Genomic DNA, 55,849 nt, shown 5'->3' with positions numbered 1-55,849 from the left:
CCATAAACAGCCATGACACCGCGCGCGGCGAGACGCAAGCGGGCGAGCTTATAGATGTCGGCCATGAACTTGCCGGGGTTGCGGCTGGGCACAAAGGCTTCGGCAGTGGCCGGCAGTTGCTGCATGAAGGCTTCACGCACTTCCGGGCCGACTTCAAAAGCTTGCGGACCAATCGCCGGGCCGAGCCAGACCAATACGTCATCAGGCTGGGCATCGAGGCTTTCGAACGCCGCCTCCAGGACGCCCGCCGCCAGCCCACGCCAACCGGCATGAGCAGCAGCCACACGGGTACCAGCACGGTTGCAGAACAACGCAGGCAGGCAATCGGCGGTCATGGAGGTGCAGGCGATGCCGGGGGTGCTGGTCCAGCTGCCATCCGCTTCGGCGGTGCGCAACGGATCGGCCTCAACCACGGTGATTCCGTGGACTTGGCGCAACCAGGCAGGCTGTATGTCGAATACATCGGTCAGACGACGGCGATTTTCAAGGACGGCCTCCAGGCTGTCCTCGACATGATCGCCCAGGTTGAGGCTGTCGAACGGCGCCAGGCTGACGCCGCCCGCACGCGTAGTGACGCAGGCTTTGACCTGGGCCGGCGCGGGCCAGTCAGGTATCAGCCAGTCACTCACCCGACAAACGCCTCGCGATCCTGCTTGAGCAACGACAACAACCAGACCAGATCGTCCGGCAGAGGCGATTCCCAGCTCATCCGCTTACCGCTCGTCGGATGGTCCAGCTCCAGGAAGCGTGCGTGCAGTGCCTGGCGCGGGAAGGTTTTCAACGACTCAACCATGGTTGCGCTGGCCGCCGGTGGAATACGGAAGCGCCCACCGTAGGCCGGATCACCGACCAACGGGAAGTTGATATGCGCCATATGGACGCGAATCTGGTGGGTACGCCCGGTCTCCAGCTTGACCCGCACATGGGTGTGGGAGCGAAAACGCTCGAGCACACGATAGTGGCTCACGGCCTGCTTGCCGCCCTCCATCACCGCCATACGCTGGCGCTGCTGGCCGTGACGACCGATTGGCGCGTTGATCTTGCCACCCGCCACCACCACGCCGATCACGATGCATTCGTAGATCCGGCTGACGCTGCGGCTCTGCAATTGTGTGACCAACTGCGTCTGAGCCTGAATGGTCTTGGCCACCACCATCAAGCCGGTGGTGTCCTTGTCCAGACGGTGCACGATGCCGCAGCGCGGGACGTTGATGATGTCCGGCACATGGTGCAACAGGGCATTGAGCAAGGTGCCATCAGCGTGCCCGGCCGCCGGGTGAACCACCAGGCCTGCGGGTTTGTTGATGACCAGGATGTCGTCGTCTTCATAGACGATATCCAGCTCGATGTCTTGGGCGACCCATTCTCCCTGGGCTTCCTGCTCGGCAGTCAGCTCAAGAATCGCACCGCCATGGACTATGTCTCGCGGGCGGATAACCGCTCCATCCACAGTCAGGCGGCCGTCTTTGATCCAGGCGGAAAGGCGCGAGCGCGAGTGCTCAGCGAATAATTGTGCGGCGACTTGATCGAGGCGTTGGCCGCCCAATTCGGACGGCACCTCTGCGCGAAGTTCAATTTTATCGGACATGCTCAGACTAGGCGTGGCGTAGCCTTTGGTTTCGGCTGCGCGCTTGTGGTTAAATACGGCGTCTTTTGCCCCGAGGCTTTCAACGGGGCGCTCATCATAACAGGACGGCCCCGCCCAAGACAGCGGCCGTCATAGGGACGCAAGCCGCCATGCAAGTGAAACACCTGCTGCTGATCGCCATCCTCGCCATGACTGCTGCTTGCTCGTCAACAAAGGACGTCGTCGACGAAAACCTGAGCGAAGCCGAGTTGTACCAACTGGCTCAGAAAGACCTGGACAACAATAGCTACACCAGCGCCACAGCGAAGCTGAAGGCACTGGAGTCGCGCTATCCGTTCGGGCGTTATGCCGACCAGGCCCAGCTCGAACTGATCTACGCCAACTACAAGAACGCCGAGCCGGAAGCCGCCAAGTCCGCCGCCGAGCGTTTCATCCGCCTGCATCCGCAGCACCCGAACGTCGACTACGCCTACTACATGAAGGGCCTGACTTCGTTCGACCAGGACGTCGGCCTGCTGGCGCGCTTCCTGCCGCTGGACATGACCAAGCGTGACCCGGGCGCTGCCCGCGACTCCTACAACGAGTTCGCCCAGCTGACCAGCCGCTACCCCAACAGCCGCTACGCGCCGGACGCCAAGCAGCGCATGATCTACCTGCGCAACCTGCTGGCGTCCTACGAGATCCACGTGGCCCACTACTACCTGACGCGTCAGGCCTACGTAGCAGCCGCCAACCGTGGCCGTTATGTTGTCGAAAACTTCCAGGAAACCCCCTCCGTGGGTGACGGCCTGGCCGTGATGACCGAGGCTTACCAGCGTCTGCACCTGGACGAGCTGGCCAGCACCAGCCTGGAAACCCTCAAGCTCAACTACCCGGACCACCCAAGCCTGAAAGACGGCCAGTTCGTGCCTCAGGTTGCTGAAGCCGACAACCGTTCGTGGCTGAGCAAGTACACCCTGGGCCTGATCGAGTCCCGTCCACCGCTGCCGCCGGGCGAAACCCGCGCCAACCAGGACGTGATCAAGCAGTTCCAGGACGCCAAGGAAGCCATTCCTTCGGAGCTCAAGCCTCACGACGAGAACGGCGACGTAATCGAAGAGGAAGAGCCACAAGCTCAGGGCAACAACCAGGATCGCTCGTGGTTCAGCTACATGACCTTCGGTGTGCTCGACTGATTGCACCCTGCGTCATCAAAAAGGAGCCTTTCGAGGCTCCTTTTTTGTGGGCGGTATTATTGCGCTGTGCGCCTGACACGTCCTTGGCTAAACTGGCGCATTCCTCGTCGAGAAACTGCCCATCATGCTTCGTTTATTGTTCTGGATTGCCGTCATTGCCGCCGCAGTATGGTTCTGGCGCAAATTCAAAAGCCCGGCCGCTAAACAGCAACGCGCCAGTGAACCTGGCGCTGCCCTGATGGTGCGCTGCGCCCACTGCGGCGTGCACTTGCCGCAGGATCGCGCCTTGAGCTCACGCCAGGAGTGGTATTGCACCCAGGCGCACTTGGAGCAAGGGCCGAAGTCTATCCAGCGTTGATCCGACCTTCGGGCGCATAAGGCGCCGGGTCGATGATCGGCGCACGCATCAGCAGCAAATCGGCAAACAACTGGCAGGACGCCGGCGCGAGCACCAGGCCGTTGCGGTAATGCCCGCAGTTGAGCCACAACCCCTTGAAGCCCGGTACCGGGCCGATGTAAGGAATGCCCTCCGGCGAACCGGGGCGCAATCCGGCCCAATGCCCGACGACTTCGGCGTCCGCCAGCGCGGGAATCAACTCCACCGCTGACGCCTTGAGGCTTTCAAGCGCCTTGTCGGTGGGCGTCTTATCGAAACCTTCATGCTCCAGGGTACTGCCGATCAGGATATGCCCGTCACGCCGAGGGATTGCATAACGCCCCTTGGCCAGCACCATGCTCGACAAGAAGTCCGAGGCGCATTTGTACAGAATCATCTGGCCTTTGACTGGCTCCACCGGAAGCGACAAACCCAGGGTGCCAAGCAACTCACCGCTCCAGGCTCCCGCCGCCAGTACCACCTGGTCGCCAAGAACCGGGCCCTGCGCCGTGTTCACACCCACCACGCTACCGGCGTCCACGACAAACCCGGTCACTTCGCACTGCTCATGAAGGGTCACGCCGGGTAACGCCAGCAGCGCTGCCTTGAGGGATTTGACCAAGCGCGGGTTGCGCACATTGGCGACGTTGGCCATATAGATCGCCTGGGAATACCCGCCCCCCAGCACCGGAACAGCGTCATGGGCGGCCGAGATGTCCACTTTACTCAGTGGACGGCCTTCCCGTGCCGCCCAGGCCAGGGCTTCGGCTTCATCGTCCAGGTCCAGCCAGTACAGCCCTGTGGTGTGCACCTCTGGGTCGACACCCGTCGCAGCAAACAAGTGCTCCGCCAGTTGTGGATAAAAATCCTGTGACCAATGGGCCAGCGCCGTGACCGCCGGGCTATAGCGCCACGGATACAAGGGCGAGACGATGCCACCACCGGCCCAGGATGACTCCTGCCCCAATCCCGCGCGCTCCAGCAGCACAACCGCCTGCCCTTGGGTGGCCAGGTTGAATGCCGTCAACAAGCCGATGACTCCGCCACCGACAATCACCACTTGCTGTTGCTTAGCCATCATTTGATCCAGCCGATAAATAGGAACAAGCGCGCCCGGCGCCCAATCATCCAGAACCCTCATCATTGCCCCCAGCACAGCTTGCGGGACATGTCAGGTGCAGCGCCCGGATTCGTCCGCGCGCCCGTGCCGGTCAGGCCGAAGTCGCCGCAAGGGTCGCCGGCCATCACCGAATCGACGACCGGCGTGGCCAGCAGCTGAAAATCCTGGGGGTTCAATGCAGCGGTGATTCTATAGCGATCATTGCCCCCACTGACGCTGCTTGCGTCAATAAAAGTGCCGTTCCTCGCATAAAATCGCTCCAGGTAGTGAGCCTGCTCGGTCAATAGCGCGACGATCTCAGCGCGATACACCTTTTTGAGGTGGCCGGTATACCCAGGGTAAGCAATCCCGGCCAGGACCGCGGCAATCGCCACGGCGATGAGTAGCTCGATCAGGGTAAAGCCTTGGCTGTCCATGCCCATTCAAATTGCTCCTTATGTGCGTCTATTGAAGTTGTCGCCATGCCACTCGCCGAAAACGCGAATTGCCCTCCTGTTCTGTCCGCGCGTAGACGCTCTCCAATACTGTGCGCAATTGGCCGCTTAGCCCGACTGCCGTCACTCGATATACCGCCGCCGGCGTTTGCGGTGGCAGGTGCGCCAGCCCTACAGCCGGCCCCAGGAATTGAATGCCGTACAGACCGCCTGTCAGTGCAACCCAGGTGACGCCCGAACCAGGGTCCACTCCGGGCGCAAGCACCGAAAAGGCCGCCTGCGGTGGCGCACAGGTGATAATCGACCGGCACAAGGGCAGTGTCGAAAATGACTGTTGTATCGCTGACTCTCCGCGCCTCAAGCCACTCTCGGCACTTTGCAGCGACTGATTACGGTGCCAGAGGCTGCCCGTGATCTTTTGCTGAATGACCGCGCCCTGCATCGATGACAAACCGATCAGCGACAACAGCAACAAGAACACCAGGCTGATCAGCAGCACCATGCCGGCCTGGCGGAAACGAATCGCCTTTGTGAGCACCATGGCCGCCCTACCCCACACGGTTACGCAACGCCGCCACGACGCTGTAGGTTTGATCTTTGACCCGGCCGGCCGGGTCTTGCAGGGTCATCAGGATGCGCACACTGCGTATCAGCGACGCGTCGGCCGGCCTGGCGTCGTAGCGCTCCACCTCCATCGAGGTGGGCTTGGCGGCCACGCCAAAACTGAGATCGAACGCCTGCACGTTATCCACCAGTACCGCCTTGGCGGGCGAGGCAGGCGTGCTGACCTTCAATTGGCCCGCTTCGAAGGTGTAGGTCAGTTGACGCAGTGCAAAACGGATCTGTCCGGGGGCAGGCGCGGGGGCGTTTCCGGTATAGGCCTGGGCGGTCCCGGTGCAATCGGACAACACCGTCCAGTCCGGCTTACCATTCCCATCGCCGACATCCGTGGTCACCAGCGTCAGCGATTGTGCATCCCCCCCGACGCTCCAGCTGACCGGCCGATCAAAAGCCGGTGGAGCATTCTCGATAAACCCGGTGGCCAAACAGCCAAACATGCCCGCCTGACGGATATCCTGGAGCATCTTGCCCAGCACAAACCGCGCATCATCCTGCAGTAACAGAGCGGCCTGCTGGCTGGAGTGGGTGATGTTGGCGTTGATCGCCACCTGGCTGACACCGAGGACCAGCACCAACCCCAAGGCCAGAGCCAGCAGCAACTCCACCAGGCTGAAACCTCGAGCTCGCCGCCTCACTGCGCCACCGCCGGCTCATCGGCTATGCGGCTGGTCAGGGTGAAGGTTTCCCGGGCACCCGGCCTGTTTGTGCCTCGACTGTCGTCCCAGCTGATACTGACGACCACCTCACGCCCACTGACCGACACCGAGCCTTTGGCGCTCTCCCCGGCAAATCCGAGAATATTGGCCTCGAAATCGTGCAGGTCCAGGTCGCGCACGTTGGCGGTAGCGGTATTGGCCAGCGCACGCTCAGCTCGGCCCCACGTGTAATCGGCGGCGGCATTGGCGCGGATTCGGTCGAGCATGTCGTAGGCAATGAAACTGGCCTGACTGGTCATTCTGGAACTGTCCGTGTATTTGAGCGCATTGAGCTGGATCACCGCCGCGCCCAGCAGGCCGATGGCCAGAATCAGTACCGAGACCAGCACCTCGATCAGCGTCATGCCGGCTTGTTGCCGGGTTAAGGCGTGGGGCAAACAGGTATTCGTGCAGACAAGCATTACCGTCGTCATCCGTGTCGAGGTCCGAAAAAAAGCAGGTGAAACCTGCTGTGCGGCCCAAGACTAGCGCCGGTTTTTCGCCTGCGCTGCTCCAGGAACAAAGGGAAATACTTTGGACATAAAGGCCATCATTCAACGCTATCGCTTGAGCGCTATACCTAGGGCTGCACCCACATCCACGGAGGGATGACACATGCAGCAACGAGGCTTCACCCTGATCGAACTGCTGCTCGGACTGATCGTGAGTGGCATCCTGGCCAACCTGGCAGTGCCCAGCTTCAAGAGCCTGTTGGAATCACAGCAGCGATACAGTGCGGCGCAATCCTTGGCCGGCGGGCTACGCTACGCACGCGCCGAGGCCGTCGCACGCAACCGCCCGGTGGTCATTCACGCATTGGAAGATGATTGGAGCCTGGGTTGGCGGGTAATCGTGGACGTCAGCGGACGCGGCCACTTGGACGATGACAACCCGGTGCTGCTGGAGCGCCAAGACAGTGGACGGGGTCCGATCGTGGGCAATGGACCGCTCAAGAGCCAGGTTCGCTTCAGCGGCCTGGGCGAGCCGATATTTTCAGGCGGCGGATTCCGTGCCGGCACTGTGCATGTGTGCGCCAGGGAGCAGGCGCAGAGCCTGCATCAGATCGTGCTGGCGCCCAGCGGGCGGATCAGCCTGCGCAGCGACAGTGCCGAGCAGGCGCTGTGCCGGAATCAATCCGGCAGCCGGGCACTCAGAGCAATGAGCGAACCCGCAGTTCCTTGGGCATGGAGAACGTGATGTTCTCCTCGCGACCGGCCAGTTCATCAGCACCAGTCGCCCCCCAGGCGTGCAGTTGCTGGATAACACCGCGCACCAGCACTTCGGGGGCCGAAGCGCCTGCCGTGATGCCGATACGCTCGACCCCATCGAACCAGCTGCGCTGCATGTCTTCAGCGCCGTCGATCAGGTACGCAGGCGTTGCCATGCGCTCAGCCAACTCACGCAGGCGGTTGGAGTTGGAGCTGTTGGGGCTGCCGACAACCAGGACCACATCGCATTCATCGGCCAGTTGCTTGACCGCGTCCTGTCGGTTCTGGGTGGCGTAGCAGATATCGTCCTTGCGCGGCCCGCCGATGGCCGGGAAGCGACTGCGCAGCGCGTCGATCACGCGGCTGGTGTCGTCCATGGACAGGGTGGTCTGGGTCACGAATGCCAGGCGCTCGGGGTTCTGCACCTGCAGGTTGGCGACGTCTTTTTCGTCTTCCACCAAGTAAATGGCGCCGCCATTGCTGGCGTCGTACTGGCCCATGGTGCCTTCGACTTCCGGGTGGCCGGCGTGGCCGATCAGGATGCACTCGCGACCGTCACGGCTGTAGCGTGCGACCTCGATATGGACCTTGGTGACCAGTGGGCAGGTGGCATCGAAGACTTTCAGGCCACGGCCTGCCGCTTCGGTACGCACTGCCTGGGACACACCGTGGGCGCTGAAAATGACGATAACGTCATCCGGCACCTGGTCCAGCTCTTCGACAAAGATGGCGCCGCGGGCGCGCAGGTCTTCGACCACGAATTTATTGTGGACGACTTCATGGCGCACATAAATCGGCGGCCCGAAGACTTCCAGGGCGCGGTTGACGATTTCAATCGCCCGGTCCACGCCAGCGCAGAAGCCACGGGGGTTGGCGAGTTTGATTTGCATGCTGTGCCTCGTGTCTTGCAGCCGTTTTGGGTCAGGCGTGACGCTAACCCAACTGACAATGAAGATCAAAGGTGGGAGGGGGCTTACCCCCGATGGCGGTGGGTCAGTCACAGATGTACTGACTGACACTCAGCTATCGAGGGCAAGCCCCCTCCCACATTTTCTGAACTGCGTCGTTGATCAGATCGCTTTAACGTCGATGATTTCAACGTCGAACGTCAAGGTTTTACCGGCCAACGGGTGGTTGAAGTCGATGGTCACTTGCGCGTCATCGAAGGTTTTCACCACACCGGGCAGCTCGGTATTCGCCGCATCGTTGAAGATCACCAGCAGGCCTTCCGACAAGTCCATGTCCTGGAACTGCGAACGCGGGATGATCTGCACGTTTTGCGGGTTGGGCTGGCCAAAGGCGTTTTCCGGCAGGATCTGCAAGGTGCGCTTGTCGCCCGCCTTGAAGCCGAACAGAGCCGCTTCGAAACCCGGCAGCAGGTTGCCATCACCGACCTTGAAGGTCGCCGGGGCTTTGTCGAACGTGCTGTCGACCGTGTCGCCATTCTCCAGGCGCAATGCAAAATGCAAAGTGACTTCCGTGTTCTGGCCGATACGTTGCTCAGCCAATACCTGATCAGTCATTGACGGTCTCTCCGGTTTTCTTGCTTTTGAACATATCCAACGCCAGCATGATTGCACCGACGGTGATGGCGCTGTCGGCAAAGTTGAACGCCGGGAAGTAATGGCGGTTCTGCCAATGCACCAGAATGAAGTCGATCACATGGCCCAAGGCAATGCGGTCGTACAGGTTGCCCAGCGCGCCGCCCAGCACCAGTGCCAGGGCAACGGCCAGCCAAGTGTCATCGCGACCAAGGCGCTTGAGCCATACCACCAGCACCCCACTGACCACCAAGGCGATCACAGCGAACAACCAGCGCTGCCAGCCACCACCGTCAGCCAAAAAGCTGAAAGCGGCGCCGGTGTTGTAGGCCAGGGTCCAGCTGAAGTAATCCGGGATCACCACGATTTGCTGGAACATCTCCAGGGAACCCTCGAAATGAGCCTTGCTGACCTGGTCGATGACCAGGACCAGCACGCTCAGTACGAGCAAGCCCAAACGTCCGAAACGGCTGGAAGCGTTAGGCATAGTGACGAACCTCACCAGCACCCGAGATGTTGTCGACACAACGACCACAGATTTCCGGATGCTCAGGGTTCACGCCGACATCTTCGCGGCAGTGCCAGCAACGGGCGCACTTAGGGAAGGCCGACTTGACCACTTTGAGCTTGAGGCCCGGCACTTCGGTCGCCACCGCATCCGCCGGGGCCTGGGCAAAGGGTGCCAGGCTCGCGGTGGAGGTGATCAGCACGAAGCGCAGCTCGTTGCTCAGCTTGGCCAGGTCGGCAGTCAGGCCTTCCTCGGCGAACAGGGTGACTTCGGCTTGCAGGTTGCCACCGACGGCCTTGGCCGCACGCTGTACTTCCAGCTCCTTGTTCACCGCGACTTTGACAGCCATCACGCCTTCCCAGTACTCGCGGCCAAGCTCGAAGTCGGCCGGCAGTTCGGTCAGGCCTTCGTACCAGGTGTTGAGCATCACCGACTCGTTACGCTCGCCCGGCAGGTATTCCCACAGTTCGTCGGCGGTGAAGGCCAGGATCGGCGCGATCCAGCGCACCAGCGCTTCGGAGATGTGGTACAGCGCGGTCTGCGCCGAACGGCGCGCCTTGCTGTTGGCGCCGGTGGTGTACTGGCGGTCCTTGATGATGTCGAGGTAGAAACCACCCAGCTCCTGCACGCAGAAGTTGTGGATCTTCGAGTACACGTTCCAGAAACGGTATTCGCCGTAGTTTTCCTGCAACTCACGCTGCAGCAACAGGGTACGGTCCACGGCCCAACGGTCCAGGGCGAGCATGTCCTCGGCCGGCAGGATGTCGGTGGCCGGGTTGAAACCGGTCAGGTTCGACAGCAGGAAGCGTGCGGTATTACGGATACGACGGTAGGCATCGGCGCTACGAGCAAGGATCTGGTCGGACACGGCGATTTCGCCCGAGTAATCGGTCGAGGCGACCCACAGACGCATGATGTCGGCGCCCAGGGTGTCGTTGATCTTTTTCGGCTCGATCACGTTCTTCAGCGACTTGGACATCTTGCGGCCCGTCTCGTCGACGGTGAAGCCGTGGGTCAGCAGTTCGCGGTACGGCGCGTGGTTGTCGATGGCGCAACCGGTCAGCAGCGACGAGTGGAACCAGCCACGGTGTTGGTCGGAGCCTTCCAGGTACAGGTCGGCACGCGGGCCGGTTTCGTGACCCATCGGGTGCGAGCCGCGCAGCACGTGCCAATGAGTGGTACCCGAGTCGAACCATACGTCGAGGGTGTCGCTGATCTTGTCGTACTGCGGCGCTTCATCGCCCAGCAGCTCGGCAGCGTCCATTTTGAACCAGGCTTCGATGCCTTCCAGTTCAACGCGCTGGGCCACTTCTTCCATCAGCTCAACGGTACGTGGATGCAACTCGCCGCTTTCCTTGTTCAGGAAGAACGGGATCGGCACGCCCCAGTTACGCTGGCGGGAGATGCACCAGTCCGGACGGTTGGCGATCATCGAGTGCAGGCGCGCCTGGCCCCAGGCCGGGACGAACTGGGTGTCTTCGATGGCCTTGAGCGAGCGTACACGCAGGGTGTCGCCACTGGTCGGTTCTTTGTCCATGCCGATAAACCACTGCGCGGTGGCGCGATAGATCAGCGGGGTCTTGTGGCGCCAGCAGTGCATGTAGCTGTGCTTGATGGTTTCGGTGTGCAACAGCGAACCGACTTCCGACAACTTGTCGATGATCGAATCATTGGCCTTGAAGATGAATTGGCCACCGAAGAACTCCAGCGACGGTGCGTACACACCATTGCTCTGCACCGGGTTTAGGATGTCATCGTTGACCATGCCGTAGGCTTTGCAGGTCACGAAGTCGTCCACGCCATAAGCTGGCGCGGAGTGAACGATACCGGTGCCGGCGCCCAGTTCAACGTAGTCCGCCAGGTACACCGGCGACAGACGGTCATAGAACGGGTGACGGAAGTTGATCAGTTCCAGCGCGGAGCCGGTGGTGGTCGCAATCACCGAACCTTGCAGTTCATAGCGAGCCAGGCAGGCCTCGACCATTTCCTCGGCCAGCACCAGCAGGCGATCACCGACGTCCACCAGGGCGTAGGTGAATTCCGGGTGCACGTTCAGCGCTTGGTTGGCCGGGATGGTCCACGGGGTGGTGGTCCAGATCACGATGGCCGCCGGCTTGCTCAGGGTTGCCAGGCCAAAGGCCTCGGCCAGCTTGGCGTCGTCGGCGACCGGGAAGGCCACGTCGATGGTCGAGGACTTCTTGTCTTCGTACTCGACTTCCGCTTCGGCCAGGGCCGAACCGCAGTCGAAGCACCAGTTCACGGGCTTTAGGCCCTTGAACACAAAACCGCCTTTGACGATTTCGGCCAAGGCACGGATTTCACCGGCCTCGTTCTTGAAGTTCATGGTCTTGTAGGGGTTATCCCACTCGCCCAACACGCCGAGGCGGATGAATTCGGACTTCTGCCCTTCGATCTGCTCAGTGGCGTAGGCGCGGCACAGCTCGCGGGTTTTATCCGCGCCCAGGTTCTTGCCGTAGGTCACTTCGACTTTGTGTTCGATCGGCAGGCCGTGGCAGTCCCAACCCGGAACATACGGCGCGTCGAAGCCCGACAGGGTCTTCGAGCGCAGGATCATGTCCTTGAGAATCTTGTTCAGCGCATGACCGATGTGAATCGTGCCGTTGGCATAAGGAGGGCCGTCGTGCAGGACGAATTTCGGACGATCCTTGCCAATCTCGCGCAACTTTCCGTACAGGCCAATACTGTCCCAGCGCTGCAGGATCTGCGGTTCGCGCTGTGGCAGGCCGGCCTTCATTGGGAAGGCGGTGTCCGGAAGGTTTAGCGTGGCTTTATAGTCGGTCATTTAAGGCTCTTCGGTTAGCGATGGGCGCTAGGTGCGGCTAGTGCACGGGCGGCGGCGACATCCGCATTGATCGCCGTTTTCAACGCCTCAAGGGAGGCGAAACGCTGCTCTTCACGCAGCTTCTGGTGGAAAACCACCGTCAAACGCCGGTCATACAGATCACCGGCAAAATCCAACAGATGCACTTCCAGGTGGGCCTTGCCATCACCTGCAACCGTGGGCCTGACGCCTATGTTGGCGACTCCCGGCCACGATTGGCCGTCGATGTCGACGCTCACCAGGTAAACCCCGGTCAGCGGCACACGGCGGCGCTTGAGTTGCACGTTGGCGGTTGGCGTGCCCAATTGGCGCGCCAGCTTCTGGCCGTGCAGGACCCGTCCGGCAATGCGGAACGGGCGGCCGAGCAAACGCTCGGCCAAGGCGAAGTCGGCAGCGGCCAGGGCGTTACGCACCTGGGTACTGCTCACGCGCAGGCCGTCCAGTTCGACGGTTTGCGCGGCTTCGACGGTAAACCCCTGGTTGACGCCGGCATGCTGCAGGAAATCGAAATCCCCGACGCGGTCGCAACCAAAGCGGAAGTCGTCACCGACCTCCAAATGCTGCACACCCAGGCCGTCGACGAGGATGCGGTCGACGAACTCGGCAGCGCTCAGGCTTTGCAAACGCTGGTTAAAAGCCAGGCAGAGAACGCGGTCTACACCCTCTTCAGCCAGCAGTTGCAGCTTGTCTCTGAGACGTGCGAGCCGGGCCGGCGCTGTCTCGGGCGTGAAGTATTCCCGCGGCTGCGGTTCGAAAATCACCACGCAGCTGGGCACGCCCAACTCGACCGCACGCTCGCGCAGCCTGGCCAGGATAGCCTGGTGGCCACGGTGAACACCGTCAAAGTTGCCAATAGTGGCGACGCAGCCCCGATGCTCGGGGCGCAGGTTGTGGAGACCTCGAACCAGCTGCATAACGCGCTTCTTGCTCATAAAGTGGTCGATTATAACCACACCCGGCCTCGGACGACAGGCAACAGCACAGGCCAAATGGATCGAATCGATAAAACAACGGTTTTATCGCGGCAAACTCTCTAGCTCAGTGACTTGCGATTGAAATCGCGCAGGCGGAAGCCTTGCAGCAGCAACATCCCGAAGTACACCACCACACCGGCGACTACCAGCACGCCAAGGCGCAGGAAGCGCTCCAGCATATGGCCTTCGTCCCAGGCGGGCATGAAATGCATCAGGCCAAGCAACACTGCCGACATCGCGCCCACCGCCACCACCAGCTTGAGGGCGAACATCCCCCAGCCTGGCTGAGGCTGGAACATTTGCTGTTTGCGCAGTTGGTAGAACAACAGCCCGGCGTTGATGCACGCACCGGCACTGATGGCCAGGGCCAGGCCGGCGTGGGCCAAAGGACCGATAAACACCAAGTTGAGCAGTTGCGTGACGATCAGCGTGAAAATCGCGATTTTGACCGGCGTACGGATGTTTTGCTGGGCATAGAAGCCGGGCGCCAGCACCTTGATCACGATAATACCGAGCAGACCGACGGAGTAAGCGACCAGCGCGTGCTGCGTCATCAAGGCGTCATGGGCATCGAATTGGCCGTATTGGAACAGCGACACGGTCAACGGCTCGGCCAGAATCCCGAGCGCCAGCGCACACGGCAGCACCAGTACAAAACATAGGCGCAGGCCCCAATCGAGGATGCGTGAGTATTCCTGGCGGTCTTTGTTGGCATAGGTGCGCGCCAGGGTCGGCAGCAGGATCGTGCCCAGTGCCACGCCAAGCACGCCGGACGGCAACTCCATCAGGCGGTCGGCGTAGTACATCCACGACACCGAGCCGGACACCAGCAGCGAAGCGAACGCCGTGTTAATGATCAGCGAAATCTGGCTGACAGACACGCCGAGGATCGCCGGCAGCATATTGCGCATGACACGCCACACGCCGGTGTCCTTGAGGTTCAGGCGCGGCAGTACAAGCATGCCGATCTTTTTTAGATGTGGCAGTTGGTAGAGCAATTGCGCCAGGCCGCCAGCCAATACGGCCCAGCCCAGCGCCATTACCGGCGGATCGAAATACGGCGTAAGGAACAGCGCGAAGATGATCATGCTGACGTTCAGCAGCGTCGGCACAAACGCCGGCACCGAGAAACGGTTCCAGGTATTGAGGATCGCCCCGGCCAGGGATGACAAGGAGATCAGCAATATATAAGGAAAGGTCACGCGCAACAGATCAGTGGTCAGTGCGAATTTTTCCGGCGTATTGGCAAAACCGGGGGCAGTGGCCCAGATCACCCAGGGCGCGGCGAGCATGCCGAGGACGGTCACCAGCATCAGCACCAGGGTCAGCAGGCCCGAGACGTAGGCAATAAACGTGCGGGTCGCCTCCTCGCCCTGCTGGGTCTTGTATTCGGCCAGAATCGGCACGAATGCCTGGGAAAACGCGCCTTCGGCGAAGATCCGCCGCAGCAGGTTGGGCAATTTAAATGCAATAAAGAAGGCATCCGTGGCCATGCTGGCGCCAAAAATGCGCGCCAGCAGGGTGTCACGCACAAACCCCAAAACCCGGGAGATCATCGTGATAGAGCTGACGGCAGCCAACGATTTGAGCAGATTCATTGAAAGAGTTTGCGCCTATAGATAAAGAGCAGGCGAACTAAGCGCCTACTTATGCGATACTGCGCGCCTGCAACAGCACAGAGCCAAAGCTCGCGAGTTTACAGGTCAAGCGCCGGAAATAAATCACCCGCCTCTTCAGATCGACCACTCAGCAGTTCGCATCAGCCGCTCTTGACAACCCATCAAGTCATCGGCATGATTCGCGGCCTATTTTGTTTGCTATTTCCTAAAAAGTCTTTCGAGGAGCTCGACGGTGGCCAACACACCTTCCGCCAAAAAACGTGCAAAACAGGCTGAGAAGCGTCGCAGCCACAACGCCAGCCTGCGTTCCATGGTTCGTACCTACATCAAGAATGTAGTTAAAGCCATCGACACCAAAGACGCTGAAAAAGCCCAAGCTGCTTACGTTCTGGCAGTGCCGGTTATCGACCGTATGGCCGATAAGGGCATCATCCACAAGAACAAGGCCGCTCGCCATAAGAGCCGCCTGAATGGCCACATCAAGGCTCTGAGCGTTCCTGCTGCAGCCTAAGTGGTAACAACTGCCGCGCAGCCCAGGTTGCGCAACAGTTAAGAAATGCCCCGTACCGAAAGGTCCGGGGCATTTTTGTTTGTGCCTGAAAATACCCCCCTTCCTGGATCGGCGGCTTTTTTGTGGTGAGCGGGCTTGCCCCGCGCTGGGCTGCGCAGCAGTCCCAATACATTCAACGCGTTCCTCCAGACAGAACCCAATCTCAGGTTTTAGGGCCGCTTCGCGCCCCAGCGCGGGGCAAGCCCGCTCACCACAAAAAGCCCGCTCACCACTGGAAACCGGTCAACCAAAAAACACAGGCAAAAAAAAACGCCCCGAACCAGTCGGGGCGTTTTTGTTACCTATTGATCAAACCGCGATCAATGGTGATGACCGCCTTCGCCGTGCACGTGGCCGTGAGCCACTTCTTCCTGGGAAGCGTCGCGGATGGCAACGATCTTCACTTGGAAGTTCAGGCGCTGGCCAGCCAGCGGGTGGTTGCCGTCAACGGTCACGTCATCGCCGTCCAGGTCACGAATGGTGACGATCTGCATTTGGCCGTCCGGCGCGGAGGCGTGGAACTGCATGCCGACTTCCAGCTCGTCAACGCCTTCAAACATGCTGCGGCTCAGGGTGCTGACCAGTTCGGCCGAGTACTCGCCATAGGCATCTTCAGGCTCTACGGCCACAGTCAGCTCATCACCCACTTGTTTGCCTTCCAGCGCCTTCTCCAGGCCTGGGATGATGTTACCTGCGCCTTGCAGGTAGACCAGCGGCGCGCCGCCGGCGGAGCTGTCGATGACCTCACCAGCGTCGTTGGTCAGGGTATAGTCGATGGAGACAGCCTTGTTAGCGGCGATCGTCATGGGGCGAGACCTTTTGCATAAGAATGAAGAACGGACAAGTCTAAACAAGGATTTGCCCGAAAGCGAACAGAACCCGGACGGACGGGACCGATCAACGGCCTCCTTCATCCTCGGATTCCGCCAGGACGCCGACCAGCACTGGGTCGCCGAGCTGTCCTGCGGCCACACCCAGCATCTACGCCACCAGCCACCCTGGCAGGCACGCGCCTGGGTGCTCGACCCCGTGCAACGCCTTGAAAAAATAGGCCAGCCCTTTGCCTGCGGCTGGTGTGCGCAAGCGCGCGAATAACGATAACCTTGGCGCCTGATTCCCGGTAGATGTTCAAACATAGAACCTCACCGAAGCCATGCACCTTCAGAGAATTCGCATGCAGACTTTTTTTATCGCGCCCACCGATTTTGGTGTGGGTCTGACCTCCATCAGCCTTGGGCTGGTGCGCACCCTTGAACGGGCCGGGCTGAAAGTCGGTTTCTTCAAGCCGATTGCCCAGCCGCATCCCGGCGATACCGGCCCTGAGCGTTCCACCGAACTGGTGGCGCGCACCCACGGCCTCAAGCCGCCTCAGCCCCTGGGCCTGGCTCACGTAGAGCGCATGCTCGGCGACGGCCAACTCGACGAACTGCTCGAAGAAATCATCACGCTGTACCAGCAAGCCGCGGTGGGCAAGGACGTGCTGATCGTCGAAGGCATGGTGCCCACGCGCAACGCCAGCTATGCGGCGCGGGTCAACCTGCACCTGGCCAAGAGCCTGGATGCGGAAGTGATCCTGGTGTCCGCCCCGGAAAACGAAGTGCTCACAGAACTGTCCGGCCGCGTGGAATTGCAGGCGCAACTGTTCGGCGGCCCAAAGGACCCGAAAGTACTGGGTGTGATTCTTAACAAGGTGCGCACCGAAGAAAGCATGGAAGCCTTCTCGGCACGCCTCAAAGAGCATTCGCCGCTGTTACGCAGCGGCGACTTCCGCCTGCTCGGCTGCATTCCCTACCAGCCGGAACTCAATGCACCGCGCACCCGCGATGTGGCTGACCTGATGGGCGCCCAGATTCTCAACGCCGGCGACTACGAAACCCGGCGCATGACCAAAATCATCATCTGCGCCCGCACCATGCGTAATACCGTGGAATTGCTCAAGCCTGGCGTGCTGGTGGTGACGCCCGGCGACCGCGACGACATCATCCTCGCCGTCAGCCTGGCCGCGATCAACGGCGTGCCCCTGGCCGGCTTGCTACTGACCAGCGACACCCTGCCCGACCCGCGCATCATGGACCTGTGTCGCGGCGCGTTCCAGGCCGGGCTGCCGGTGCTGTCGGTGAGCACCGGCTCCTACGACACCGCTAACCAGCTCAACAGCCTCAACAAAGAAATCCCGATTGATGACCGCGAGCGCGCGGAGATCATCACTGACTTCGTCGCCAGCCACCTCGACGCCCGCTGGCTGCACCAACGCTGCGGCACGCCACGGGAAATGCGCCTGTCACCGGCGGTGTTCCGCTACCAGCTGATCCAACGCGCCCAGGCGGCCAACAAACGTATCGTATTGCCCGAAGGCAGCGAGCCGCTGACCGTGCAAGCCGCCGCCATCTGCCAGGCGCGGGGCATTGCCCGTTGCGTGCTGCTGGCCAAGCCTGCGGACGTGGAAGCGGTCGCCCGCGCCCAGGGTATCGAACTGCCCGAAGGCCTGGAGATCCTCGACCCGGACCTGATTCGCCAGCGTTACGTCGAGCCGATGGTCGCCTTGCGCAAGAGCAAGAGCCTCAACGCGCCGATGGCCGAGCAGCAATTGGAAGACACCGTGGTGATCGCCACCATGATGCTCGCACTGGATGAAGTGGATGGCCTGGTCTCCGGCGTCATTCACTCCACCGCCAACACCATCCGCCCTGCCCTGCAGTTGATCAAGACCGCTCCCGGCTGCACGCTGGTATCGTCGGTGTTCTTCATGCTGTTCCCCGAGCAGGTACTGGTGTACGGCGATTGCGTGATGAACCCACACCCGAGCGCCGCCGAACTGGCGGAAATCGCCCTGCAAAGCGCTGACTCGGCAGCCGCGTTCGGCATCACTCCGCGCGTGGCGATGATCAGCTACTCCAGCGGCGATTCGGCCAGCGGCGAGGAAGTGGAAAAAGTCCGCGAAGCCACCCTGCTCGCCCACGAACAACAAAGCTCGCTGCTGATCGACGGCCCGCTGCAATACGACGCCGCCGCCAACGAGACGGTCGCCCGGCAACTGGCGCCCAACAGCCTGGTGGCGGGCAAGGCCACGGTGTTTGTGTTCCCCGACCTGAACACTGGCAACACCACCCACAAGGCCGTGCAGCGCAGCGCCGATTGCGTGAGCCTGGGGCCAATGCTCCAGGGCCTACGCAAACCGGTCAACGACCTGCCGCGTGGCGCCCAGGTGGATGACATCGTGTACACCATCGCACTGACTGCGATCCAAGCCGCCAACCGACCTATGGATATCTAAATGCTGGATTTTCTACCTGCCGCCGTGCGCGGGGTGATCGCTTCGCTGTTGCTGGCGCTGAATACGATCCTGCTCTGTTCGTTCCTGTTTATCGTGGCGCTGTTCAAGGCGCTGCCGTTCGCCAAGCGCTTCAGCGAATGGCTGATGAACCACACCCATGAGGCGTGGGTGACCAACAACAAGGGCTGGATGAACCTGGTACGCCGCACCCGCTGGCACCTGACCGGGCTTGAAGGACTGGACTATCAGCACTCGTACCTGGTGACCAGCAACCACCAGAGCTGGGTCGACATCATGGTGCTGCAATACGTGCTGAACCGCCGGATTCGCCCGTTGAAGTTTTTCCTCAAGCAGGAGCTGATCTGGGTGCCGGTGATTGGCCTGGCGTGGTGGGCGCTGGGTTTCCCTTTCATGAAGCGCTACACCAAGGCTTACCTGGAAAAGCACCCGGAGAAGAAAGGCAAAGACCTGGAAACTACCCGCAAGACCTGTGCGAAGTTTCGCGACAACCCTGTGGGTATCTTCAACTTTGCTGAAGGCACCCGGTTTACACCGGGCAAACACGCCCAACAGAATTCGCCGTTTCGCTACCTGCTCAAGCCTAAGGCTGGCGGTATCGCGTTTGTGCTGGATGCCATGGGTGAGCAATTGAAGTCACTGGTGAACGTGACCATCCACTACCCGGCCGGGCGTCCAGGGTATTGGGATTTGCTGTGTGGCAATGTGAAGGACGTGGTGGTGCAGTTCGAAGAGGTGCAGATTCCGGCCGAGTTTATCGGCAAGAATTATGAGCAGGATGGGGAGTATCGGTTGGCGTTCCAAGGCTGGATCAATCGGTTGTGGGAAGACAAGGATCAGTTGCTGGAGAAACTGCACACAGAATTCCCAGGCAAACGATGATCACCCTGTGGGAGGGGGCTTGCTCCCGATGGCGGCGTGTCAGCCAGTACAGCTGTTACTGATACACCGCTATCGGGAGCAAGCCCCCTCCCACACTTGACCGAGCCCGATCTCCAGCATGTAAAAAGCCCGCCACCGATCACTCGGTGGCGGGCTTTTTTGTGGCCGCGAGGTTTAGATCGCGCCGCGCTGACGCAACAGCTCCAGCACTTGCTTGACACTCTCTTCCAACGACAGGGCCTGGGTGTCGATCACCAGGTCGGCATTCAACGGCACGTCGTACGGGAAGGATTCGCCAGGGATGTTATCCCCACCAGCGGCGTACAAGCCTTGCGGGTCACGCTCGGCGCACACCAGCGGCGATGCCTGCACGTAGACCGTCAGCAGACGGTCGCCGCCGATCAGCGCCTTGGCCTGTTCACGGCCTTCGGCGTCCGGTGCCACAAACGCAGCCAGAGTCAGCAGGCCCGCTTCGTTGAACTGACGCGCCACGTGAGCGGCACGACGCCAGTTCTCGGTACGCCCGGCACGGTCCTGCGGCAAGCCCTTGTTCAGGTCATGACGCAGGTTCTGGCCATCCAGCACGAACACCGCGCGGCCCATGTCGAACAGCTTACGCTCGACCGCGTAGGCCAAGGTGCTCTTGCCCGCGCCGGACAGGCCGCTGAACAACACGGTGGCCGGTTGCTGACCGAAGCGCAGGGCGCGCTCTTCGGTGGCCACGTGGGCCAACTTGCCGTGCTGCGCCGAGCTGCCGTGAGTGACCGGCGGCGCGATGATCATGCCCGCAGCCACAGTGCCATTGGTCAGACGGTCGATGACAATGAACGCGCCCGTGGTGCGGTTACTGTCGTAGCCGTCCAGGGCGATGGCCGCGTCGAGGCTGACCTTGACCCGACCGATCTCGTTCAACTGCAGCGAACTCGCCGGACCTTCGGCCAGGGTGTTCACATCCACACGGTGCACGATGCTGGTGATGGAACCCGGCACGTAGCTGGTGGCGCGTTTGATGTCGTATTTCTTGCCCGGCAGCATCGGTTCTTCGGCCATCCACACCAGCATGGCGTCGAAGGCGTCGGTCACTTGCGGCACATTGTCGGCATGCACCAGCAGGTCGCCACGGGAGATGTCGATTTCGTCTTCCATGGTCAGGGTCACGGCCTGGCCGGGGCCTGCGTGCTCCAACTCACCTTCAAAGGTGACGATGGATTTGACGCGGCTGCTCTTGCCCGACGGCAGCACCACGACTTCGTCGCCCTTGTGCACGATGCCGCTGGCCAGGGTGCCGGCAAAACCACGGAAGTTCAGGTTCGGACGGTTGACGTACTGCACCGGGAAACGCAGGTCGGTGTAGTTGCGGTCGTTGGCGATCTCGACGGTTTCGAGAATTTCCATCAGCGACTGCCCGGTGTACCAGGGCGAACGCTCGCTCTTGTTCACCACGTTGTCGCCCTTGAGCGCCGACATCGGCACGAACGCCAGGGTGCTCGGCTTGAAGGCGATGCCATCGGCGAACTTCAGGTAATCGGCCTTGATCTGCTCGAATACGCTTTGGTCGAAGCCATTGATGTCCATCTTGTTGACGGCCACCACGATGTGTTTGATGCCCAGCAACGAGGCGATAAAGCTGTGGCGACGGGTCTGGGTCTGCACGCCGTAGCGCGCGTCGATCAGGATGATCGCCAGGTCACAGGTGGACGCACCGGTGGCCATGTTGCGGGTGTACTGCTCATGGCCGGGGGTGTCGGCGATGATGAATTTGCGCTTGGCGGTGGAGAAGTAGCGGTAGGCGACATCGATGGTGATGCCTTGCTCACGCTCGGCCTGAAGCCCGTCGACCAGCAAGGCCAGGTCGATATCGTCACCGGTGGTACCGGATTTTTTCGAATCGCGGGTGATGGCTTCCAGGTGATCTTCGTAGATCATCTTGGAGTCGTGCAGCAGGCGCCCGATCAGGGTGCTCTTGCCGTCGTCGACGTTGCCGCAGGTCAGGAAGCGCAACATTTCCTTGCGCTCGTGCTGGCCCAGGTAGGCGAGGATGTCCTCGCTGATCAAATCAGATTGATGCGACATGACAGCCCCTTAGAAATAGCCTTGACGTTTTTTATCTTCCATTGAGCCGGCGCCATCGTGGTCGATGACACGGCCCTGGCGCTCGGAAGTTCGCGTCAGGAGCATTTCCTGAATGATGTCCGTCAGCGTCTCGGCTTCGGACTCCACCGCGCCCGTCAACGGGTAGCAGCCAAGGGTACGGAAACGGACTTTCTTTTTGACGATACGGGCTTTGTCTTCGTCGGACAGGTGCTCGAGGATGCGGTCGTCGTCGATCATGATCAACGTACCGTTCTTCTCGATCACGTCGCGTTCGGCGGCGAAGTACAGCGGTACGATCGGGATGCCTTCCAGGTAGATGTACTGCCAGATGTCCAACTCGGTCCAGTTGGACAGCGGGAACACGCGGATGGACTCACCCTTGTTGACGTTGCCGTTGTAGACGTTCCACAGCTCGGGGCGCTGGTTTTTCGGGTCCCAGCGGTGCTTGCTGTCGCGGAACGAGTACACGCGCTCTTTGGCGCGGGATTTCTCTTCATCGCGACGGGCACCGCCAAAGGCTGCGTCGAAACCATGTTTGTCCAGGGCCTGCTTAAGGCCTTCGGTCTTCATGATGTCGGTGTGCTTGGCGCTGCCGTGGGTGAACGGGTTAATGCCCTGCGCCACGCCGTCCGGGTTGACGTGGGTAATCAGGTCCAGGCCCAGCTCTTCGACCATTTTGTCGCGGAACGTGTACATCTCCTGGAATTTCCAGCGGGTGTCGACGTGCATCACTGGGAACGGCAATTTGCCCGGGAAAAAGGCTTTGCGCGCCAGGTGCAGCATCACGGCGGAGTCTTTACCGATCGAGTAGAGCATCACCGGGTTATCGAACTCGGCGGCGACCTCGCGGATGATGTGGATGCTTTCCGCCTCCAGCTGTTTCAGATGCGTCAGTTTGTCGACCATGGTTACTCACGGAAAAACGATCTTATGGACGGCCAGCGGGCCGTGTTCGAGCGGGGCATGCTAGCACAGCACCTGCTTCTATTCAGGGCGCCAGCTAGATCGAAACGGTATATGAATATGCCCCCAGGTTTGGCCCTCAAATCGGGTTGGGGCAATCGATGAACAGGTGCTCAAGGGCGAAGCGCCGTGCCAGGTAATCGCCCAGCGCCTGTACGCCGTAGCGCTCGGTGGCGTGGTGGCCGGCGGCGATGAAGCTGATGTCGTTTTCGCGGGCGCTGTGGAAAGTCTGCTCGGAAGCCTCGCCGCTGAGGAACAGGTCGACACCGGCCGCAATCGCATCGTCGATGTAGCCCTGGCCACCGCCGGTGCACCAACCGACGCGACGAATCATCTCGCTGCCTTCGATCAGCAGCGGCTCGCGCCCCATGACGTCCTGCACGCGGCGGGCGAAGTCGCGGGGCGACAGGGGCTCGGCAAGGGAGCCGACCAGGCCGACGATTTTGGGGTTGCTCGGGTCCAACGGGCCTTCGACGGTGATGTCCAGCTGGCGAGCGAGTTGCACGTTGTTGCCGACGTCGGGGTGCAGGTCCAGCGGCAGGTGGTAGGCCAACAGACTGATATCGTGCTTGAGCAGCGTCTTCAGGCGGCGCTGCTTCATGCCGGTAATGCAGGGGTTTTCGCCCTTCCAGAAATAACCGTGGTGCACCAGGATCAGGTCGGCCTGGGCCTCGACGGCCGCGTCCAGCAGGGCTTGGCTGGCGGTCACGCCGCTGACGATGCGCATCACTTGCGGGCGCCCTTCGACTTGCAAGCCATTGGGGCAATAATCGGCAATTTTTGCACTGCCGAGGTAGCGGTCTGCTTCCTCGACGAGGGTGGTAAGGGGGACGGCCATAAAAGACTCCTAAATATCCCGTTCGCAGGCGTCGCAGCCTCGTATAATGCGCGACATTATGGGCGCTCTCCCGCCCCCTGCAACCTGTCAGGACTTACTTGATGCTCAAGGCGCTGCGTTTTTTTGGATGGCCATTGTTGGCTGGCGTGCTGATCGCGATGCTGATTATTCAGCGTTTCCCGGAGCTGGTGGGTCTACCCAGCCTTGATGTGAACCTGCAACAGGCGCCGCAGACCAGCGCGGTGGTGCAAGGCCCGGTGACGTACGCGGACGCGGTGGTGATCGCCGCACCCGCCGTGGTGAACCTGTATACCACCAAGGTCATCAACAAACCGGCCCATCCCCTGTTTGAAGACCCGCAGTTCCGCCGTTACTTCGGTGATAACGGGCCCAAGCAGCGGCGCATGGAGTCCAGCCTGGGTTCCGGGGTGATCATGAGCCCCGAAGGCTACATCCTCACCAATAACCATGTGACCACCGGCGCCGACCAGATTGTGGTGGCGCTGCGTGACGGTCGCGAAACCCTGGCCCGTGTGGTGGGCAGCGACCCGGAAACCGACCTCGCCGTCTTGAAGATCGATTTGAAAAACCTGCCGTCCATCACCCTCGGCCGTTCCGATGGCTTGCGGGTGGGCGATGTGGCACTGGCTATCGGCAACCCGTTCGGGGTGGGCCAGACCGTGACCATGGGGATCATCAGCGCCACCGGGCGTAACCAGTTGGGCCTCAACAGCTACGAAGACTTCATCCAGACCGACGCGGCGATCAACCCGGGCAACTCCGGCGGCGCGCTGGTGGATGCCAATGGCAACCTGACCGGTATCAACACGGCGATTTTCTCCAAGTCCGGCGGCTCCCAAGGCATCGGGTTTGCGATCCCGGTGAAGCTCGCGATGGAAGTGATGAAGTCGATCATCGAGCACGGCCAGGTGATCCGTGGCTGGCTGGGGATTGAAGTGCAGCCGTTGACCAAGGAACTGGCCGAGTCCTTCGGCTTGACCGGACGCCCCGGCATCGTGGTCGCCGGGATCTTCCGCGACGGCCCGGCGCAGAAAGCCGGCCTGCAGCTGGGGGATGTGATCCTCAGCATCAATGGCGAACCGGCCGGCGATGGCCGCAAATCGATGAACCAGGTGGCGCGGATCAAGCCGACCGACAAGGTGGCGATCCAGGTGATGCGCAACGGTAAAGAGATCAAGCTGCTGGCGGAAATCGGCCTGCGCCCGCCGCCGGCTCCGGTCAAGGAAGAGGAATAAGCGGCCTGGTACAGGTACCCGTTCGCGGGTACCTGTAAGTTTATATTTCAGAGCAATTCATTCTCATTGGTCATGTTATATTGTTTCAATATCGTTATTGGAACGCTCTATCATGCCGTCTCGAAGAATCGCCCCCTTGGCTGGCCTGGCCTTGGGCTTGCTGCTCGATCCCGCCTTCGCCGAAGAAAACACCGTGGAACTCGACACCATCAGCGTCACCACCGACGCCTATGAGTCCGCCACGGGTCCGGTCAAAGGCTACCGCGCGACCCGTTCCGCCAGCGCGACAAAAACCGACACCGCCCTGCGCGATATCCCACAGTCCATCAGTGTGATTCCTGCCACGGTGCTCAAGGACCTGGGCAGCACCAATGTGGAACGCGCCCTGGAATTTGCCGGTGGCGTGTCCAAACAAAACAACTTCGGCGGCCTTACCCTCTACGAATACAGCGTGCGCGGCTTTACGACCTCAGAGTTCTACCAGGATGGGTTCAGCGCCAACCGTGGCTACCCGAGCACACCAGACGCGGCGAATATCGAACGCATCGAAGTGCTCAAAGGCCCCGCCGCCAGCCTGTATGGCCGGGGAGATCCTGGCGGCACCGTGAATATCGTCACCAAGAAGCCCCAGCCGGAAGCCTTCACCACCGTGCAAACCAGCGCCGGCAGTTGGGACCGCTATCGCACTGCCGTTGACGTCAACACCCCGCTGGACGGCGAAGGCAACGTGCTGTCGCGGGTCAACCTGGCGGTGGAAGACAACCACAGTTTCCGCGACCATGTGCAGAGCAAGCGGGTATTCGTCGCCCCCTCGTTCAGTTGGCAGTTGGACCCGGACACCCGCCTGCTGGTGGAGAGCGAATTCGTTCGCCACAGCTCCACCTTCGATCGCGGCGTTGTCGACGCCCCAGGCGTCTCGCGCTCAACTTTCCTTGGCGAGCCGAACGACGGTGACATCGACAACCACAACAACCGTATCCAGGCCACCCTCGAACATCACCTCAACGACGCCTGGAAACTGCGCCTCGCCAGCCACTACAAACAAGGCAGCCTGTGGGGCGACGCCTCGGAAAACCGAGCGCTGAATGCCGACGGTCACACCCTCGACCGGCGCTACCGTGAACGCTCCATGGGCTGGCACGACAGCATTACCCAGTTGGAACTGCGCGGCCTGTTCGACATCGGCAGTTGGCAGCATGAGCTGCTGATCGGCACCGAATACGAGGACTACCGCAAGAAAGAACGTGTCACGGCTATCGGCGGCAGCCGCTACCCCATCGACCTCTACAACCCCGTCTACGGCCAGCCCAAACCCAACGGCACACGCTCCGGCACCGACTTCTTCGAGCAGACCAAAAGCCAGGCGCTGAACCTGCAAGACCAGATCATTTTCACCGACCGCCTGCGCGGCATGGTCGGCGCGCGCTTTGAGCATTTCGAGCAAAGCACCGATGACTTCACGCGCAACCACGCCAAGAGCCGGCAAACCCACGACGCGCTGACCCAACGTGCCGGTCTGCTTTACCAGCTCACCCCACAAATCGGGGTATTCGCCAACGCCTCCACCTCGTTCAAACCCAACAGCGGCTTGGACGCCAACGGCAAAACCTTCAAACCGGAAGAAGGCGTGGGTTATGAAGTGGGGATCAAAAGCGAGCTGTTCGACGACCGCCTCAGCGCCACCCTCGCCGCGTTCCATATCGAAAAGGAAAACGTGCTCGCGCTGGACCCGGCCACCAACACCAGCCGCGCCATGGGCAAGGCTCGCAGCCAAGGCTTCGACCTGCAACTGACAGGGCAAGTGACGGAGGCCGTGCGCGTGATCGGCGCGTTTGCGTACATTGACGCCGAAGTGACCAAGGGCGATAAAGCCATTCCCGCCGGCAGCCGGATTCTCGGCGTGGCCAAGCGCAGTGGCAGTCTATTGGGCGTGTATGAATTCCAGGATGGCGTGTTGCGCGGCTCAGACCTGGGCGCGGCGTTCACTTATGTGGGGGATCGCTCCGGCGAGGCCGGCACGCGTTTCGAGCTGCCGGCTTACCACACGGTCGATCTGCTGGCCCATTACAAGGCCACGGAGAATGTCACCGTGGGCCTGAACCTCAACAACCTGTTTGATGAAAAGTACTACGAGCGGTCCTACAGCAATTACTGGGTCAACCCCGGTGAACCGCGCAACCTTACGGTCAGCCTGACCCTAAGCCTGTAACGCAACCAACAGGTGGGAGGGGCAAGCCCCTCCCACGCTTCGATCTTCACGTGGTTCGGTTACAGCGCCGTCGGTGCACGTTCGCACAGCGTATTGAGCGCCTTCGCCCACTGCGGGTCATCATTCAGGCACGGCACCAACACCAGCTCCTCGCCCCCCGCTTCGCGGAACTGCTCCAGCCCGCGATCGCCAATCTCCTCCAGCGTCTCGATGCAATCGGCGACAAACGCCGGGCACATCACCAGCAGTTTTTTCACGCCTTGCTGGGCCAAGGCCTCCAGGCGCGCTTCGGTGTAGGGTTCGATCCACTTGGCGCGGCCCAGCCGCGATTGGAAGGCCACTGACCATTTACCTTCCGGCAGCCCCATGCGCTCGGCGAAGTCGCGAGCGACGCTGAAACACTGCGCGCGATAGCACGTCTTGAGCACCTCGGCGGACGCGTTCTTGCAACAGTCGGCATCCTTGAAGCAATGCTGGCCGGTAGGGTCGAGCTTGGTCAGGTGGCGCTCAGGCAAGCCGTGGAAACTCAGCAGCAGGTGGTCGTAATCCTGCTCAACATAAGGCCGCGCGCTCGCGACCAGTGCGTCGAGATACTCCGGTTGATCGTAGAACGGTTGCAGGATCGAGAACTGCACATCAAGCTTTTTGTCGCGCACCACGCGCTTGGCTTCTTCGATCACCGTGGTCACGGTGCTGTCGGCAAATTGCGGGTACAGCGGCGCCAAGGTGACTTTACGGATGCCCTGGGTGGCGAGGCGGGTCAGTACGCTTTCAATCGACGGCTCGCCGTAGCGCATCGCCAATTCCACCGGGCCTTGGGTCCACTGCGCGGTCATCTGCTGCTGCAGGCGCCGACTGAGCACCACCAACGGCGAGCCCTCGTCCCACCAGATGGAGGCGTAGGCGTGCGCCGACTGCTCGGGGCGCTTGATCAAGATCAGCGACACCAGCAAGCGCCGCACCGGCCACGGCAGGTCGATCACATAAGGGTCCATCAGGAACTGATTGAGGTAGCTGCGCACATCGGCCACCGAAGTGGACGCCGGTGAGCCCAGGTTGACCAGTAACAACGCGTGATCCGTCATGCAACATCCTATCTCTAGAGGCGGCTGGACAATTCGTCCAGGGCCGCACGCAACTCAGTGAACTGGAAAGTGAAACCGGCGGCCAGCAACCGTTCGGGCACCGCCTTCTGCCCACCCAGCAACAGGCCGGACAACTCGCCCAGGCCTACCTTCAACGCAAAGGCCGGCATCGGCATGAACACCGGGCGGTGCAGCACCTGACCCAGGTTTTTCGCAAACTCGCGATTGCGCACCGGATGTGGCGCGCAGGCATTATAAGGACCGCTGGCGTCAGGCTTGTGCAGAAGAAAATCAATCAGGCCGATTTGATCCTTGATATGCACCCACGGCATCCACTGCCGCCCCTTGCCGATAGGCCCGCCCAGCCCCAGTTTGAACGGCAGCAACAGCCGCGACAAAAAGCCGCCCTCTGCCGCCAGCACCAAGCCGGTACGCACCAGCACTACGCGGATCCCCAGGGCTTCGGCGCGCTGGGCGGTTTCTTCCCAGGCGATGCACAGCTGGCTGGGAAAATCGTCCTGTACCGGCCCGCTGGCTTCGGTCAACTCGCGCTCGCCGCCGTCGCCGTACCAGCCCACCGCGGAACCGGAGATCAACACCGCGGGTTTTTCCGCGAGGGTTTCAAGCCAAGCCAGCAAGGTTTCCGTGAGGCTGATACGGCTGCTCCACAACAGCGCCTTGCGTTTATGGGTCCATGGGCGGTCGGCGATGGGCGCGCCCGCAAGATTAATGACCGCGTCGACCGGGCCGATAACCTCTTGCAGGCTGGCAACACCCGACACCTGCTCGCCGCACAGTTTGGCGACCTGGTCCGGATGACGACTCCACACCGTCAAGCGATGGCCGTGGGCAAGCCAGTGCTTGCAGAGTTGACGGCCGATCAGGCCAGTACCGCCGGTCAGCAAAATGTGCATGGGATCTTCCTCATGTAACGTTCGCCGCCCATCACTGGTCTATTTTATAAGCAGGGATCATTTGAACGGGCATGACGTTGGATTAAGCCTCTGCTTTAACCATAGGTCACGCCGTAAGAACAGGTAAGCCAAAACTTATACCAAAAAACAATATTGTACAGCTATTGGTGTCGGCGTAGTCTGTACCCAACGGTAAAACGAGGCCTCCCATGACTGTTCCCATCGCGATCATCGGCACCGGCATCGCCGGTCTCTCCGCCGCCCGAGCGTTACGAGACGCGGGGCACGTTGTACAACTCTTCGATAAAAGCCGCGGCAGCGGTGGCCGCATGTCCAGCAAGCGCAGCGATGCCGGCTCCCTGGACATGGGCGCGCAATACTTCACCGCCCGCGACCGGCGCTTCGTCAACGAAGTGCAGCGCTGGCAAAGCAATGGCTGGGCCGAGCAATGGAAGCCCCAGCTGTATAACTTCAAATCCGGCCAGCTCACGCCCTCCCCCGATGAACAGATCCGCTGGGTCGGCACGCCGCGCATGAGCGCAATCACCCGCGCCCTGCTCGATGACCTGCCGGTGGAGTTCGGGTGCCGCATCACCGAAGTGTTCCAGGGCAAACAACACTGGAACCTGCTGGATGCAGACAGCGAAAACCATGGTCCCTTCAGCCACGTCATCATCGCCACCCCGGCGCCCCAGGCCACTGCCCTGCTGGCTGCCGCGCCCAAGCTGGCGAGTGCCGCCGCTGGCGTGAAGATGGACCCGACCTGGGCCATCGCCTTGGCGTTCGATAAACCCCTGGATACGCCCATGGAAGGCTGCTTTGTGCAAGACAGCCCCCTCGACTGGCTCGCGCGCAACCGCAGCAAACCGGGGCGCGACACCGCCCTTGATACCTGGGTGCTGCATGCCACCAGCGCATGGAGCAAGGCCCATCTGGACCTGTCCAAGGAGGCGGTGATTGAGCACCTGCACGGCGCCTTCGCCGAACTGCTGCACAGCGCCATGCCCGCGCCGTCGTTCAGCCTGGCGCACCGCTGGCTCTATGCGCGACCGTCCAGCAGCCATGAGTTCGGCGTGCTGGCCGATGCCGACCTGGGCCTGTATGTGTGTGGCGACTGGTGCCTGTCGGGCCGCGTGGAAGGTGCATGGCTCAGCGGCCAGGAAGCCGCGCGACGCTTGATCGAACACCTGCAATGAACCGTATCAATCCCGCAAAATTGCTGCTGTCGAAGTGGACAGCAGCGCGCCCCCGAAACAAAGAAAAACACTTTCTGGTCACAGAGTTGTTTCGCGACGATGAAGGCACCGTGCTGGAAATCGAACTGCAAGCCGTCATGACCCTCCGCAGCGAACGCCTGCCCTGGCAAACCCTGCAAGATGTCGACGCGTGGAAAATCGGCTGGAAATAGCCTGCGCATAAACTTGTACAAATAATTTGACTTGTACAGCATCGAACCTATGATGAGATTTAGTTGTACAAGATTTAAATCTTGTACAGGAATCTTGCAGAGGATGGGTTTATGTCCAGCACCACCAAACCGAAGATCGGCGTCAGCGCCTGCCTGCTGGGCGAGAACGTGCGTTTCAACGGTGGCCATAAACAATCCCTGCTGTGCAGCCAGACCCTCGCCGACTATTTCGACTTCGTGCCGTTGTGCCCCGAAGTCGCCATTGGCCTGGGCATCCCGCGTGAACCTATCCGCCTGGTGGGCGACCCCGCCCACCCGCAAGCCGTCGGCACGGTGAACCGCGAGCTGAACGTCACCCAGCCTTTGGATGATTACGGCCAGCAGATGGCCGCGGAACACACTGACCTGTGCGGCTACATTTTTATGCAGAAGTCGCCGTCCTGTGGCCTGGAGCGGGTCAAGGTGTACCGCGAAAACGGCACCCCGGTCGACGGCGGCGGACGCGGCATCTACGCCCAGGCCTTTTGTGCACGCCACCCTAACCTGCCAGTGGAAGAAGATGGCCGGCTGAATGACCCCGTGCTGCGTGAAAACTTCCTGACCCGCGTGTTCGTGTATGCCAGTTGGCAGCAATTGCTGGCCGAAGGCCTGACCCGTCACCGCCTGCTGGCCTTTCATTCGCGCTATAAATACTTGTTGATGGCCCACAGCCCCGCGCATTACAAAAGCCTCGGCCACCTGCTGGGCAGCATGACCAAGGGCGCCAACCTCGATGAATTGGCCAGTTGTTATTTCAGCGACCTGATGACCGGCCTGACCAAGTGCGCTACCCGTGGCACCCACACCAACGTGCTGCAACACATCAGCGGCTACCTCAAGCAGGCCATCAGCGCCGACGACAAGCAGGAAATGCAAACCGTCATCGGCCAATACCGTCACGGCATCGTGCCATTGGTGGTGCCGTTGACCCTGCTCAAACACCACTTTCGCCAACACCCGGATCGCTACATCGCGCAGCAGGCGTACCTGCAACCGCACCCGGAAAACCTCAGCCTGCGAAATGCGATCTAGACCATGAAAGCTGCCCTGCTAGACGAACCCGGCGAAGACATTGCCCAAGCCCTCCAAGACGGCTGGCTGCCGATCCGCGAAGTGGCGCGCCAGACCGGCGTCAACGCGGTGACACTGCGCGCCTGGGAACGCCGCTACGGCCTGATCGTGCCGCAGCGCACGCCCAAGGGCCATCGGTTGTTCAGCGCCGAGCATGTCCAACGTATCCACACCATTCTCACCTGGCTCAATCGCGGCGTACCGGTCAGCCAGGTCAAAGGCCTGATCGACTCGGCCCTGACCGTCCCCGATACGGTGGAAAACGAATGGCACACCCTGCGCCAGACACTGGTGCACGCCATCAGCGAATTGGCCGAACGCCGCGTCGATGATGCGTTCAACCAGGCCATGGCGCTGTACCCGCCACGCACCTTGTGCGAGCAACTGCTGATGCCACTGCTGCAAGAGCTGGAACAGCGTTGGCAGGGTCAATTCGGCGCGCAGATGGAGCGGGTGTTCTTCATGTCCTGGCTGCGCAGCAAATTCGGTGCGCGTATCTACCACAACAACCGCCAGTTGCACGGCGCGCCATTGCTGCTGGTGAATCAATCCGACCTGCCGCTGGAGCCGCATCTGTGGCTCAGCGCCTGGCTGGCAAGCAGTGCCGACTGCCCGGTAGAAGTCTTCGACTGGCCGCTGCCCCCGGGTGAACTGGCCCTGGCGGTGGAACATCTGCAACCGCGCGCCGTGCTGCTGTATTCAAGCAAGGCGCTCCATTTGTCGGCATTCGCAAAACTTCTGAGCGGCATCAGTTGCCCAAAGTTGATCGTCGGACCAACGGTATGCATCCACCAGGCCGAGATGGCCGTATTAACCCATGACATCCCTGAGTTGCTCGTCGCCGAAGAGCCATTGGCGGCCCACCAGCTACTGATCCAGCGTGGACTTGTTTAAATGCATCTGATCTGGCTGCGCACCGACCTGCGCCTACACGACAACACCGCCCTGGCCGCCGCGAGCCAGCGGGGCCCGATCGCGGCTGTTTACCTGATCACGCCCGAGCAGTGGCTGGCCCACGACGATGCGCCGTGCAAAGTGGATTTCTGGCTGCGCAACCTGCACGCACTGAGCGCCACCCTGGGCGAGCTGAACATTCCCCTGCTGATCCGCACCGCAGCCACCTGGGACCAGGCGCCCGGCGTACTGAGCCAGCTGTGCCAGGAACTGTCGGTTGAGTCGGTGCACGTCAACGAGGAATACGGCATCCACGAAAGCCGTCGCGACGCGGCCGTGTCCAAGGCATTGGAAGCGCAAGGTGTCAGCTTCCACAGCTACCTGGACCAACTGTTCTTCCAGCCCGGCAGCGTGCTGACCAAGACCGGTACTTATTTCCAGGTGTTCAGCCAGTTTCGCAAGGTCTGCTACACCCGCTTGCACAGCGCCCTGCCACACATCGTCGCAGCGCCAAAGGCTCAGGCCGCGCTCACGCTGAAAAGCGATCCGGTACCGACAACCGTCGAAGGTTTCGAGCCCCCCAGCCAAGCGCTGCGAGCCTTATGGCCGGCGGGAGAGGACGAAGCACGTCGGCGTCTCGATGCCTTTGCCGACCAGCAAATCAGCTACTACAAGGACGAGCGCGACTTCCCCGCCAAGCCCGGCACCAGCCAGCTCTCGGCGTACCTCGCGGCGGGTGTGGTTTCGCCGCGCCAGTGCCTGCACGCCGCGCTGCAAACCAACGGCGGCGAGTTCGAAAGCGGCGACATGGGCGCCATTACCTGGATCAACGAATTGCTCTGGCGAGAGTTCTACAAGCACATTCTGGTGGGCTACCCACGGGTCTCGCGCCACCGCGCGTTCCGCCCCGAAACCGAAGCCGTGGCCTGGCGCAATGCGCCCAAAGACCTCGCGGCCTGGCAGGAAGCGCGCACCGGCCTGCCGATTATCGACGCCGCCATGCGCCAACTGCTGGAAACCGGCTGGATGCACAACCGCCTGCGCATGGTGGTGGCGATGTTCCTGACCAAGAACCTGCTGATCGACTGGCGCGAGGGCGAGCGCTTCTTTATGCGCCACCTGATCGACGGCGACCTGGCGGCCAATAACGGTGGTTGGCAGTGGAGTTCGTCCACCGGCACCGACTCGGCGCCGTACTTCCGGATTTTCAGCCCGTTGAGCCAATCGGAAAAGTTCGACAGTGACGGCGTGTTCATCAAGCACTGGCTGCCGGAATTGGCCGCGCTGAACAAAAAGGAAGTACACAACCCCGACGCCGCCGGTGGTTTGTTCGGCGTGGCGGACTACCCGCGCCCGATTGTCGACCTGAAAAAATCCCGCGAACGCGCCTTGGCCGCCTTCCGCAGCCTGCCCTCGCGCCAGGCCGCAGGAGGCGAATATGAGTGACTTCCTACGCCGCTTCGCCCAGGCCTTTGCCACGCTGGATAAACACAACCTGCACCTGCTGGACAGCCTGTACAGCCAAGACATCGTTTTTACCGATCCCTTGCACGAAGTGCGTGGCCTGCCTGCCCTGCACCGCTACTTCGCGGAGCTGTACGGGAATGTCAGCCAGTTGCGTTTCGACTTCCACGGTTTCGACCAAGTGGCCGAAGGTGAAGGTTACCTGCGCTGGAAAATGAGCTTTTGCCACCCGCGCCTGGCCAACGGCAAGGTCATCCGGGTGGAAGGCTGCTCGCACCTGATGTGGCGAGACAAGGTGTACCGCCACCGTGATTATTTCGATGCTGGCGCCCTGCTGTACGAGCACTTGCCCGTGCTGGGCAGAGTCGTCGGTTGGCTGAAAAGGAGAGTGGGATGAGCGCAGTACCCCCCCGTCGTTATTGGCTGACCGGTGCCAGCAGTGGCATCGGTGCCTCGCTGGCCGTGGAACTGCTCAACAGCGGCGCCCATGTGGCGCTGAGCTCGCGCACGAAAGGACCTTTGGAGGCGCTCGCGCAACGCTATCCCGGCCAAGTACTGGTGGTGGCGGGCGACCTGACCGACAGCCAGACCGTGCGCGAGATCGGTGAACAGATCGGCAGGGCCTGGGGCGCGCTGGACACCGTGATCCTGAATGCCGGCACCTGTGAATATGTGGACGCACGGCAGTTTGACTCATCGATCATCGAGCACGTGGTGCGCACCAACCTGTTGGCCAGCAGCTATTGCATCGAAGCCGCCCTGCCGCTGTTGCGCGCAGGATCAACGCCGCACCTGGTGGGCGTCGCCAGCGCCGTGACCTACCTGCCAATGCCGCGCGCCGAAGCCTATGGCGCCTCGAAGGCCGGCTTGCGTTACCTGTTCGAATCCTTGCGCATCAGCCTGTCGCCGGAAAATATCGACGTGACCGTGATCAGCCCAGGCTTCGTCGACACGCCGCTGACCGAACGCAATGATTTCCCGATGCCGCTCAGTTGGTCGGCGGACAAAGCCGCGCGGCATATCTTCGCCAAGCTGGATAAACGTCCGCTGGAAATTGCCTTCCCGGCCCTGTTTATCGCCACCCTCTGGCCGCTGTCGAAACTGCCGAACCGCGCACAACTGATCATCGGCAAACGCATGTTGCGCAGCCCACCGCCGAAAAAGGACGACCTGTGAAGATCGCCATCATCGGTAGCGGCATCGCCGGCCTCACCAGTGCCTACCTGCTCAGTCGCCGTCATGACATCACGGTGTTCGAAGCGGGCGACCGCATCGGCGGGCATACCCACACGGTCAACGTGACCGTCGAGGGTAAAAGCTATGCGGTAGACACCGGTTTCATCGTGTTCAACGACTGGACCTACCCCAACTTCATGCGCCTGCTGGGGCAAATCGGGGTGACGTTCAAACCCACCGAAATGAGCTTTTCGGTGTGCGAAGAGAACACCCGGTTCGAGTACAACGGCAATAACCTCAACAGCTTGTTTGCCCAGCGTCGCAATATCTTGTCGCCGGGGTTCTGGGGCATGTTGCGCGACATCCTGCGTTTCAACCGCCAGGCACCGCTGGACCTGCAGGAACAACGCATCAGCGCCGAGATGACCCTGGGCGATTACCTCACCGCCGGTCATTACGGCGAGCGGTTTATCCGCCATTACATCGTGCCGATGGGCGCGGCGATCTGGTCAATGTCATTGGCCGACATGCTCGCGTTCCCCTTGCAGTTCTTTGTGCGCTTCTTCAAGAACCACGGCTTGCTCTCGGTGAGTAATCGCCCACAGTGGTGCGTGATCGAAGGTGGCTCAAGCCGCTACATCGAACCGCTGACCCGCCGCTTTCGCGAACACATCCGCCTCAATTGCCCCGTGCATCAAGTTGAGCGTACGGACGACGGCGTGATTATCCACAGCCCTGCCGGCAGCGAAACGTTTGACCGTGTGGTCTTCGCCTGCCACAGCGACCAAGCATTGGCCTTGCTCGCGGACCCCAGCCAGGCCGAACGGGAGATCCTCGGCGCAATGCCCTACGCCGACAACGACGTGGTGCTGCACACCGATACCCGCCTGCTGCCCGACCGCAAGCTGGCCTGGGCCAGCTGGAACTATCGCCTGACCGGCAACACGCACACGCAGGCGGCGGTGACTTACGACATGAACATCCTGCAAGGCATCGACAGCGCCACCACCTTTTGCGTGAGCCTGAACCAGACGTCGATGATCAACCCGCTGAAGGTCCTGGCCCGCTACACCTACGCCCACCCGCAATACAGCCTGGCAGCGGTGGCGGCCCAAGGTCGTTGGGAGGACGTGTCTGGCGTGCGTAACACCTTCTACTGTGGCGCCTACTGGGCCAACGGTTTCCACGAAGACGGCGTGGTCAGCGCCTTGCGCGTGGCCGAAGCCTTTGGGGAAACCCTGTGAACAGCGCCCTGTACAGTGGCTGGATAGCCCATCGCCGGTTTACGCCCAAGGCCCATGCCTTTCGCTACCGCATCGGCCTGCTGTACCTGGACCTGAGCGAAGAGCAGCAAGTGCTTGGGCTTTCACCTCTGGCGGGGCGCAGCCGTTTGGCGCCCTTCGGTTTTCGCCAGCAGGACTACCTGCGTGAATTCACGCGCACCGGCATGAGCTTGAGCGATGCCGTGCGCCAGGAAGTCGGCAAGGCACTGGGGCGTACACCCCAGGGCGTTATCTGCCTACTGACCCAGGCTCGCAGTTGGGGCCTGGCTTTTAACCCCGTGAGTTTCTTCTACTGCTTCGAGGCCGACGGACGTCTGGCCGCGATCCTGTGTGAAGTGACCAACACCCCGTGGCGCGAGCGCTATCACTATGTGCTGCCGGCCCAGGCCTTGAGTGCGGATGAGCATCAGCATTTCGCCGTGGCCAAGGCCTTCCATGTGTCGCCGTTCTTGCCGCGCGACCTGGAATACCGCATGAGCTTCAGCCCACCCGCCGCCAAACTCGGCGTGCACATGGCCGATTGGCAGGGCACGCAAAAGGTCTTCGACGCGACCTTGAGCCTGCAAAAAGAAACGCTCAACCGCGCCAGCCTGCACCGCTACTTGTGGCGCTTTCCGTGGATGACCGCCAAGACCTGCCTGGCCATCTATTGGCAAGCCACGCGCCTGTTACTCAAACGCACACCGATTTTTTCCCATCAGGCCGCCGATGGCGCCTCACGCACCGCAGTCGGGTATACCAAGGATCGCCACCATGAAATCCCCTAGCTTATCGGTCAAGGGCAACCGCCTGAACGTCAATGGCATGACCACTGCGCTATTGCGCAAAGGCGTGCTGCGCCAACTCAGCCAATTGCGCCATGGCCAGTTGGTGGTGATCGAGGATGGCGAGCGGCAAGTATTCGGCGCACGGGAAGCGCACTTGCTGGGAGAGATCCAAGTGCTCGATTCAGCCGTGTGGGGCCTGGTGGCGGCCAACGGTTCCATCGGTGCCGGTGAAGCATTTATCCACGGTTATTGGACCACTCCGGACCTGACCGCCGTGGTGCGCGTGATGGTCAGCAACCTGGACGTGCTCGACGCGATGGAAGGTGGCCTCGCGCGCCTGGCTCGGCCGTTCACGCAGGGCTTGCACTGGCTCAACCGCAACACGCGCAAGGGCTCGCAGAAAAACATCGCCGCCCACTACGACCTGGGCAATGACCTGTTCGAAGAGTTTCTCGACCCCACCATGATGTACTCGGCGGCGCAGTTTCTAACCGCTGAGGACACCCTGGAGCAGGCGCAACTGAACAAACTGGAACGCATCTGCCAAAAGCTCGCGCTCAAGCCCACCGATCATTTACTCGAAATCGGCACCGGCTGGGGCAGCATGGCGCTGTACGCGGCGCAACATTACGGTTGCAAGGTCACCACCACGACCCTGTCCAAGGAACAGTTCGCCTACACCGAGCAACGCATCGCGGCCCTGGGGCTGCAAAGCCAGGTCACACTGCTGCTGAAGGATTACCGCGACCTGACCGGCCAGTACGACAAACTGGTGTCCATCGAGATGATCGAGGCAGTGGGGCATCGCTTCCTGCCAACCTACTTCAAGCAATGCGCGCACTTGCTCAAGAATGACGGGCTGATGTTGCTGCAAGCCATCACCATTCGTGAGCAGCGCTTTGAACAGGCCAAGCGCAGTGTGGATTTTATCCAGCGCTATATCTTTCCCGGCGGCGCCCTGCCCTGCGTGCAGAACATGCTGCACATCGTCAGCCGCGATACCGATATGAACCTGTTGCACATGGAGGATTTCGGCCTGCACTACGCGCGCACCTTGCGCCTGTGGCATGAGAATTTTCGCCGCGCCCACGGCCGCCTCACAGAATTAGGCTACGACGAATACTTCCTGCGTCTGTGGGAGTTTTACCTGTGCTACTGCGAAGGCGGCTTTATGGAGCGCACGATCGGCACGGCGCAATTGCTGCTGGCCAAGCCGTCGGCGATCAACCCGCCGCTGCTCGGGCGTTTCAGTGCTTAAGACGCTGGCCAATGCCGCACTCTTCCAGTGCGGCTGGTTTGCCTGCGTGCTCGGCGGTGACAGCCGGTGGTTACTGGTAGGACTGGCCGTGCTGGCGGTTCATCTGCTGTGGATAAGTTCGTGGGCTGAGGACGGCAGGCTGATCCTCAGCGTTACGGTCTTGGGCACGCTACTGGATACCGCATTGCGCACGCTGGGGGTGTTTCAGTTCACCGAGCCGGGCCCGCTGATTCCTTTCTGGTTGATCCTGCTGTGGGCGTTGCTGGCGACCACGTTGCGCCATTGCCTGGCCTGGAGCGCCCGCCCCTGGTGGCGTGCGGCGGTATTGGGCGCCTTGGGCGGCCCGCTCTCTTACTATGCCGGCAGCCAGTTGGCGGGGGTGCAGTTTGGTTACGGCCTCGCGCCCACGATGGCCGTGCTGGCGCTGCTGTGGGCCGCGGTATTCGTGGGCCTGCACCGGTTGGCGCGCTGACGTCCGTCAGTCGCTTCACACGTGTGCCACCCGCTTGCCTTACACTGCGCGCCTATGACCAACATCCCCCATACCCAAATCACCGAACCCGTCGTCACTTGCTCGACGTGTGCGGCCTGCTGCTGTCAGCTGGAAGTCATGCTGATCACCGATACGGGCGTACCGGAGCGCTATATCGACACCGATGATTGGGGCGGCGAAGTGATGCTGCGCCTGGACGACGGCTGGTGCGCGGCGCTGGATCGGGACACGATGATGTGCACGATCTACGAGCGACGTCCGCTGATTTGCCGGGAGTTCGAGATGGGCGCGCCCGAGTGCCTGGAAGAGCGACAGGGTATCGCTACCGCCTACCGCTGATGCTGAAGATTGTGGCAATCAACTGTGGGAGGGGGCTTGCCCCCTCCCACATGGTTTTTTCAGTGTCCTGAAGGGTTACAACGGCAAGGTGTAGTGCAACGAGTAGCTCTCTACCCCGTCGTTATTGCTGCTGATCCCCGCATTGGAGTAATGCGTGGCACGGATGCCCACTTCATGCCCGCCGGCAAAGCGCAGGCCGAAGCCCAGGCGGTCTTCGAACTGGAAAGCCTGGCCGATGTTGTTGTCTTCCAGCTTAGTGCGCGAGAACACCGCCACCCCGATCCCGGCTTCGATATAAGGCTTCACCGATTCGCCGGCAAATTCGTACACAAATACCGGCGAGAACGACAGGCTGCTGGCGCTGGCACGCTTGTCACCGTCCCAATAGGTGTAGGCGCCGCTCCAGTAGCCGGTCAATCGACCGGTATCGCTCTGCCACCAGCTTTTATCCCAGTCCGATGTCAGCCCCAGCCGATAGGTCATGGTCGAATCGCTCGTGCTCCCCACCCCCAATTCCAGGCCAGCGGCCTGTGCCGAAACAGAGTGCCCCACTACAACGGCCGCAATCGCAGCCAAACAGAACAAGCGCTTCATAAGAAACATCCTTTCCGAACGAAGTTATATGGTTTTTTACAGGCTATCTCGCTATAGAAGCTGGCGTGTAGTCGGAAGTTCCAGTGATTAACGCCGGAATTTCACGAAATTTTCACGCCCCAAAGCTTCGCACAACGCCCGGATATTTCCATAGTGTCGGTAGGATATTTCTTAGGTGATACACATCGCCGCTGGTCCAGAACTGTGCAGGTTCAGGGCTACCAACGGCCAGCAGGTCGCGCTCGCCGAGCAGACGCTTGAGCTGACGGGCCACGGCGGCGCCGGTGTCGATGAGGATGATGCTAGGGGGCAGCATCTGCGCGAGGAGCGGCTTGAGGAAGGGATAGTGGGTGCAGCCGAGGATGATGGTGTCGCAACCGGCGCTGAGCAGCGGCTCGATGTACCGCTGTAACAACGGGCGCAGGGCCGGGCTGTTCAAGTCACCGCTTTCAATCAGCTCGACCAGGCCAGGGCACGGCTGGGTGACGACCTTCACGTCGGTAGCGAAACGGTCGAGCAAGGCGGCAAACTTGGCGCTTTGCAGCGTACCGGTGGTGGCAAGCACACCGACCACACCACTGCGAGTGGCCGCGGCGGCAGGTTTGACGGCAGGCTCCATGCCCACTAGCGGCCAATCTGGAAAATCCAGCCGCAGGTCGGCGACAGCGGCGACGGTGGCGGTATTACAGGCAATCACAAAGGCCTTGGCGCCTTGCTCCCGGAAAAACGCCGCCACCCGCCGCGAACGCTCGAGAATAAACGCCGGGCTTTTCTCGCCGTAGGGGATGTGCCCGCAATCGGCCACGTACAGCAGCGATTCATGGGGCAAAAGCTGCTGGATTTCGTCCAGCACGGTCAACCCGCCGACACCGGAATCGAACACACCGATTGGCGCGTCCTTAACCATGTTGCGTCCCGCACACACTGCAACCGGGGTCACGCTTGACGCGCAACTCGCGAAACCGCGTGGTCAAGGCATCGATGAGCAACAAGCGGCCGACCAAGGGTTCGCCGAAACCGACCAGCAGTTTCAGGGCCTCCAACGCTTGCAGGCTACCGACCAGCCCTACCAGTGGGCCCACCACGCCGGCTTCGCTGCAGGTCAGTTCGGTATCGCTGCCGTGCCCATATAAACAGTGGTAGCACGGGCTTTCGGCGCGGCGCGGGTCGAACACCGACAACTGGCCTTCAAGGCGAATCGCCGCGCCGCTGATCAACGGCTTGCCAGCGGCGACGCAGGCGGCATTCACCGCTTCACGGGTGGAAAAGTTGTCGCTGCAATCGAGCACCACGTCCACCGCTTCTACCGCGGCGGCCAGGGAATCGGCATCCAGCGCGGTGCGATGGGCGACCAGTGTGATTTCCGGGTTGATGGCGGTCAGGCGACGCAGGGCCGAGTCGACCTTGGCCTGCCCGACGCTGTCGGTATCATGGATGATCTGGCGCTGCAGGTTGGTCAGGTCGACCGTGTCGAAGTCCGCCAGATGCAACTCGCCCACACCGGCCGCCGCCAAGTACAACGCAACCGGTGCACCCAGGCCACCGAGGCCGACGATCAACGCACGGGCGTTTTTCAGGCGCAATTGGCCGTCGATGTCGACATGCTGCAACAGAATCTGTCGGCTATAGCGCAACAGCTCCTGGTCGGTCAGCACGGGCGACGCCCCAGGGTAATGCGCTCGTGACCGCCGAGGTCGATGCGGCTGTGTACCTCTTCAAAGCCTTCACTCAATAGCAGGTCGCGCACGGCCGGGGCTTGGTCGTAACCATGCTCCAGCAGCAGTCGTCCGCCGGCATTCAGGTGAGCGGGGGCTTCTTTGATGATCAGGCGCAAGTCGTCCAAACCATCATGACCGGCCACCAGTGCGCTGGCCGGCTCAAAACGCACGTCGCCCGCCACCAGGTGCGGATCGTTGGCGGCGATGTACGGCGGGTTGCTGATGATCAGGTCATAGGTATGACCGGGCAGCGCGCTGAACCAATGGCTGTTCAGCACCGTCGCGTTATTAAGGTGCAGGCGCTGGCGATTGCGTTCGGCCAGGGCCACGGCCTCCAGCACACGGTCGACGGCGGTGACCTGCCAGGCTGGCCGTTCACTGGCTAGGGCCAAGGCGATGGCGCCGCTGCCGGTGCCCAGGTCGAGGACCTTGGCGGGCGTGGCCGGCAACAATTCCAAGGCCGCTTCCACCAGCAGTTCGGTGTCCGGACGCGGGATCAGCGTATGCGGCGCGACCTCCAGGTCCAGCTTCCAGAAGCCCTGCTGGCCGAGGATATAGGCGACCGGCTCGCCGCCGCGACGGCGCTGCAGGTAGCCGGCGAACGTCAGCGCGTCTTCGCTGCTGACGATTTTCTCGGGCCAGGTGTGCAGGTAGCTGCGGGATTTACCCAACGCCGCCGCCAACAACAACTCGGCATCCAGTCGCGCGGTAGGCGAGTCGGGCAGGTCGGCGGCGCGCAGCAGGCTGGCAATAATGGTCATTTATTCACCTATCGCCGCCAACTGATCCGCTTGATATTCAGCAAGCAACGGTTCGATCACCGCGTCCACGCCACCGGCGAGGATCTCGTCCAGGGAATAAAGCGTGAGGTTGACCCGGTGGTCGGTGACCCGGCCCTGGGCAAAGTTATAGGTACGGATGCGCTCGGAGCGGTCGCCCGAGCCCACCAGCAACTTGCGCTCGCTGGCAATTGCATTGGCGGCGGCGCTGGTCTGTTGGTCGTTGAGCTTGGCCGACAGCCAGGACATGGCCCGCGCACGGTTCTTGTGCTGGGAACGTTCTTCCTGACACTCCACCACAATGCCCGACGGCAAGTGGGTGATACGGATCGCCGAGTCAGTCTTGTTAACGTGCTGACCGCCAGCGCCCGACGAGCGGTAAGTGTCGACACGCAAGTCGGCCGGGTTGATCTCGATCGCTTCCTGTTCGTCCGGCTCGGGCAACACCGCGACGGTGCACGCCGAGGTGTGGATTCGGCCTTGGGACTCGGTCGCCGGAACCCGTTGCACGCGGTGCGCGCCGGACTCGAACTTGAGCTTGCCGTAGACGTTGTCGCCTTCGACCCGCGCGATAACCTCTTTATAGCCGCCGTGCTCGCCTTCATTCTCGGACAGGATCTCGACACGCCAGCCGCGACGCTCGGCATACCGCGAATACATGCGGAACAGGTCGCCGGAGAAAATCGCTGCCTCGTCGCCGCCGGTTCCGGCACGGATTTCGAGGAACACGTTGCGCCCGTCATTCGGGTCCTTGGGCAGCAGCATGCGCTGCAGGTCGCCTTCCAGCTCGGCCAGCTTTTCCTTGGCTTCGCGGACTTCTTCCACGGCCATTTCGCGCATGTCCGGGTCGCTGTCCTTGAGCAGTGCCTGGGCACCTTCAAGGTCGGCCTGCACTTTGGTCAGGTGCTTGTAGGTCGCCACAATCGGCTCAACTTCGGCGTATTCCTTCGAATAGGCACGAAACTTGGCCTGATCGGAGATGACCTCACCATCGCCGAGCAGCGCGGTCAGTTCTTCGAAACGGTCCTGGAGCACGTCCAGTTTATTGAGCAGTGACGCTTTCATTGCAGTTTTTTATCCGAAGAGCTATCTGACGCGCCCTCACCGAGGGCAAAGAGTTCCTGGGCCATGGCCAGCGCATCGAGGCGGCCTTCGGCGGTAAGCTTTTTTAATTGTACGCTGGGCGCGTGGAGCAACTTGTTGGTAAGGCCTCGGGCCAGTTGCATCAGCACGTCTTCAGCGCTGCTGCCGTTGGCGAGCAAGCGCTGGGCCTTGAGCAGCTCCTCGTCGCGCAGGCGCTCGCCTTGCTGACGATACGCCTTGAGCACGTCCACTGCGGCCAACTCACGCAGGCGCACCATGAAGTCGTCTGCGCCGGCGCTGACCATTTCTTCAGCGGCCTGGGCTGCACCCTGGCGGCTCTTGAGGTTTTCGGCGACCACTTCGTGCAAATCGTCGACGCTATAGAGGTAAACGTCGTCCAACTCGCCGACTTCGGGCTCGATATCGCGGGGAACGGCAATATCCACCATAAAGATGGGTTTGTGCTTGCGCAGCTTCAACGCGCTTTCGACCGCGCCTTTGCCAAGAATCGGCAACTGGCTGGCGGTGGAGCTGATCACAATATCGCTGCGCACCAATTCGGCCGGGATATCTGCCAGCAGCACGGCATGTGCGCCGAACTGCTCGGCGAGGATGCTGGCACGCTCCAGGGTACGGTTGGCCACCACGATGCGCTTCACCCCCAGGTCATGCAGGTGGCGGGCGACCAGCGTGATGGTCTCGCCGGCGCCGATGAGCAGGGCCTGGCTACGTTGCAAGTCACTGAAAATCTGTTTGGCCAGGCTGACCGCAGCGAACGCTACGGACACCGGGTTTTCGCCGATGGCGGTGTCGGTACGCACCTGCTTGGCGGAGTTGAACGTGGCCTGGAACAGGCGACCCAGCAGCGGGCCGACAGTGCCGGCCTCACGCGCCACGGCGTAGGCGGACTTCATCTGGCCAAGGATCTGCGGCTCGCCCAACACCAGCGAATCGAGACCGGACGCCACGCGCATCATGTGACGAACTGCCGCATCGTCTTCGTGCACATAAGCGCTCGCGCGCAGGTCATCGAGGTCCAAATGGTGATAATCGGCCAGCCAGCGCAGCACCACATCCGCTGAAAGATGTTCCTGTTCTATATAAAGCTCACTGCGATTGCAGGTCGAAAGGATCGCTGCTTCGCGACTGTCGGTGAGCCGGCAGAGCTGCTGCAGGGCCTCAACCAACTGCTCTGGCGTAAACGCCACGCGCTCGCGCACGTCTACGGAGGCAGTCTTGTGGTTAATACCGAGTGCGAGGAAGGCCATTCAATATCGCTGATGATGTCGGGAAGCCGACAATTGTCCTACTTCGAAAGATTCAGAACAACCACCGTCGTCTATTGTCCTAATGCCTTGTGCCTATAAAGGCACCCATTGAGACTCGGTTATGTTTGGCCGAAGGCTTGTGTCATGATGATCCGACCGCAGGTTAGTCGTCCTCTTCCTATATGAATAGATCCTCCGCGTTGCTCCTTGCTTTTGTCTTCCTCAGCGGCTGCCAGGCCATGGCACCCGTGTCGCCGGACGGTACCCCGCCGGTGGAAGACAGCACCCCCGCCCCTGAAAAGCCCAAGGTTTATTCCTCGTTCAGTGAAGAAACGGTGTACAGCCTGCTGACCGCGGAGCTGGCCGGCCAACGCAATCGCTTCGACATTGCGCTGGATAACTACGTGACCCAGGCCATCAACACCCAGGATCCGGGCATTTCCGAGCGGGCCTTCCGCATCGCCGAATACCTGGGCGCCGACCAGGCTGCGCTGGACACGTCGCTGATCTGGGCGAAAAACGCCCCGGACGATCTGGAAGCACAACGGGCGGCAGCGATTCAGCTGGCGCGCGCCGGGCGCTATGACGACTCCATGGTCTATATGGAGAAAGTCCTGCAGGGCAAGGGCGACACCCATTTCGACTTCCTCGCGCTGTCGGCTGCCGACACCGACCAGGACACGCGCAATGGCCTGATGAAGAGTTTCGACCGCCTGCTGCAAAAACATCCGAAGAACAGCCAACTGGTGTTCGGCAAGGCACTGCTGCTGCAACAGGACGACGAAGCCGACGCAGCCCTGAAGCTGCTAGAGCAGAACCCGCCGGAAGAAGGCGAAATCGCCCCGATCCTGCTGCGCGCACGCCTGTTGCAGAACCTCAATCGCGGCAAGGAAGCGATTCCTCTGCTGGAAAAAAATATCAAGAAGTATCCGGACGACAAGCGCCTGCGCCTGACTTACGCCCGCATGCTGGTGGAACAGGACCGCATGGAGGACGCCAAAGTGCAGTTCGCCAACCTGGTCCAGCAATACCCGGACGACGACGAGTTGCGTTATTCCCTGGCACTGGTATGCCTGGAAGCCAAGGCCTGGGACGAGGCCAAGGGGTATCTGGAAGAGCTGATCCAGCGCGAAAGCCATGTGGACTCGGCCCACTTGAACCTTGGCCGCATCGCTGAAGAACGCAACGATCCACAAGCTGCGCTGCTCGAATACGCACAAGTCGGCCCCGGCAACGACTACCTGCCGGCCCAATTGCGCCAGGCCGATATCCTGATGAGCAACGGCCGTACCGACGAGGCGGAAAAACGCCTGGCCGCTGCGCGCGATGCCGAACCTGACTACGCGATCCAGCTGTACCTGATCCAGGCCGAGACCTTGTCGGCCAACAAACAGGGCGAGCGTGCCTGGAAACTGCTGCAACAAGCCTTGCTGCAGTTCCCTGACGATTTGAACCTGCTGTACACCCGCGCCATGCAGGCCGAAAAACGCAATGACCTGGCGCAGATGGAAAAAGACCTGCGCCTGATCATCAAGCGCGACCCGGACAATGCCATGGCCCTCAACGCCCTGGGCTACACCTTGTCTGACCGCACGACGCGCTACGCCGAAGCCAAGGTGCTGATCGAACAAGCCCACAAGCTCAACCCGGAAGACCCTGCCGTACTCGATAGCCTGGGCTGGGTGAATTACCGCCTGGGCAACCTGGACGAAGCTGAACGCCTGCTGCGCCTGGCACTGGAGCGCTTTCCCGACCAGGAAGTCGCCGCCCACTTGGGTGAAGTGCTGTGGGCCAATGGCAAGCAGCGCGAAGCACGCCAAATCTGGGAAAAATTCCTCAAGGAACAACCCGAAAGCCCTATCCTGCGCGGCACCATCAAGCGCCTGACCGGATCCGAGACCCTTTAAGCTTATGTTCTTGCGCCACGTTATCGTTTTCAGCTTCATTGCCCTGCTCGCCGGTTGCGCAGGCTTCGGTTCCCGTGAATCCGTCGAAGGCCAGGGCAACCCGGCGCAATGGCAGCAACACAAGGACCAGCTCAGCAGCATTGATGGCTGGCAGATTGAAGGCAAAGTCGGCGTCCGCGCCCCCAAGGACTCCGGCAGCGGTACCTTGTTCTGGCTGCAACGCCAGGACTACTACGATATTCGCCTGTCGGGCCCCCTGGGCCGTGGCGCGGCGCGCCTGACCGGTCGACCGGGACACGTCAGCCTTGAAGTGGCCAACCAGGGTCGCTATGAAGCCACCTCGCCGGAAGAACTGCTTGAACAACAGATTGGCTGGAAGCTGCCGGTGTCTCATCTGGTCTGGTGGGTACGCGGCTTGCCCGCACCGGACAGCAAGAGTCGCCTGAGCCTGAACGGCGATAGCCGCTTGGCGACGCTGGAGCAGGATGGCTGGCAGGTCGAGTATTTGAGCTATGTGGAACAAAGCGGTTATTGGCTGCCCGAGCGCATCAAGCTGCACGGCCCCGACCTTGATGTCACGCTGGTGATCAAGGACTGGCAACCGCGCAAACTGGGGCAATAACGTGTCCGTACAAACATTGACCCTGCCCTCCCCGGCCAAACTCAACCTGATGCTGCACATTCTGGGTCGCCGTGAAGACGGCTATCACGAACTGCAGACGCTGTTTCAATTTCTCGACTACGGCGATGAGCTGACCTTCGCCTTGCGCGACGATGGCGTTATCCAACTGCATACCGAATTCGAAGGCGTCCCTCACGACAGCAACCTGATTGTGAAGGCGGCGAAAAAACTTCAGGCGCAATCCGGTTGCCCGCTTGGCATCGATATCTGGATCGATAAAATCCTGCCCATGGGCGGCGGTATCGGTGGCGGCAGCTCGAATGCCGCGACGACTTTGCTGGGCCTGAACCACTTGTGGCGCCTGGGCTGGGACGATGATCGCTTGGCTGCGCTGGGCCTGACGCTGGGCGCCGACGTCCCGGTTTTCGTGCGTGGGCACGCCGCTTTCGCCGAAGGCGTGGGCGAAAAACTCACCCCGGAATACCCCGAAGAGCCGTGGTATGTCGTGCTTGTTCCGCAAGTATCTGTAAGTACAGCAGAAATTTTTTCAGATCCGCTGTTGACACGTAACTCTCCTCCCATTAAAGTGCGCCCCGTTCCCAAGGGAAACAGTCGAAATGACTGCTTACCGGTTGTAGCAAGGCGTTATCCAGAGGTACGTAACGCTTTGAATTTGTTAGGTAAATTTACCGAAGCAAAATTAACCGGAACTGGAAGTTGTGTGTTTGGGGGCTTCCCAAGCAAAGCTGAAGCTGATAAAGTCTCGGCCCTTCTTACAGAGACCCTTACAGGGTTTGTAGCAAAGGGAAGCAACGTTTCGATGTTGCATCGCAAGCTGCAAAGTCTGCTCTAAAGGAACCGAGTGTTAGGCACTCGTTGCAACAGATACAGGGGCGTCGCCAAGCGGTAAGGCAGCAGGTTTTGATCCTGCCATGCGTTGGTTCGAATCCAGCCGCCCCTGCCATTTTCCTATACTCATCCAGGTTACCCTCAGCCTCTAGGTACTGCGCGTGTCCAAGATGATGGTCTTTACGGGGAACGCCAACCCCGATCTGGCTCGACGTGTCGTACGTCAGCTGCATATCCCTCTCGGTGACATCTCTGTCGGTAAATTTTCCGACGGCGAAATTACAGCCGAGATCAATGAAAACGTTCGCGGTAAAGACGTTTTCATTATTCAGCCGACTTGCGCTCCGACCAACGATAACCTGATGGAACTCGTCGTGATGGCTGATGCCTTCCGCCGCTCCTCAGCGACTCGAATCACAGCTGTAATCCCTTACTTTGGTTATGCCCGTCAGGATCGCCGTCCGCGCTCCGCACGTGTGGCTATCAGCGCGAAAGTCGTTGCTGACATGCTGACCGTGGTAGGCATCGACCGTGTTCTCACGGTTGACCTGCACGCTGACCAAATCCAGGGGTTCTTCGATATTCCGGTAGATAACATCTACGGCTCCCCCGTATTGGTGGATGACATCGAAGACCAGCGCTTTGAAAACCTGATGATCGTGTCCCCGGACATTGGTGGCGTCGTGCGTGCACGGGCCGTTGCCAAATCCTTGGGCGTGGACCTCGGGATCATCGACAAACGCCGCGAGAAAGCCAATCACTCTGAAGTGATGCATATCATCGGTGATGTCGAAGGGCGTACCTGTATTCTGGTTGATGACATGGTCGACACCGCCGGCACCTTGTGCCACGCGGCGAAAGCCTTGAAAGAGCACGGTGCCGCTAAAGTCTTCGCCTACTGCACACACCCTGTGTTGTCTGGCCGAGCGATCGAGAACATCGAAAATTCCATGCTGGACGAACTGGTGGTGACCAACACCATCCCGTTGTCCGCTGCTGCTCAAGCCTGTTCGCGTATCCGTCAATTGGATATCGCACCGGTTGTTGCCGAGGCGGTTCGCCGCATCAGCAATGAAGAATCGATCAGCGCGATGTTCCGTTAAGGGTCAAACCTGCGGTCCATCTCACTGACGAAAAGCGCCCCGCCCCGACATGTTGTTGGGGCGGGGCTTTTTTGCCCATGTCGAGTCTGGCGCTGGTCGCAAACGCCGCTCGATGATGGCTATTTTGGAGATACAACATGAATGACTTTACTCTGAACGCCCAAGCGCGTACTGACCTGGGGAAAGGTGCGAGCCGCCGCCTGCGTCACGCCGCCAATATCCCAGCCGTTGTATACGGTGGTAACAAGCCTGCTGAATCCGTGACCATCCTGTCCAAGGAAATCGCCAAGCTGTTCGAAAACGAAGCTGCCTACAGCCACGTTATCGAACTGAACGTCGACGGCACCAAGCAGAACGTCATCGTTAAAGCGATGCAGCGTCACCCGTCCAAGCAGTTCATCATGCACGCTGACTTCGTTCGCGTTGTTGCTGGCCAGAAACTGACCGCTATCGTGCCTGTGCACTTTGTTGGTGAAGACGCTCCGGTCAAGAAAGGCGGCATTGTTTCCCACACTGTTACCGAGCTGGAAGTAACCTGCCTGCCGAAAGATCTGCCTGAGTTCATCGAAGTCGACCTGTCGGCCGCTGAAATCGGCACCATCATTCACTTGTCCGACCTCAAGGCCCCTAAAGGCGTTGAGTTCGTTGCACTGGCTCACAACGACGACAAGGCTGTTGCCAACGTCCACGCGCCACGTGTTGTAGCTGAAGATGAAGAAGGCGAAACCGCTGCAGAGTAATACTCTCTGTGACGTCGGAGCTTGAGGAAACATCGCGGACCGGAACGTAGCGAGAAAGCGGGCGATAACGCGGCGTTTACTCTTGAGTAAATGATGTAATGTCGTCCACTTTCGCCGCACGTAGGTTGCGGCGATGTTATCCACAACTCCAAAGGAAGGGCCCCTGTCGTGACTGCCATTAAACTGATCGTTGGCCTGGGAAATCCAGGCGCCGAATACGAACAGACCCGGCATAACGCGGGGGCCCTTTTTGTTGAGCGCATCGCCCACGCCCAGGGTATAAACCTGGTGGCCGATCGCAAGTATTTTGGCCTGACCGGACGCTTCTCGCATCAAGGTCAGGACGTTCGTCTGCTGATTCCCACCACCTACATGAACCGCAGCGGCCAGGCTGTCGCGGCGCTTGCGGGCTTCTTCCGGATCAAACCCGAAGAGATCCTGGTGGCCCATGACGAACTGGACCTGCCACCCGGTGTAGCCAAGCTCAAGCTGGGCGGCGGGCATGGCGGGCACAATGGCCTGCGCGACATCATCGCGCAGCTGGGTAATCAGAATAATTTCTACCGTCTGCGGCTCGGCATTGGCCACCCAGGCGTTGCCAGTATGGTTTCAAATTTCGTCCTGGGTCGTGCGCCACGCGCCGAACAGGAAAAACTCGATGCCAGCATCGATTTTGCCCTCGGCGTGCTGCCGGATATCTTCGCCGGTGAATGGAACCGCGCGATGAAAAACCTGCACAGCCAGAAGGCCTGACTCTTACCGAGGGGAAACACCATGGGATTCAATTGCGGCATCGTCGGCCTGCCCAACGTCGGCAAATCCACCCTGTTCAACGCCCTGACCAAGTCCGGTATTGCAGCGGAGAACTTCCCCTTCTGCACCATCGAGCCCAACAGCGGCATCGTGGCCATGCCGGACCCGCGCCTGCAGGAACTGGCGGCGATCGTCAATCCCAAGCGTATCCTGCCGACCACCATGGAATTCGTCGACATCGCGGGCCTGGTAGCCGGCGCGTCGAAAGGTGAAGGCCTGGGCAACAAGTTCCTGGCCAACATCCGTGAAACCGATGCGATCGCCCACGTGGTCCGCTGCTTTGAAGACGAAAACGTGATTCACGTCTCCAACAGCGTCGACCCGAAACGCGACATCGAGATCATCGACCTCGAACTGATCTTCGCCGACCTCGACAGCTGCGAAAAGCAACTGCAAAAAGTCGCGCGTAACGCCAAGGGCGGCGACAAGGACGCAGTGGTCCAGAAAGGCCTGCTGGAGCAGTTGATCGCTCACTTCACCTTGGGCAAACCAGCACGCAGCCTGATGAAGAGCATGAATACCGATGAAAAAGCGGTGATCAAAGGCTTCCATCTGCTGACCACCAAACCAGTCATGTACATCGCCAACGTCGCTGAAGACGGCTTCGAGAACAACCCATTGCTCGACGTGGTCAAGGCCATCGCCGACGAGGAAGGCGCGATCGTGGTGCCGGTGTGCAACAAGATCGAGGCGGAAATTGCCGAGCTGGATGACGGCGAAGAAAAGGACATGTTCCTTGAGGCCCTGGGTCTGACAGAGCCTGGCCTGAACCGCGTGATCCGTGCCGGTTACGAGATGCTGCACCTGCAAACCTACTTCACCGCCGGTGTCGAAGAAGTCCGCGCCTGGACCGTCAAGGTCGGCGCTACGGCGCCACAGGCCGCCGGTGTGATCCACACCGACTTCGAAAAGGGCTTTATCCGCGCCGAAGTAATCGCCTACAACGACTTTATCCAGTTCAAGGGTGAAGCCGGTGCCAAGGAAGCGGGTAAATGGCGTTTGGAAGGTAAGGAATACATTGTTAAAGATGGCGATGTGATGCACTTCCGTTTTAACGTGTAAACGCTACCAGCGGTTTACGACATCAACAAAAAGCCGATGCAGTGCATCGGCTTTTTTGTGCGTGTCTGTTTACAAACCCTATAAAGCAACGGCTTACCCCTAAAGACCAAACACTTTCAGACTTCTCCTATTTATCCATTTACCCACTGAATGAAAACAGATAAAAACCAATTACAAATCTAACTTATCCTACATAGCCTAGGCAACTAACCACATTAAGAGCAGGTGACAATACCTATAGACTTCGATTTACTAAGTGAGCCTGCACACTGTATTTTTAACCGTGAAGCAACAGCGATTATGGAGTGATCATTCGATGTCGGCCCTCGACCCTATGGAAAATGAAACGGAGATTTCACTGATTGACGGCCCTGATATTGAAAGTATGTTGAGCTGCACAGCCACACTGAACATTGACATTTTATTGCTCGGAGAAACCGGTACCGGCAAGGACACCTTGGCACAGCGAATTCATCATCTATCAGGACGACGGGGTAACTTCGTCGCCGTAAACTGCGCGGCTATCCCGGAAAGCCTCGCGGAAAGCCAATTGTTCGGCGTCAATAGCGGCGCCTATACCGGAGCGATGCAATCACGCGCAGGTTTTGTCGAGGCGGCCCATTTGGGCACATTGTACCTGGATGAGATCGACAGCATGCCCTTGAGCCTCCAGGCCAAGCTGCTGCGTGTACTGGAGTCTCGCGGCGTGGAACGCCTGGGCTCGACTCGGTTCATTCCGGTGGACATGCGCGTCATCGCGTCCGCGCAGCATTCGCTGCACCAGATGGTTGAGCATGGCACCTTCAGGCGCGATCTGTATTTTCGCTTGAATGTTGTCAACATCCAGATACCGGCACTACGGAACCGACGCGAGCGTATCATTCCGTTGTTCCTGGAAATGATCCGTCAGGAAGCCGAGCTGTTCAAATGTACTGCCCCCCCTCCTTCCGGAGGACTGCTGCAACAATTGCTGTGGCACTCTTGGCAGGGCAATGTTCGCGAGCTGCGCTCGACGGCCAAACGTTTCGTATTGGGTTTGCCGCCGCTTTCAAACCCCATGAGTGACCAAGCTGATACACAGATAAATCTCAAAGCTCGTCTCCAGCAAATTGAAAAAGCGTTGATTGAAGAATCGCTGCGCCGGCACCAGCATTGTGTCGATACCGTGGCGATAGAGCTGGGAGTTCCTAAGCGCACGCTGTATTACCGTATGAAACAGCTAGAGATATCATTGAGATAAATAAAATTGACTTCACAGAGACGCACTTTCCCTACAACCAATTGCCCCTCCCAAATACACAATGCGCACTCATGACCTCGCTGGATTAGAAAGCACATCCGACCAATATGCCCACAGTCAAAACATCTAGAAACATGTAATCTAATAGTTACATGGAACGCCTCAACCTTTCGTGCCACACATCTATTGCCAAGGTTAATTTGTAAGGGAACCTAAAAACTTCCCACCACATTGACCAACGGCTAATTAATTACCCTTGATAAATTCTTAGCTGGAGCATTCTCATGACTATCCCAAGTGGCGGTTATTCTGCAGGAACCCCATATTATGGTATGGGCGGGGCTAATACCCCATCGGCTGGCTCTTCTGGAGGTAACGGCGGCGTCGCCGGTGCAGAGGATAACTTTGATAAAGGTGAAGCCATCAACGACTACACTACTAAGAGACAACTCGACGCCAAACTGATCTCCGGTATCAACCAGGCTGCCAAAGCATTCCAATAACAGCCATTTACCTCTCCGGCCCATTCGCCAGAGAGGTAACCATCTCAACTCAAACGGTAGTTTTTACTCCTCTTGCCTAATCAAAGTTTTCTGCAGACGTCCCTTCAATAGGCATTCTATGAAAATACAAGAATACGTTTCCCCCAACAAAAATGCAGGCTTCAACTCTGCCGACATACCCCAAGATCAGCCGACCTGCAGTAGAGACTCCTGTTTTTTCACATCATTGCTCGAACGCTCATCAACGACGAGTGCATCTACTGGTGCATCTTATCTATCTCCCGCACTTACAGACGCCATGACCCCCTTGAAAACCTCGAAGACTAGAATGGTGAACTTACTGAAGTCGACAAATAAAGAGTTGGACATAGAGCGATTCCGGACATTTCCTAGCCTACTGTCCAATATCCAACTCACATCCCAACTTTTAGTAAAATGCCTTGCGAAGACCACTCAAGGCATCGATAAAATATCTAACTTGCAATAGCCATCATGAATAATTTCATTCCTATTGCATTATTTTTAGCTGCTGCACTTATGCTTAGCGGTTGCAGCGACCGCGTCGAACTTCATCGTCAACTCTCTGAGCAAGAGGCCAATGAGGTCATTGCAGAACTGGCAGATAAACATATTCGCGCGCAAAAAATCCCGGCCAAAGATGGTGTCGTCGTTTCGGTCAATGCAAACGACATAGGACGTGCCGTACGCACGTTGGAAGCAGCTGGCCTACCCCGAGTAGCCCGGACCTCGCTGGGCGATACCTTTAAAAAGGAAGGCGTCATCTCCACGCCGCTAGAAGAACGGGCGCGCTACATCTATGCCTTGTCCCAAGAACTCGAGGCCACGCTGTCAAACATCGATGGTGTCATCGTCGCCCGAGTACACGTAGTACTGCCGGAACGCATCGCACCCGGTGAGCCGGTCCAGCCCGCATCCGCCTCAGTATTTATAAAACACGACCCACGCCTGGACCCCGATAACATCCGCGCACGCGTTCGCAGGATGGTAGCAAGCAGCATCCCAGGTATGGCCGCGGCAATCGATAATCCGCAAAAACTCAGCGTGATATTCGTGCCTGCAACCACTTATAAGGAACAGCAACGCCTGGTGTATTTCGGCCCTTTCCTGGTGCCCGGCGAGGATCTGAGTTTTTGGCGAAACAGCGTAATCGTTTCTCTGCTCGGGGCGGCGGCGGCGGTGTTCGCCACGCTGTTCCTGCACCGGCGGCGTCAGCGATTTATACAAGAGTTATCTGTAGCCCGCGAACCCATCGGCCCAGCTCATGATGCCTAGGAACGAGCACTCAGCAAGGGAACACTTGGCCTGGGCTCAATGGTGGGCATTCCCTTGGAAGTACGCCCATGAAGACTGGAAGGACGACCAGTACCCTGCGGTTGACGCGCTTTATCGGAACAGGCGGTGGGTGCCCGGCGATTTTATGGGCGTGAACGCCTGTTTACCCCCCACACCCGACGCGACCGTGCTGCAACTGGCCCTTGCGTCAAATGAACAACTCGACTTGGCGCTGACACTGGTTTACGACACCTTCAATCCTAAGGCGGCTCTCCCTTTGAGCGACAGTCACCATCAGTGGTGCACACGCCTGTCCAAGGCACTGCCCCCCGCCATGCTGTCACCCGATGCCGATCCGCTGCACCTGCTCTATGCATGGCTCGATCTCACAACCTGGCAGCGCTTTAGATTGCGTTTCCCCCGTGAACGAGCGCGTGAAGTCGAAAATAGTGCCGTCTGCCTCGAAAACGCGAGCAGCCGATTGAATACGCTCTGGCAGGCAGTGGTCTGGCGCGTAACGTCCTTGCCCGGTGACCCCATAGCCCCTGATTCACACAGGTAAGGAGATCAGTGATGTTATGCCGACTTTCCATCGAGTTGTCCCAAGACAAGCCCGGGTTGCCTCGCAACCTGATCCCACGGGAAGAGCTTGCCAATTGGAAGCAGGCAGAGCAGCTCTTGAGGCACGCAAATGACCGGGCGGAGGAGCTGCTGTGTTTGACGGAAAAAAAATGCGAAGCGTTGCAGGAGCAAGCATCACTGGAAATCTGGCGACGCGCTGATGCTCAGCTCAAACGTTGGGAGCACGACCGTCAAGCGATGTGCGACAAGCTCGAGCAATATGCGAGTTCGATCACCAATGAGGCGATTCGATGCCTGCTGGATGAAACGGCAGCGCCCACTAGGCTGGCGGCTCTTCTGAAACAATTGCTAACGAACCAAGTCCACGAGATCAGCGCGATCCTACTCTGCCACCCTGAAGATTTTGATGAGATAAGACACTGCCTTGCGTCTGAACAGATCACCGTTTGGAAACTTCATGCAGACGAGACGATCCTCCCGCAAACACTGATATTGAAAACCGATGAGGGCGACTTTCATATTAACTGGAGTTCTATGCTCGCCTCTTTTTTCAAACACAGAAAAGAGTTTCGAATCGAAATCTGACGCTGTGTGGTTTATGCGTTAATCACGTTCAACGATCAAACCTGATTGGTCAATTAAATCTCAATAATAGAACCCAAAAGGAATAATCATGACCGTCCCTAAGACGCTCTCGCAACAAGCATTGAAAATTGC

General features: G+C 60.1%; 59 protein-coding genes and 1 tRNA gene (2 of these 60 only partly in view). 35 read left to right on the top strand and 25 right to left on the bottom strand.

Going from position 1 to position 55,849, the window contains the following annotated elements; translation table 11 throughout:
* Window positions 1-629, bottom strand: partial view of a peptidoglycan editing factor PgeF gene (gene pgeF / locus AO064_RS22620; protein ID WP_064054723.1) — the 5' portion only. Its footprint begins 97 nt before the window's first position; only the first 629 of its 726 coding nucleotides appear in the window; it begins with the start codon at window positions 627-629; the stop codon falls past the left edge of the window.
* Entirely contained in the window at window positions 626-1,588 is a 963-nt protein-coding gene (gene rluD / locus AO064_RS22615) for a 23S rRNA pseudouridine(1911/1915/1917) synthase RluD (protein ID WP_010565584.1), read from the bottom strand. The genes pgeF and rluD overlap by 4 nt, the downstream gene beginning before the upstream one ends.
* A 149-nt stretch (window positions 1,589-1,737) precedes the next feature.
* On the opposite strand from rluD, the gene AO064_RS22610 reads away from it, so the two are divergent.
* A complete protein-coding gene (locus AO064_RS22610) occupies window positions 1,738-2,763 on the top strand; it encodes an outer membrane protein assembly factor BamD (protein ID WP_064054722.1) in 1,026 nt (341 codons plus the stop codon).
* A 124-nt stretch (window positions 2,764-2,887) separates the two neighbouring features.
* Window positions 2,888-3,121: a PP0621 family protein gene (locus tag AO064_RS22605; protein WP_046034087.1), complete on the top strand. Its 234-nt coding sequence runs from the start codon at window positions 2,888-2,890 to the stop codon at window positions 3,119-3,121.
* Here AO064_RS22605 and thiO read toward each other — a convergent pair.
* From thiO to pilV, 5 genes are all read right to left on the bottom strand, one after another.
* Window positions 3,108-4,217 carry a glycine oxidase ThiO gene (thiO, locus tag AO064_RS22600; protein ID WP_012722148.1) on the bottom strand — a complete coding sequence of 370 codons (1,110 nt, stop codon included), beginning with the start codon at window positions 4,215-4,217 and terminating at the stop codon, window positions 3,108-3,110. The genes AO064_RS22605 and thiO overlap by 14 nt on opposite strands.
* Before the next feature lie 62 nt (window positions 4,218-4,279).
* Window positions 4,280-4,681 (bottom strand): type IV pilin protein, encoded by a 402-nt coding sequence (locus tag AO064_RS22595; protein ID WP_064054721.1) that lies wholly within the window; start codon window positions 4,679-4,681, stop codon window positions 4,280-4,282.
* Window positions 4,682-4,703: 22 nt separating this feature from the next.
* The gene (locus AO064_RS22590) at window positions 4,704-5,234 is read right to left on the bottom strand and encodes a pilus assembly PilX family protein (RefSeq protein ID WP_064054942.1); all 531 of its coding nucleotides are present in this window, start codon (window positions 5,232-5,234) and stop codon (window positions 4,704-4,706) included.
* A gap of 7 nt (window positions 5,235-5,241) precedes the next feature.
* A complete protein-coding gene (locus AO064_RS22585; protein WP_064054720.1) occupies window positions 5,242-5,949 on the bottom strand; it encodes a prepilin-type N-terminal cleavage/methylation domain-containing protein in 708 nt (235 codons plus the stop codon).
* Window positions 5,946-6,431 carry a type IV pilus modification protein PilV gene (pilV, locus tag AO064_RS22580; protein ID WP_064054719.1) on the bottom strand — a complete coding sequence of 162 codons (486 nt, stop codon included), beginning with the start codon at window positions 6,429-6,431 and terminating at the stop codon, window positions 5,946-5,948. The genes AO064_RS22585 and pilV overlap by 4 nt, the downstream gene beginning before the upstream one ends.
* A gap of 193 nt (window positions 6,432-6,624) precedes the next feature.
* On the opposite strand from pilV, the gene AO064_RS22575 reads away from it, so the two are divergent.
* A complete protein-coding gene (locus AO064_RS22575) occupies window positions 6,625-7,206 on the top strand; it encodes a GspH/FimT family pseudopilin (RefSeq protein WP_064054718.1) in 582 nt (193 codons plus the stop codon).
* Here the strand turns inward: AO064_RS22575 and ispH are convergent.
* From ispH to murJ, 6 genes are all read right to left on the bottom strand, one after another.
* Window positions 7,160-8,107, bottom strand: coding sequence for a 4-hydroxy-3-methylbut-2-enyl diphosphate reductase (ispH, locus tag AO064_RS22570; RefSeq protein WP_012722142.1), 948 nt, complete (start codon window positions 8,105-8,107; stop codon window positions 7,160-7,162). The two genes, AO064_RS22575 and ispH, sit on opposite strands and share 47 nt — an antisense overlap.
* Before the next feature lie 180 nt (window positions 8,108-8,287).
* Window positions 8,288-8,725, bottom strand: coding sequence for an FKBP-type peptidyl-prolyl cis-trans isomerase (fkpB, locus tag AO064_RS22565; protein ID WP_173390393.1), 438 nt, complete (start codon window positions 8,723-8,725; stop codon window positions 8,288-8,290).
* Window positions 8,726-8,732: 7 nt separating this feature from the next.
* Window positions 8,733-9,245 carry a signal peptidase II gene (gene lspA, locus AO064_RS22560; RefSeq protein WP_064054717.1) on the bottom strand — a complete coding sequence of 171 codons (513 nt, stop codon included), beginning with the start codon at window positions 9,243-9,245 and terminating at the stop codon, window positions 8,733-8,735.
* Entirely contained in the window at window positions 9,238-12,069 is a 2,832-nt protein-coding gene (gene ileS, locus AO064_RS22555) for an isoleucine--tRNA ligase (RefSeq protein WP_064054716.1), read from the bottom strand. The genes lspA and ileS overlap by 8 nt, the downstream gene beginning before the upstream one ends.
* 14 nt (window positions 12,070-12,083) lie before the next feature.
* On the bottom strand, window positions 12,084-13,022 hold the full coding sequence (gene ribF / locus AO064_RS22550; RefSeq protein WP_010213269.1) for a bifunctional riboflavin kinase/FAD synthetase: 939 nt from the start codon (window positions 13,020-13,022) through the stop codon (window positions 12,084-12,086).
* A 119-nt stretch (window positions 13,023-13,141) separates the two neighbouring features.
* Window positions 13,142-14,680 carry a murein biosynthesis integral membrane protein MurJ gene (murJ, locus tag AO064_RS22545; protein ID WP_064054715.1) on the bottom strand — a complete coding sequence of 513 codons (1,539 nt, stop codon included), beginning with the start codon at window positions 14,678-14,680 and terminating at the stop codon, window positions 13,142-13,144.
* 253 nt (window positions 14,681-14,933) lie between these two features.
* Between murJ and rpsT the strand changes: the two genes are divergently transcribed.
* Entirely contained in the window at window positions 14,934-15,212 is a 279-nt protein-coding gene (gene rpsT, locus AO064_RS22540) for a 30S ribosomal protein S20 (protein ID WP_003188401.1), read from the top strand.
* A gap of 359 nt (window positions 15,213-15,571) precedes the next feature.
* Here the strand turns inward: rpsT and AO064_RS22535 are convergent, their stop codons facing one another.
* Complete coding sequence (locus AO064_RS22535) at window positions 15,572-16,057, bottom strand: FKBP-type peptidyl-prolyl cis-trans isomerase (RefSeq protein ID WP_012722137.1); 486 nt, start codon at window positions 16,055-16,057, stop codon at window positions 15,572-15,574.
* Between AO064_RS22535 and AO064_RS22530 the strand changes: the two genes are divergently transcribed.
* The 3 genes from AO064_RS22530 to AO064_RS22520 all read left to right on the top strand — a co-directional run bounded on the left by AO064_RS22530 (window position 16,056) and on the right by AO064_RS22520 (window position 19,425).
* On the top strand, window positions 16,056-16,346 hold the full coding sequence (locus AO064_RS22530; RefSeq protein WP_012722136.1) for a DUF3565 domain-containing protein: 291 nt from the start codon (window positions 16,056-16,058) through the stop codon (window positions 16,344-16,346). The genes AO064_RS22535 and AO064_RS22530 overlap by 2 nt on opposite strands.
* A 79-nt stretch (window positions 16,347-16,425) precedes the next feature.
* Entirely contained in the window at window positions 16,426-18,525 is a 2,100-nt protein-coding gene (gene pta, locus AO064_RS22525; protein ID WP_012722135.1) for a phosphate acetyltransferase, read from the top strand.
* Window positions 18,526-19,425 carry an acyltransferase gene (locus AO064_RS22520; protein WP_064054714.1) on the top strand — a complete coding sequence of 300 codons (900 nt, stop codon included), beginning with the start codon at window positions 18,526-18,528 and terminating at the stop codon, window positions 19,423-19,425. It abuts the gene before it with no gap.
* Window positions 19,426-19,599: 174 nt separating this feature from the next.
* Here AO064_RS22520 and cysN read toward each other — a convergent pair whose 3' ends face one another.
* The 3 genes from cysN to AO064_RS22505 form a co-directional block, all read right to left on the bottom strand.
* Window positions 19,600-21,498, bottom strand: a complete 1,899-nt coding sequence (gene cysN / locus AO064_RS22515; RefSeq protein ID WP_012722133.1) for a sulfate adenylyltransferase subunit CysN — start codon at window positions 21,496-21,498, stop codon at window positions 19,600-19,602.
* A 9-nt stretch (window positions 21,499-21,507) separates the two neighbouring features.
* Window positions 21,508-22,425, bottom strand: coding sequence for a sulfate adenylyltransferase subunit CysD (gene cysD, locus AO064_RS22510; RefSeq protein WP_012722132.1), 918 nt, complete (start codon window positions 22,423-22,425; stop codon window positions 21,508-21,510).
* Between the two features lie 136 nt (window positions 22,426-22,561).
* Window positions 22,562-23,320, bottom strand: a complete 759-nt coding sequence (locus tag AO064_RS22505; protein WP_012722131.1) for a Nif3-like dinuclear metal center hexameric protein — start codon at window positions 23,318-23,320, stop codon at window positions 22,562-22,564.
* Window positions 23,321-23,421: 101 nt separating this feature from the next.
* Here AO064_RS22505 and algW point away from each other — a divergent pair, with 101 nt between their 5' ends.
* Both algW and AO064_RS22495 read left to right on the top strand, forming a co-directional pair.
* Entirely contained in the window at window positions 23,422-24,576 is a 1,155-nt protein-coding gene (gene algW, locus AO064_RS22500) for a Do family serine endopeptidase AlgW (protein ID WP_012722130.1), read from the top strand.
* A gap of 112 nt (window positions 24,577-24,688) precedes the next feature.
* Window positions 24,689-26,785 carry a TonB-dependent siderophore receptor gene (locus tag AO064_RS22495; protein ID WP_064054713.1) on the top strand — a complete coding sequence of 699 codons (2,097 nt, stop codon included), beginning with the start codon at window positions 24,689-24,691 and terminating at the stop codon, window positions 26,783-26,785.
* Window positions 26,786-26,844: 59 nt separating this feature from the next.
* On the opposite strand, the gene hemH is transcribed toward AO064_RS22495, so the two are convergent.
* The gene (hemH, locus tag AO064_RS22490; protein WP_064054712.1) at window positions 26,845-27,870 is read right to left on the bottom strand and encodes a ferrochelatase; all 1,026 of its coding nucleotides are present in this window, start codon (window positions 27,868-27,870) and stop codon (window positions 26,845-26,847) included.
* Window positions 27,871-27,884: 14 nt separating this feature from the next.
* Window positions 27,885-28,784 (bottom strand): TIGR01777 family oxidoreductase, encoded by a 900-nt coding sequence (locus tag AO064_RS22485; protein ID WP_064054711.1) that lies wholly within the window; start codon window positions 28,782-28,784, stop codon window positions 27,885-27,887.
* Window positions 28,785-28,993: 209 nt separating this feature from the next.
* Here AO064_RS22485 and AO064_RS22480 point away from each other — a divergent pair, with 209 nt between their 5' ends.
* From AO064_RS22480 to AO064_RS22425, 12 genes are all read left to right on the top strand, one after another.
* Window positions 28,994-29,980 (top strand): NAD(P)/FAD-dependent oxidoreductase, encoded by a 987-nt coding sequence (locus tag AO064_RS22480; RefSeq protein WP_012722126.1) that lies wholly within the window; start codon window positions 28,994-28,996, stop codon window positions 29,978-29,980.
* Window positions 29,977-30,192 (top strand): TIGR02450 family Trp-rich protein, encoded by a 216-nt coding sequence (locus AO064_RS22475; protein ID WP_012722125.1) that lies wholly within the window; start codon window positions 29,977-29,979, stop codon window positions 30,190-30,192. The genes AO064_RS22480 and AO064_RS22475 overlap by 4 nt, the downstream gene beginning before the upstream one ends.
* A gap of 111 nt (window positions 30,193-30,303) precedes the next feature.
* A complete protein-coding gene (locus AO064_RS22470; protein WP_012722124.1) occupies window positions 30,304-31,263 on the top strand; it encodes a YbgA family protein in 960 nt (319 codons plus the stop codon).
* Window positions 31,264-31,266: 3 nt separating this feature from the next.
* Window positions 31,267-32,196, top strand: a complete 930-nt coding sequence (locus tag AO064_RS22465) for a MerR family transcriptional regulator (protein ID WP_064054710.1) — start codon at window positions 31,267-31,269, stop codon at window positions 32,194-32,196.
* Window positions 32,197-33,642, top strand: a complete 1,446-nt coding sequence (phrB, locus tag AO064_RS22460; RefSeq protein ID WP_064054709.1) for a deoxyribodipyrimidine photo-lyase — start codon at window positions 32,197-32,199, stop codon at window positions 33,640-33,642. It abuts the gene before it with no gap.
* Window positions 33,635-34,057 (top strand): nuclear transport factor 2 family protein, encoded by a 423-nt coding sequence (locus AO064_RS22455; protein ID WP_064054708.1) that lies wholly within the window; start codon window positions 33,635-33,637, stop codon window positions 34,055-34,057. The genes phrB and AO064_RS22455 overlap by 8 nt, the downstream gene beginning before the upstream one ends.
* Complete coding sequence (locus tag AO064_RS22450; RefSeq protein WP_012722120.1) at window positions 34,054-34,836, top strand: SDR family NAD(P)-dependent oxidoreductase; 783 nt, start codon at window positions 34,054-34,056, stop codon at window positions 34,834-34,836. Before AO064_RS22455 ends, AO064_RS22450 begins: the two co-directional genes overlap by 4 nt.
* Window positions 34,833-36,080: an NAD(P)/FAD-dependent oxidoreductase gene (locus AO064_RS22445; protein ID WP_064054707.1), complete on the top strand. Its 1,248-nt coding sequence runs from the start codon at window positions 34,833-34,835 to the stop codon at window positions 36,078-36,080. Before AO064_RS22450 ends, AO064_RS22445 begins: the two co-directional genes overlap by 4 nt.
* Window positions 36,077-36,886, top strand: a complete 810-nt coding sequence (locus tag AO064_RS22440) for a DUF1365 domain-containing protein (RefSeq protein WP_064054706.1) — start codon at window positions 36,077-36,079, stop codon at window positions 36,884-36,886. The genes AO064_RS22445 and AO064_RS22440 overlap by 4 nt, the downstream gene beginning before the upstream one ends.
* Entirely contained in the window at window positions 36,873-38,144 is a 1,272-nt protein-coding gene (locus AO064_RS22435) for an SAM-dependent methyltransferase (protein WP_064054705.1), read from the top strand. The genes AO064_RS22440 and AO064_RS22435 overlap by 14 nt, the downstream gene beginning before the upstream one ends.
* Window positions 38,137-38,616 carry a DUF2878 domain-containing protein gene (locus tag AO064_RS22430; protein ID WP_064054704.1) on the top strand — a complete coding sequence of 160 codons (480 nt, stop codon included), beginning with the start codon at window positions 38,137-38,139 and terminating at the stop codon, window positions 38,614-38,616. Before AO064_RS22435 ends, AO064_RS22430 begins: the two co-directional genes overlap by 8 nt.
* Before the next feature lie 54 nt (window positions 38,617-38,670).
* The gene (locus AO064_RS22425) at window positions 38,671-38,976 is read left to right on the top strand and encodes a YkgJ family cysteine cluster protein (protein ID WP_043204759.1); all 306 of its coding nucleotides are present in this window, start codon (window positions 38,671-38,673) and stop codon (window positions 38,974-38,976) included.
* A gap of 75 nt (window positions 38,977-39,051) precedes the next feature.
* On the opposite strand, the gene AO064_RS22420 is transcribed toward AO064_RS22425, so the two are convergent.
* From AO064_RS22420 to hemA, 6 genes are all read right to left on the bottom strand, one after another.
* Window positions 39,052-39,570: an acyloxyacyl hydrolase gene (locus AO064_RS22420; protein ID WP_043204758.1), complete on the bottom strand. Its 519-nt coding sequence runs from the start codon at window positions 39,568-39,570 to the stop codon at window positions 39,052-39,054.
* A gap of 112 nt (window positions 39,571-39,682) precedes the next feature.
* Window positions 39,683-40,477, bottom strand: a complete 795-nt coding sequence (gene murI, locus AO064_RS22415; protein ID WP_064054703.1) for a glutamate racemase — start codon at window positions 40,475-40,477, stop codon at window positions 39,683-39,685.
* The gene (locus tag AO064_RS22410; protein WP_064054702.1) at window positions 40,470-41,225 is read right to left on the bottom strand and encodes a molybdopterin-synthase adenylyltransferase MoeB; all 756 of its coding nucleotides are present in this window, start codon (window positions 41,223-41,225) and stop codon (window positions 40,470-40,472) included. Before AO064_RS22410 ends, murI begins: the two co-directional genes overlap by 8 nt.
* Entirely contained in the window at window positions 41,219-42,049 is an 831-nt protein-coding gene (gene prmC / locus AO064_RS22405; protein ID WP_046034116.1) for a peptide chain release factor N(5)-glutamine methyltransferase, read from the bottom strand. Before prmC ends, AO064_RS22410 begins: the two co-directional genes overlap by 7 nt.
* The gene (gene prfA / locus AO064_RS22400; RefSeq protein WP_012722110.1) at window positions 42,050-43,132 is read right to left on the bottom strand and encodes a peptide chain release factor 1; all 1,083 of its coding nucleotides are present in this window, start codon (window positions 43,130-43,132) and stop codon (window positions 42,050-42,052) included.
* Window positions 43,129-44,418, bottom strand: coding sequence for a glutamyl-tRNA reductase (hemA, locus tag AO064_RS22395; protein WP_046034117.1), 1,290 nt, complete (start codon window positions 44,416-44,418; stop codon window positions 43,129-43,131). Before hemA ends, prfA begins: the two co-directional genes overlap by 4 nt.
* Window positions 44,419-44,600: 182 nt before the next feature.
* Between hemA and AO064_RS22390 the strand changes: the two genes are divergently transcribed.
* The 14 genes from AO064_RS22390 to AO064_RS22330 form a co-directional block, all read left to right on the top strand.
* Complete coding sequence (locus tag AO064_RS22390; RefSeq protein ID WP_064054701.1) at window positions 44,601-46,325, top strand: tetratricopeptide repeat protein; 1,725 nt, start codon at window positions 44,601-44,603, stop codon at window positions 46,323-46,325.
* Between the two features lie 4 nt (window positions 46,326-46,329).
* Window positions 46,330-46,947 carry a lipoprotein insertase outer membrane protein LolB gene (gene lolB, locus AO064_RS22385; protein ID WP_046034119.1) on the top strand — a complete coding sequence of 206 codons (618 nt, stop codon included), beginning with the start codon at window positions 46,330-46,332 and terminating at the stop codon, window positions 46,945-46,947.
* Between the two features lies 1 nt (window position 46,948).
* Window positions 46,949-47,800 carry a 4-(cytidine 5'-diphospho)-2-C-methyl-D-erythritol kinase gene (gene ispE / locus AO064_RS22380; RefSeq protein ID WP_064054700.1) on the top strand — a complete coding sequence of 284 codons (852 nt, stop codon included), beginning with the start codon at window positions 46,949-46,951 and terminating at the stop codon, window positions 47,798-47,800.
* A 36-nt stretch (window positions 47,801-47,836) separates the two neighbouring features.
* Window positions 47,837-47,911: transfer RNA gene (locus AO064_RS22375), tRNA-Gln, on the top strand.
* A 46-nt stretch (window positions 47,912-47,957) separates the two neighbouring features.
* On the top strand, window positions 47,958-48,899 hold the full coding sequence (locus AO064_RS22370; RefSeq protein WP_003208392.1) for a ribose-phosphate pyrophosphokinase: 942 nt from the start codon (window positions 47,958-47,960) through the stop codon (window positions 48,897-48,899).
* A gap of 137 nt (window positions 48,900-49,036) precedes the next feature.
* Window positions 49,037-49,639, top strand: coding sequence for a 50S ribosomal protein L25/general stress protein Ctc (locus AO064_RS22365; protein WP_064054699.1), 603 nt, complete (start codon window positions 49,037-49,039; stop codon window positions 49,637-49,639).
* 168 nt (window positions 49,640-49,807) lie between these two features.
* The gene (gene pth, locus AO064_RS22360; protein WP_003188350.1) at window positions 49,808-50,392 is read left to right on the top strand and encodes an aminoacyl-tRNA hydrolase; all 585 of its coding nucleotides are present in this window, start codon (window positions 49,808-49,810) and stop codon (window positions 50,390-50,392) included.
* Between the two features lie 21 nt (window positions 50,393-50,413).
* Window positions 50,414-51,514 carry a redox-regulated ATPase YchF gene (gene ychF, locus AO064_RS22355; protein WP_012722103.1) on the top strand — a complete coding sequence of 367 codons (1,101 nt, stop codon included), beginning with the start codon at window positions 50,414-50,416 and terminating at the stop codon, window positions 51,512-51,514.
* 316 nt (window positions 51,515-51,830) lie between these two features.
* The gene (locus tag AO064_RS22350; RefSeq protein ID WP_064054698.1) at window positions 51,831-52,754 is read left to right on the top strand and encodes a sigma 54-interacting transcriptional regulator; all 924 of its coding nucleotides are present in this window, start codon (window positions 51,831-51,833) and stop codon (window positions 52,752-52,754) included.
* Window positions 52,755-53,038: 284 nt separating this feature from the next.
* Window positions 53,039-53,257 (top strand): hypothetical protein, encoded by a 219-nt coding sequence (locus AO064_RS30770; RefSeq protein ID WP_147469608.1) that lies wholly within the window; start codon window positions 53,039-53,041, stop codon window positions 53,255-53,257.
* A 492-nt stretch (window positions 53,258-53,749) separates the two neighbouring features.
* Entirely contained in the window at window positions 53,750-54,550 is an 801-nt protein-coding gene (gene sctJ, locus AO064_RS22345; RefSeq protein ID WP_064054697.1) for a type III secretion system inner membrane ring lipoprotein SctJ, read from the top strand.
* Between the two features lie 145 nt (window positions 54,551-54,695).
* The gene (locus tag AO064_RS22340) at window positions 54,696-55,112 is read left to right on the top strand and encodes a type III secretion protein (protein WP_231807460.1); all 417 of its coding nucleotides are present in this window, start codon (window positions 54,696-54,698) and stop codon (window positions 55,110-55,112) included.
* An 11-nt stretch (window positions 55,113-55,123) separates the two neighbouring features.
* Complete coding sequence (gene sctL / locus AO064_RS22335) at window positions 55,124-55,717, top strand: type III secretion system stator protein SctL (RefSeq protein ID WP_064054695.1); 594 nt, start codon at window positions 55,124-55,126, stop codon at window positions 55,715-55,717.
* 88 nt (window positions 55,718-55,805) lie between these two features.
* On the top strand, window positions 55,806-55,849 hold the start of the coding sequence (locus tag AO064_RS22330) for a hypothetical protein (protein WP_064054694.1). 166 nt of this gene lie beyond the right edge of the window; only the first 44 of its 210 coding nucleotides appear in the window; it begins with the start codon at window positions 55,806-55,808; the stop codon falls past the right edge of the window.

Origin of the sequence: Pseudomonas marginalis (assembly GCF_001645105.1) — a bacterium.
GTDB classification, from domain to species: Bacteria; Pseudomonadota; Gammaproteobacteria; order Pseudomonadales; family Pseudomonadaceae; genus Aquipseudomonas; species Aquipseudomonas petroselini.
This window is presented reverse-complemented; position numbering and strand designations above follow the sequence as displayed.

What these genes read in the sequence shown, in the direction of transcription:
- rluD (WP_010565584.1), bottom strand. Translation starts at nt 1,588, where the DNA reads ATGTCCGATAAAATTGAACTTCGCGCAGAGGTGCCGTCCGAATTGGGC.
- AO064_RS22610 (WP_064054722.1), top strand. Translation starts at nt 1,738, where the DNA reads ATGCAAGTGAAACACCTGCTGCTGATCGCCATCCTCGCCATGACTGCT.
- AO064_RS22605 (WP_046034087.1), top strand. Translation starts at nt 2,888, where the DNA reads ATGCTTCGTTTATTGTTCTGGATTGCCGTCATTGCCGCCGCAGTATGG.
- thiO (WP_012722148.1), bottom strand. Translation starts at nt 4,217, where the DNA reads ATGGCTAAGCAACAGCAAGTGGTGATTGTCGGTGGCGGAGTCATCGGC.
- AO064_RS22595 (WP_064054721.1), bottom strand. Translation starts at nt 4,681, where the DNA reads ATGGGCATGGACAGCCAAGGCTTTACCCTGATCGAGCTACTCATCGCC.
- AO064_RS22590 (WP_064054942.1), bottom strand. Translation starts at nt 5,234, where the DNA reads ATGGTGCTCACAAAGGCGATTCGTTTCCGCCAGGCCGGCATGGTGCTG.
- pilV (WP_064054719.1), bottom strand. Translation starts at nt 6,431, where the DNA reads ATGCTTGTCTGCACGAATACCTGTTTGCCCCACGCCTTAACCCGGCAA.
- AO064_RS22575 (WP_064054718.1), top strand. Translation starts at nt 6,625, where the DNA reads ATGCAGCAACGAGGCTTCACCCTGATCGAACTGCTGCTCGGACTGATC.
- ispH (WP_012722142.1), bottom strand. Translation starts at nt 8,107, where the DNA reads ATGCAAATCAAACTCGCCAACCCCCGTGGCTTCTGCGCTGGCGTGGAC.
- lspA (WP_064054717.1), bottom strand. Translation starts at nt 9,245, where the DNA reads ATGCCTAACGCTTCCAGCCGTTTCGGACGTTTGGGCTTGCTCGTACTG.
- ileS (WP_064054716.1), bottom strand. Translation starts at nt 12,069, where the DNA reads ATGACCGACTATAAAGCCACGCTAAACCTTCCGGACACCGCCTTCCCA.
- ribF (WP_010213269.1), bottom strand. Translation starts at nt 13,022, where the DNA reads ATGCAGCTGGTTCGAGGTCTCCACAACCTGCGCCCCGAGCATCGGGGC.
- murJ (WP_064054715.1), bottom strand. Translation starts at nt 14,680, where the DNA reads ATGAATCTGCTCAAATCGTTGGCTGCCGTCAGCTCTATCACGATGATC.
- AO064_RS22530 (WP_012722136.1), top strand. Translation starts at nt 16,056, where the DNA reads ATGGGGCGAGACCTTTTGCATAAGAATGAAGAACGGACAAGTCTAAAC.
- AO064_RS22535 (WP_012722137.1), bottom strand. Translation starts at nt 16,057, where the DNA reads ATGACGATCGCCGCTAACAAGGCTGTCTCCATCGACTATACCCTGACC.
- pta (WP_012722135.1), top strand. Translation starts at nt 16,426, where the DNA reads ATGCAGACTTTTTTTATCGCGCCCACCGATTTTGGTGTGGGTCTGACC.
- AO064_RS22520 (WP_064054714.1), top strand. Translation starts at nt 18,526, where the DNA reads ATGCTGGATTTTCTACCTGCCGCCGTGCGCGGGGTGATCGCTTCGCTG.
- cysN (WP_012722133.1), bottom strand. Translation starts at nt 21,498, where the DNA reads ATGTCGCATCAATCTGATTTGATCAGCGAGGACATCCTCGCCTACCTG.
- cysD (WP_012722132.1), bottom strand. Translation starts at nt 22,425, where the DNA reads ATGGTCGACAAACTGACGCATCTGAAACAGCTGGAGGCGGAAAGCATC.
- AO064_RS22505 (WP_012722131.1), bottom strand. Translation starts at nt 23,320, where the DNA reads ATGGCCGTCCCCCTTACCACCCTCGTCGAGGAAGCAGACCGCTACCTC.
- algW (WP_012722130.1), top strand. Translation starts at nt 23,422, where the DNA reads ATGCTCAAGGCGCTGCGTTTTTTTGGATGGCCATTGTTGGCTGGCGTG.
- AO064_RS22495 (WP_064054713.1), top strand. Translation starts at nt 24,689, where the DNA reads ATGCCGTCTCGAAGAATCGCCCCCTTGGCTGGCCTGGCCTTGGGCTTG.
- hemH (WP_064054712.1), bottom strand. Translation starts at nt 27,870, where the DNA reads ATGACGGATCACGCGTTGTTACTGGTCAACCTGGGCTCACCGGCGTCC.
- AO064_RS22485 (WP_064054711.1), bottom strand. Translation starts at nt 28,784, where the DNA reads ATGCACATTTTGCTGACCGGCGGTACTGGCCTGATCGGCCGTCAACTC.
- AO064_RS22480 (WP_012722126.1), top strand. Translation starts at nt 28,994, where the DNA reads ATGACTGTTCCCATCGCGATCATCGGCACCGGCATCGCCGGTCTCTCC.
- AO064_RS22475 (WP_012722125.1), top strand. Translation starts at nt 29,977, where the DNA reads ATGAACCGTATCAATCCCGCAAAATTGCTGCTGTCGAAGTGGACAGCA.
- AO064_RS22470 (WP_012722124.1), top strand. Translation starts at nt 30,304, where the DNA reads ATGTCCAGCACCACCAAACCGAAGATCGGCGTCAGCGCCTGCCTGCTG.
- AO064_RS22465 (WP_064054710.1), top strand. Translation starts at nt 31,267, where the DNA reads ATGAAAGCTGCCCTGCTAGACGAACCCGGCGAAGACATTGCCCAAGCC.
- phrB (WP_064054709.1), top strand. Translation starts at nt 32,197, where the DNA reads ATGCATCTGATCTGGCTGCGCACCGACCTGCGCCTACACGACAACACC.
- AO064_RS22455 (WP_064054708.1), top strand. Translation starts at nt 33,635, where the DNA reads ATGAGTGACTTCCTACGCCGCTTCGCCCAGGCCTTTGCCACGCTGGAT.
- AO064_RS22450 (WP_012722120.1), top strand. Translation starts at nt 34,054, where the DNA reads ATGAGCGCAGTACCCCCCCGTCGTTATTGGCTGACCGGTGCCAGCAGT.
- AO064_RS22435 (WP_064054705.1), top strand. Translation starts at nt 36,873, where the DNA reads ATGAAATCCCCTAGCTTATCGGTCAAGGGCAACCGCCTGAACGTCAAT.
- AO064_RS22425 (WP_043204759.1), top strand. Translation starts at nt 38,671, where the DNA reads ATGACCAACATCCCCCATACCCAAATCACCGAACCCGTCGTCACTTGC.
- AO064_RS22420 (WP_043204758.1), bottom strand. Translation starts at nt 39,570, where the DNA reads ATGAAGCGCTTGTTCTGTTTGGCTGCGATTGCGGCCGTTGTAGTGGGG.
- murI (WP_064054703.1), bottom strand. Translation starts at nt 40,477, where the DNA reads ATGGTTAAGGACGCGCCAATCGGTGTGTTCGATTCCGGTGTCGGCGGG.
- prmC (WP_046034116.1), bottom strand. Translation starts at nt 42,049, where the DNA reads ATGACCATTATTGCCAGCCTGCTGCGCGCCGCCGACCTGCCCGACTCG.
- prfA (WP_012722110.1), bottom strand. Translation starts at nt 43,132, where the DNA reads ATGAAAGCGTCACTGCTCAATAAACTGGACGTGCTCCAGGACCGTTTC.
- hemA (WP_046034117.1), bottom strand. Translation starts at nt 44,418, where the DNA reads ATGGCCTTCCTCGCACTCGGTATTAACCACAAGACTGCCTCCGTAGAC.
- AO064_RS22390 (WP_064054701.1), top strand. Translation starts at nt 44,601, where the DNA reads ATGAATAGATCCTCCGCGTTGCTCCTTGCTTTTGTCTTCCTCAGCGGC.
- lolB (WP_046034119.1), top strand. Translation starts at nt 46,330, where the DNA reads ATGTTCTTGCGCCACGTTATCGTTTTCAGCTTCATTGCCCTGCTCGCC.
- AO064_RS22365 (WP_064054699.1), top strand. Translation starts at nt 49,037, where the DNA reads ATGAATGACTTTACTCTGAACGCCCAAGCGCGTACTGACCTGGGGAAA.
- ychF (WP_012722103.1), top strand. Translation starts at nt 50,414, where the DNA reads ATGGGATTCAATTGCGGCATCGTCGGCCTGCCCAACGTCGGCAAATCC.
- AO064_RS22350 (WP_064054698.1), top strand. Translation starts at nt 51,831, where the DNA reads ATGTCGGCCCTCGACCCTATGGAAAATGAAACGGAGATTTCACTGATT.
- AO064_RS30770 (WP_147469608.1), top strand. Translation starts at nt 53,039, where the DNA reads ATGACTATCCCAAGTGGCGGTTATTCTGCAGGAACCCCATATTATGGT.
- sctJ (WP_064054697.1), top strand. Translation starts at nt 53,750, where the DNA reads ATGAATAATTTCATTCCTATTGCATTATTTTTAGCTGCTGCACTTATG.
- AO064_RS22340 (WP_231807460.1), top strand. Translation starts at nt 54,696, where the DNA reads ATGGGCGTGAACGCCTGTTTACCCCCCACACCCGACGCGACCGTGCTG.
- sctL (WP_064054695.1), top strand. Translation starts at nt 55,124, where the DNA reads ATGTTATGCCGACTTTCCATCGAGTTGTCCCAAGACAAGCCCGGGTTG.